This is a genomic window from Paenibacillus sp. PL91 (genome assembly GCF_012935325.2).
Classification (GTDB): Bacteria; Bacillota; Bacilli; order Paenibacillales; family Paenibacillaceae; genus Pristimantibacillus.
The window spans coordinates 1-57,671 of sequence record NZ_JABBYG020000025.1 but is presented as its reverse complement, the minus strand read 5'-3'; the positions used below and the strand labels follow the sequence as shown (position 1 = coordinate 57,671).

The 57,671-nt window shown below is 45.8% G+C and carries 53 protein-coding genes, 1 pseudogene and 1 other annotated feature (1 of these 55 running past the window's edge); of the genes and pseudogenes, 39 read left to right on the top strand and 15 right to left on the bottom strand.

The features are described from left to right. The 3 genes and pseudogenes from HI950_RS31710 to HI950_RS31700 form a co-directional block, all read left to right on the top strand. Window positions 1-211 (top strand): annotated as a pseudogene (locus HI950_RS31710) (SRPBCC family protein) (it extends 206 nt beyond the left edge of the window). A gap of 21 nt (window positions 212-232) precedes the next feature. Next, on the top strand, window positions 233-598 hold the full coding sequence (locus HI950_RS31705; protein WP_169090453.1) for a DoxX family protein: 366 nt from the start codon (window positions 233-235) through the stop codon (window positions 596-598). Window positions 599-718: 120 nt separating this feature from the next. After that, on the top strand, window positions 719-1,312 hold the full coding sequence (locus HI950_RS31700) for a YdeI/OmpD-associated family protein (protein WP_169090455.1): 594 nt from the start codon (window positions 719-721) through the stop codon (window positions 1,310-1,312). A 492-nt stretch (window positions 1,313-1,804) separates the two neighbouring features. Here HI950_RS31700 and HI950_RS31695 read toward each other — a convergent pair whose 3' ends face one another. Further along, window positions 1,805-2,569, bottom strand: a complete 765-nt coding sequence (locus HI950_RS31695) for an ArsR/SmtB family transcription factor (protein ID WP_169090458.1) — start codon at window positions 2,567-2,569, stop codon at window positions 1,805-1,807. Between the two features lie 183 nt (window positions 2,570-2,752). Here HI950_RS31695 and HI950_RS31690 point away from each other — a divergent pair, with 183 nt between their 5' ends. The 3 genes from HI950_RS31690 (at window position 2,753) to HI950_RS31680 (ending at window position 4,363) form a co-directional block, all read left to right on the top strand. Beyond that, on the top strand, window positions 2,753-3,313 hold the full coding sequence (locus tag HI950_RS31690; protein WP_411268176.1) for an NADPH-dependent FMN reductase: 561 nt from the start codon (window positions 2,753-2,755) through the stop codon (window positions 3,311-3,313). 229 nt (window positions 3,314-3,542) lie between these two features. Next, window positions 3,543-3,887, top strand: a complete 345-nt coding sequence (locus HI950_RS31685; RefSeq protein ID WP_169090462.1) for an ester cyclase — start codon at window positions 3,543-3,545, stop codon at window positions 3,885-3,887. 74 nt (window positions 3,888-3,961) lie between these two features. Then, window positions 3,962-4,363, top strand: a complete 402-nt coding sequence (locus HI950_RS31680) for an ester cyclase (RefSeq protein WP_169090464.1) — start codon at window positions 3,962-3,964, stop codon at window positions 4,361-4,363. A gap of 157 nt (window positions 4,364-4,520) precedes the next feature. Here the strand turns inward: HI950_RS31680 and HI950_RS31675 are convergent, their stop codons facing one another. Together HI950_RS31675 and HI950_RS31670 are read right to left on the bottom strand one after the other, a co-directional pair. Then, a complete protein-coding gene (locus HI950_RS31675; RefSeq protein ID WP_169090466.1) occupies window positions 4,521-5,360 on the bottom strand; it encodes a carbohydrate ABC transporter permease in 840 nt (279 codons plus the stop codon). Continuing rightward, the gene (locus HI950_RS31670; RefSeq protein WP_169090468.1) at window positions 5,360-6,250 is read right to left on the bottom strand and encodes a carbohydrate ABC transporter permease; all 891 of its coding nucleotides are present in this window, start codon (window positions 6,248-6,250) and stop codon (window positions 5,360-5,362) included. Before HI950_RS31670 ends, HI950_RS31675 begins: the two co-directional genes overlap by 1 nt. A 270-nt stretch (window positions 6,251-6,520) precedes the next feature. On the opposite strand from HI950_RS31670, the gene HI950_RS31665 reads away from it, so the two are divergent. The 3 genes from HI950_RS31665 to HI950_RS31655 all read left to right on the top strand — a co-directional run bounded on the left by HI950_RS31665 (window position 6,521) and on the right by HI950_RS31655 (window position 11,442). Further along, window positions 6,521-8,362, top strand: a complete 1,842-nt coding sequence (locus tag HI950_RS31665) for a cache domain-containing sensor histidine kinase (protein ID WP_169090470.1) — start codon at window positions 6,521-6,523, stop codon at window positions 8,360-8,362. Next, complete coding sequence (locus HI950_RS31660; RefSeq protein ID WP_169090472.1) at window positions 8,355-9,995, top strand: response regulator; 1,641 nt, start codon at window positions 8,355-8,357, stop codon at window positions 9,993-9,995. The genes HI950_RS31665 and HI950_RS31660 overlap by 8 nt, the downstream gene beginning before the upstream one ends. A gap of 130 nt (window positions 9,996-10,125) precedes the next feature. Next, window positions 10,126-11,442: an ABC transporter substrate-binding protein gene (locus HI950_RS31655; protein ID WP_169090474.1), complete on the top strand. Its 1,317-nt coding sequence runs from the start codon at window positions 10,126-10,128 to the stop codon at window positions 11,440-11,442. Between the two features lie 102 nt (window positions 11,443-11,544). Here HI950_RS31655 and HI950_RS31650 read toward each other — a convergent pair whose 3' ends face one another. Then, complete coding sequence (locus tag HI950_RS31650) at window positions 11,545-11,883, bottom strand: YrdB family protein (protein ID WP_169090476.1); 339 nt, start codon at window positions 11,881-11,883, stop codon at window positions 11,545-11,547. A 344-nt stretch (window positions 11,884-12,227) separates the two neighbouring features. Here HI950_RS31650 and HI950_RS31645 point away from each other — a divergent pair, with 344 nt between their 5' ends. From HI950_RS31645 to HI950_RS31625, 5 genes are all read left to right on the top strand, one after another. Continuing rightward, complete coding sequence (locus HI950_RS31645) at window positions 12,228-13,226, top strand: glycoside hydrolase family 43 protein (RefSeq protein ID WP_169090478.1); 999 nt, start codon at window positions 12,228-12,230, stop codon at window positions 13,224-13,226. A gap of 225 nt (window positions 13,227-13,451) precedes the next feature. After that, on the top strand, window positions 13,452-13,832 hold the full coding sequence (locus HI950_RS31640) for a hypothetical protein (protein ID WP_169090480.1): 381 nt from the start codon (window positions 13,452-13,454) through the stop codon (window positions 13,830-13,832). A 178-nt stretch (window positions 13,833-14,010) separates the two neighbouring features. After that, window positions 14,011-14,436, top strand: coding sequence for a hypothetical protein (locus HI950_RS31635; protein ID WP_169090482.1), 426 nt, complete (start codon window positions 14,011-14,013; stop codon window positions 14,434-14,436). A 187-nt stretch (window positions 14,437-14,623) separates the two neighbouring features. Then, the gene (locus tag HI950_RS31630; protein WP_169090484.1) at window positions 14,624-15,592 is read left to right on the top strand and encodes an ROK family protein; all 969 of its coding nucleotides are present in this window, start codon (window positions 14,624-14,626) and stop codon (window positions 15,590-15,592) included. A 195-nt stretch (window positions 15,593-15,787) separates the two neighbouring features. Beyond that, complete coding sequence (locus HI950_RS31625) at window positions 15,788-16,234, top strand: GNAT family N-acetyltransferase (protein ID WP_169090486.1); 447 nt, start codon at window positions 15,788-15,790, stop codon at window positions 16,232-16,234. A 100-nt stretch (window positions 16,235-16,334) separates the two neighbouring features. On the opposite strand, the gene HI950_RS31620 is transcribed toward HI950_RS31625, so the two are convergent. After that, complete coding sequence (locus tag HI950_RS31620) at window positions 16,335-17,237, bottom strand: LysR family transcriptional regulator (protein ID WP_169090488.1); 903 nt, start codon at window positions 17,235-17,237, stop codon at window positions 16,335-16,337. Between the two features lie 280 nt (window positions 17,238-17,517). Between HI950_RS31620 and HI950_RS31615 the strand changes: the two genes are divergently transcribed. Then, entirely contained in the window at window positions 17,518-17,985 is a 468-nt protein-coding gene (locus tag HI950_RS31615; RefSeq protein WP_169090490.1) for a DinB family protein, read from the top strand. A 177-nt stretch (window positions 17,986-18,162) separates the two neighbouring features. Continuing rightward, a complete protein-coding gene (locus HI950_RS31610; RefSeq protein ID WP_169090492.1) occupies window positions 18,163-18,567 on the top strand; it encodes a nuclear transport factor 2 family protein in 405 nt (134 codons plus the stop codon). Between the two features lie 360 nt (window positions 18,568-18,927). On the opposite strand, the gene HI950_RS31605 is transcribed toward HI950_RS31610, so the two are convergent. The 6 genes from HI950_RS31605 to HI950_RS31580 form a co-directional block, all read right to left on the bottom strand. Continuing rightward, window positions 18,928-19,428, bottom strand: a complete 501-nt coding sequence (locus HI950_RS31605; RefSeq protein WP_191297177.1) for a stalk domain-containing protein — start codon at window positions 19,426-19,428, stop codon at window positions 18,928-18,930. Between the two features lie 219 nt (window positions 19,429-19,647). Next, window positions 19,648-20,403: an MgtC/SapB family protein gene (locus tag HI950_RS31600; protein ID WP_169090495.1), complete on the bottom strand. Its 756-nt coding sequence runs from the start codon at window positions 20,401-20,403 to the stop codon at window positions 19,648-19,650. Next, a complete protein-coding gene (locus HI950_RS31595) occupies window positions 20,352-21,149 on the bottom strand; it encodes a histidinol-phosphatase (protein ID WP_169090497.1) in 798 nt (265 codons plus the stop codon). The genes HI950_RS31600 and HI950_RS31595 overlap by 52 nt, the downstream gene beginning before the upstream one ends. 40 nt (window positions 21,150-21,189) lie before the next feature. Further along, the gene (locus HI950_RS31590; RefSeq protein ID WP_169090499.1) at window positions 21,190-22,047 is read right to left on the bottom strand and encodes a carbohydrate ABC transporter permease; all 858 of its coding nucleotides are present in this window, start codon (window positions 22,045-22,047) and stop codon (window positions 21,190-21,192) included. A 16-nt stretch (window positions 22,048-22,063) separates the two neighbouring features. Next, window positions 22,064-22,963 carry a carbohydrate ABC transporter permease gene (locus HI950_RS31585; RefSeq protein ID WP_169090501.1) on the bottom strand — a complete coding sequence of 300 codons (900 nt, stop codon included), beginning with the start codon at window positions 22,961-22,963 and terminating at the stop codon, window positions 22,064-22,066. 80 nt (window positions 22,964-23,043) lie between these two features. Next, the gene (locus HI950_RS31580) at window positions 23,044-24,423 is read right to left on the bottom strand and encodes an ABC transporter substrate-binding protein (RefSeq protein WP_169090503.1); all 1,380 of its coding nucleotides are present in this window, start codon (window positions 24,421-24,423) and stop codon (window positions 23,044-23,046) included. A gap of 243 nt (window positions 24,424-24,666) precedes the next feature. Here HI950_RS31580 and HI950_RS31575 point away from each other — a divergent pair, with 243 nt between their 5' ends. Beyond that, entirely contained in the window at window positions 24,667-25,509 is an 843-nt protein-coding gene (locus tag HI950_RS31575) for an AraC family transcriptional regulator (protein WP_169090505.1), read from the top strand. A 271-nt stretch (window positions 25,510-25,780) separates the two neighbouring features. Continuing rightward, entirely contained in the window at window positions 25,781-26,380 is a 600-nt protein-coding gene (locus HI950_RS31570) for a histidine phosphatase family protein (RefSeq protein ID WP_169090507.1), read from the top strand. A gap of 99 nt (window positions 26,381-26,479) precedes the next feature. On the opposite strand, the gene HI950_RS31565 is transcribed toward HI950_RS31570, so the two are convergent. The 3 genes from HI950_RS31565 to HI950_RS36845 form a co-directional block, all read right to left on the bottom strand. Then, on the bottom strand, window positions 26,480-27,178 hold the full coding sequence (locus HI950_RS31565) for an oxalate:formate antiporter (protein WP_317618488.1): 699 nt from the start codon (window positions 27,176-27,178) through the stop codon (window positions 26,480-26,482). A 561-nt stretch (window positions 27,179-27,739) separates the two neighbouring features. After that, entirely contained in the window at window positions 27,740-28,369 is a 630-nt protein-coding gene (locus HI950_RS31560; RefSeq protein ID WP_169090511.1) for a YfbR-like 5'-deoxynucleotidase, read from the bottom strand. 193 nt (window positions 28,370-28,562) lie between these two features. Continuing rightward, the gene (locus HI950_RS36845) at window positions 28,563-29,408 is read right to left on the bottom strand and encodes a DNA-primase RepB domain-containing protein (protein WP_169090513.1); all 846 of its coding nucleotides are present in this window, start codon (window positions 29,406-29,408) and stop codon (window positions 28,563-28,565) included. Between the two features lie 521 nt (window positions 29,409-29,929). On the opposite strand from HI950_RS36845, the gene HI950_RS31550 reads away from it, so the two are divergent. The 13 genes from HI950_RS31550 (at window position 29,930) to asd (ending at window position 45,692) form a co-directional block, all read left to right on the top strand. Continuing rightward, a complete protein-coding gene (locus tag HI950_RS31550; protein ID WP_169090515.1) occupies window positions 29,930-31,177 on the top strand; it encodes an ATP-binding protein in 1,248 nt (415 codons plus the stop codon). 184 nt (window positions 31,178-31,361) lie between these two features. Continuing rightward, entirely contained in the window at window positions 31,362-31,895 is a 534-nt protein-coding gene (locus HI950_RS31545; RefSeq protein ID WP_169090517.1) for a P-loop nucleotide/nucleoside kinase family protein, read from the top strand. Between the two features lie 124 nt (window positions 31,896-32,019). After that, entirely contained in the window at window positions 32,020-33,594 is a 1,575-nt protein-coding gene (locus tag HI950_RS31540; protein WP_169090519.1) for a GGDEF domain-containing protein, read from the top strand. A gap of 88 nt (window positions 33,595-33,682) precedes the next feature. Further along, window positions 33,683-34,807 (top strand): NAD(P)/FAD-dependent oxidoreductase, encoded by a 1,125-nt coding sequence (locus tag HI950_RS31535; protein WP_169090557.1) that lies wholly within the window; start codon window positions 33,683-33,685, stop codon window positions 34,805-34,807. 140 nt (window positions 34,808-34,947) lie between these two features. Next, entirely contained in the window at window positions 34,948-36,267 is a 1,320-nt protein-coding gene (locus tag HI950_RS31530) for a phytoene desaturase family protein (protein ID WP_169090521.1), read from the top strand. After that, window positions 36,257-37,168 carry an RNA polymerase sigma factor SigJ gene (gene sigJ, locus HI950_RS31525; protein WP_169090523.1) on the top strand — a complete coding sequence of 304 codons (912 nt, stop codon included), beginning with the start codon at window positions 36,257-36,259 and terminating at the stop codon, window positions 37,166-37,168. Before HI950_RS31530 ends, sigJ begins: the two co-directional genes overlap by 11 nt. A 311-nt stretch (window positions 37,169-37,479) precedes the next feature. After that, complete coding sequence (locus tag HI950_RS31520; protein ID WP_169090525.1) at window positions 37,480-38,304, top strand: GNAT family N-acetyltransferase; 825 nt, start codon at window positions 37,480-37,482, stop codon at window positions 38,302-38,304. A gap of 52 nt (window positions 38,305-38,356) precedes the next feature. Then, a complete protein-coding gene (locus HI950_RS37205) occupies window positions 38,357-38,614 on the top strand; it encodes a pentapeptide repeat-containing protein (protein WP_411268175.1) in 258 nt (85 codons plus the stop codon). A 541-nt stretch (window positions 38,615-39,155) separates the two neighbouring features. Next, complete coding sequence (locus tag HI950_RS31510) at window positions 39,156-40,115, top strand: ABC transporter permease (protein ID WP_169090529.1); 960 nt, start codon at window positions 39,156-39,158, stop codon at window positions 40,113-40,115. A 37-nt stretch (window positions 40,116-40,152) separates the two neighbouring features. Next, entirely contained in the window at window positions 40,153-41,049 is an 897-nt protein-coding gene (locus HI950_RS31505) for a carbohydrate ABC transporter permease (protein WP_169090531.1), read from the top strand. A 67-nt stretch (window positions 41,050-41,116) separates the two neighbouring features. Next, window positions 41,117-42,703 carry a type 2 periplasmic-binding domain-containing protein gene (locus HI950_RS31500; protein ID WP_169090533.1) on the top strand — a complete coding sequence of 529 codons (1,587 nt, stop codon included), beginning with the start codon at window positions 41,117-41,119 and terminating at the stop codon, window positions 42,701-42,703. A gap of 153 nt (window positions 42,704-42,856) precedes the next feature. Next, a complete protein-coding gene (locus HI950_RS31495; protein WP_223285633.1) occupies window positions 42,857-43,984 on the top strand; it encodes a GntR family transcriptional regulator in 1,128 nt (375 codons plus the stop codon). A gap of 216 nt (window positions 43,985-44,200) precedes the next feature. After that, window positions 44,201-44,464 (top strand) — a binding site (T-box leader). Window positions 44,465-44,606: 142 nt separating this feature from the next. Then, window positions 44,607-45,692 (top strand): aspartate-semialdehyde dehydrogenase, encoded by a 1,086-nt coding sequence (gene asd / locus HI950_RS31490; protein ID WP_169090535.1) that lies wholly within the window; start codon window positions 44,607-44,609, stop codon window positions 45,690-45,692. Between the two features lie 93 nt (window positions 45,693-45,785). On the opposite strand, the gene HI950_RS31485 is transcribed toward asd, so the two are convergent. Then, entirely contained in the window at window positions 45,786-47,045 is a 1,260-nt protein-coding gene (locus HI950_RS31485; RefSeq protein WP_169090537.1) for an MFS transporter, read from the bottom strand. A gap of 145 nt (window positions 47,046-47,190) precedes the next feature. Here HI950_RS31485 and HI950_RS31480 point away from each other — a divergent pair, with 145 nt between their 5' ends. The 8 genes from HI950_RS31480 to HI950_RS31445 all read left to right on the top strand — a co-directional run bounded on the left by HI950_RS31480 (window position 47,191) and on the right by HI950_RS31445 (window position 57,195). Then, window positions 47,191-47,553 carry a DUF423 domain-containing protein gene (locus tag HI950_RS31480; RefSeq protein WP_169090539.1) on the top strand — a complete coding sequence of 121 codons (363 nt, stop codon included), beginning with the start codon at window positions 47,191-47,193 and terminating at the stop codon, window positions 47,551-47,553. 273 nt (window positions 47,554-47,826) lie between these two features. After that, the gene (locus HI950_RS31475) at window positions 47,827-48,522 is read left to right on the top strand and encodes a DUF421 domain-containing protein (protein ID WP_169090541.1); all 696 of its coding nucleotides are present in this window, start codon (window positions 47,827-47,829) and stop codon (window positions 48,520-48,522) included. A 290-nt stretch (window positions 48,523-48,812) separates the two neighbouring features. Continuing rightward, entirely contained in the window at window positions 48,813-50,444 is a 1,632-nt protein-coding gene (locus tag HI950_RS31470) for a response regulator transcription factor (protein WP_169090543.1), read from the top strand. Beyond that, on the top strand, window positions 50,419-52,257 hold the full coding sequence (locus tag HI950_RS31465; protein ID WP_169090545.1) for a cache domain-containing sensor histidine kinase: 1,839 nt from the start codon (window positions 50,419-50,421) through the stop codon (window positions 52,255-52,257). The genes HI950_RS31470 and HI950_RS31465 overlap by 26 nt, the downstream gene beginning before the upstream one ends. An 81-nt stretch (window positions 52,258-52,338) precedes the next feature. Then, window positions 52,339-53,250, top strand: a complete 912-nt coding sequence (locus HI950_RS31460; RefSeq protein ID WP_169090547.1) for an ABC transporter permease — start codon at window positions 52,339-52,341, stop codon at window positions 53,248-53,250. A gap of 26 nt (window positions 53,251-53,276) precedes the next feature. Continuing rightward, window positions 53,277-54,158 carry a carbohydrate ABC transporter permease gene (locus HI950_RS31455; RefSeq protein ID WP_169090549.1) on the top strand — a complete coding sequence of 294 codons (882 nt, stop codon included), beginning with the start codon at window positions 53,277-53,279 and terminating at the stop codon, window positions 54,156-54,158. A gap of 85 nt (window positions 54,159-54,243) precedes the next feature. Beyond that, complete coding sequence (locus tag HI950_RS31450) at window positions 54,244-55,935, top strand: extracellular solute-binding protein (protein WP_169090551.1); 1,692 nt, start codon at window positions 54,244-54,246, stop codon at window positions 55,933-55,935. A 27-nt stretch (window positions 55,936-55,962) separates the two neighbouring features. Beyond that, the gene (locus HI950_RS31445; RefSeq protein WP_169090553.1) at window positions 55,963-57,195 is read left to right on the top strand and encodes an alpha-L-fucosidase; all 1,233 of its coding nucleotides are present in this window, start codon (window positions 55,963-55,965) and stop codon (window positions 57,193-57,195) included. Window positions 57,196-57,671 lie beyond the last annotated feature (476 nt).

Sequence of the window (57,671 nt, the reverse complement as noted above, 5' to 3'; positions counted from 1 at the left end):
CGAAGTACTTATCGTGGAGGAACCACACCGGTTGTCCTATACTTGGGCGAGCGGTGAGAAGCACACGGTTACCTGGACGCTGCAGGATTTAAGGGACGGAAAGGTTAACCTTCATCTCGAACAAACCGGAATTTCAAATGCTCATGCACTCAATGGAGCTAAGTATGGCTGGAGCAAATGGTGCGGCGAGCTTGAAAAGGTATTGTCCTAATTGTAAAAGGAGGAGAGCCTTATGCTTATCCTTTCTGTTATTTTACAAAGTTTTCTGCTCGTCACAATGACTTTTGCCGGCGGAAGCATGCTGGCTGGCGCCAAAAATTTTGTTGAAATGTTCGATTCGCTTAAGCTGCCGCAAGGGTTCCGGGTAGTTACGGGGCTCATTCAACTAGCCGGGGCAGTCGGACTTGTTATCGGATACGGGCATCTGGCAGCAGCCACATGGGCGGGCATTTGGATTGGCATCACGATGCTGGTAGCATGCCTCTTACATTTGAGAATCAAGCATCCTTCCGGACAAGCGATGCCGTCCTTAATCATTGCTTTGATTGCAGCCGCTCTGGTACTCGTGAATGCATACGGAGTGCCGCATCCCTTATAGATCATAGAAGTGTCGCTTGAACAAGAACAGGGGCCGTATGAAGCCCGTGAAACCATGGGCTTTTGATTTATCGGACCGCAATCGAGCAAGTTAAAACAAAAAGCAGAAGGAGGTACCTTGATGACAAAAGGTGAAAGGAATCCTAAGATTGATCCCTATTTTAACAAGCTTAAGAAGTGGAAGGAAGAATTCGAGCTGTTGAGAGATATCGTTCTTGACTGCGGGGTGAACGAGGATTTTAAGTGGATGCATCCTTGTTACACGTTTGACAATAAAAACATCGTTTTGATTCATGGTTTTAAGGATTACTGCGCGCTTCTGTTTCACAAAGGCGCGTTGTTAAAAGATCCCCATGGGATCCTAATCCAACAAACGGAGAATGTTCAGGCAGCGCGCCAGATCCGGTTCACCAATGTTCAAGATATAGATGAATTGCAACTTATCTTGAAATCATATATTGATGAAGCCATTGAAGTTGAGAAAGCCGGTTTGCAAGTGAACTATAAAAAGAATACGGAATACATCATACCTGAAGAATTAGAAAATAAATTCGTTGAAATCCCCGACTTAAAAACGGCTTTTGAAGCATTGACGCCGGGACGGCAAAGAGCATACATTCTGCATTTTTCTACTCCCAAGCAATCCAAAACTCGAGAGTCAAGGGTTGAAAAATATATCGCGCATATTCTCAATGGAAAGGGAATAGATGATTAGTATATATTATCTATGTCGAAGGACTAGAACATACATGGATTAAACTCCGCGCTAAGCGCGGAGTTTTTGTTTTGCAGATAGCAATTGTCGGAAGTCAAGAACTTGATCCCATTCCCGAATGAGTAAAGCGCACGGGCAGTTTTCAATAATGATAAGTGATATACTTCTAGTCAAGAAAGCTCAAAAAAGGGATGGGGGGGATTGTATGATGGATACAGGTTTCTCCTAGGGGTACTACCAGCGTAGCTGACACCACCTGCACACACATGGATAAAAATGTATCCTCCGCTTCTGGAGAGCTCATTTTATGGGTAATAAATGTACCAATTGCAGCCTATTCGTTAAACTAACGTTCCCGACAGTTCAACGAATATCAGGAAATAGCCACAGTGGCAGTCTATTCCATAGCGGAATAATTTGACCTCCCATTCATTCAGGTCCCACCCCCATCTCCATAAACGAAAAACTCCGCCCTTGAAGATTGCCGGATTTTTAGTTGCTAGCGAGCATCTCCCCGGTTTCAAGCAACGTCTTCATACCTGAAAGTACAATCGGCAACCCGTTTTCAAGAATTTTTGCGGTGCTTATCGCCTGTTCGAATTCATCATGTATCACAGTTACGAGGGTCACGCCATGAAGTTCGGCATGCGGGCTGATCTCCCACGTTATGCGCGACGGGGCGTCACTCTCCGTACCCGGAAACAAAATAAAACGCCAGCTCATCATGAGTCTTTTTGGAGGATCCATATCGAGTATGATCCCTTCTGCCTTCTTCTCCTCTCCGTTCCATAGCTCAAATGGCGCATCGATTTCCCAGGTGGATCGGATGGCGCAATTGAACCAAAACTTCGACGTCTTGGCCGGATCCGTGAGAGCTTGCCACACTAGTTCAGGCGTTGCTTTAATCGCTATCCGATTAACATGACAGGGTTTGTTTCCCATATTCGTTTCAACCTCCAATTCGTTTTGAAGAGATGTCAATCCGATCACCCATGGTTCGGCGTATTTGCTCACCCATCTCTCATAAATTTGACGTATGGGCACCGCATTCAAATAATGAAACTTTTCACGGCCTGCTTTTCTCGTGGTAATGAGCCCGGCTTCCTTCAATATATTTAAATGCTTCATGACGCCGAATCGGGACATGTCGAGCGGTGCGCAGAGATCATTCAGCGTCCGCCCGTTTGAGGCGTGAAGCAGATCCAAAAGTTTACGGCGGTTCGGATCTGCGAGTGCTTTAAATATGTCATTTTCCAATCAAAACACCTCCTTCTTGCCGATCTGAAAAAAATGGTTTGAACCGCTTGACACGTTACTATAAGGTAACATATTATGAATATATAACAAGTGACCTTATGGTCACATAATATCACATACGGATCTGTTTGTCAGCCGGCGACATGCATATCCCTACCCACAACCATTTGAAAATGAAAGGTGATGTTGAAGATGAGAGCAACCTTGATCGCAGGTAGTAATCGCGCAAACGCAAGCAGTACGAACCTTCTCCGGTACATTGAAAGTCTTTTAGAAGCACAGAAAATATCGGTCCAATTCATTGATTTATCGGAGCTGCAGCTGCAGCTTTTTTCACCTGATAACTGGGATTTTCATCCCCATGTTAAGCGTGTATTGGAAGCAATTGCAGATGGGGACGGTCTGATCCTCGCTACCCCGGAATATCATGGCTCCGTATCAGGAGCGCTTAAAAACGCCTTGGACTATATTACCGGAAGCCAGGTTGCGGGCAAGGCAGTGCTTTCCGTAAGCTCCGCAGGCGGTCCGCTCGGAGTTAGCTCGCTGTCGCATTTGCAGACTATCGTACGTAATTTGCACGGAATCAACTGTTCGGAGTGGATTTCGATCGGAGATGGATCGAACGCATTCGGTCACGACGGCGCTCCGTTAGATGAGGGAATGAGAGACCGAGTTCGAGATGCGGTCAACAGTTTCGTGGATCTGACCCGTAAGCTTACAGCAACGGCTGCGGCAGCAAACTAACAGCATAAGGCTTTTTTTTATCACCATCATGTTACCAAATGGTAACGTGTTGTAAGGGGAATGTTCGTCTTGATAATGAATGAACAGTAGTATTCTGACAGCCATTGGATAGGTTCTTGGTTAGCAAGTCAAACGTGCTTTGATGGAAATTTGCAGAAGAGCGATTCAAGGATCAAGTTTTCCAAAGTATAACTGGTTTCAACAAACAATAAAAAAGGAGATGTTTTGTATGAAAACGATGGAACAAAAAAATGTAGAAGCGGTGACTGCGTTTATCGAGGACATTACGAATCAGAGCATTTTGGAGAAGACCGATCAATTCTTTGCCCCGCAAATCGCGGAGGCATTTACGGGTCGGCGGTTTACCGTGGATGAAATCCTGGCCCAAGGAGAGAAGGTCATCGCTAGAATCTTCATGACGGCTGTGCATGCTGGCCATTTTGCAGGAAATGCGCCTACAGGAAAAACCTTGAAGGCAACACAGTTCCGCGAATTTCGCGTAATCGACGGGAACATCGCTGAACACCGCGGCTGGTTCGATACGGCCACGCTTTTACCTCAAATCCAGGCTTAATAACCGCCGATGAAGAACGACATTTCGTCGTTAAGTCAAAGCCAAATTATCAACTCATAAGGAGATGTTTGAGAATGAAAACAATGGAACAAAACAATGTAGAGACGGTAAACCAATTTATCGAGACATTTTGGAATCAGAGTGAATTGGACTCGGCGGATCGATTTCTGTCTGACGATTATCAAGAGCTCGCTTACCAATCCAAGGAAGGATTGAAAAAATTCGCTGCAACGATCTTGGAGGCATTTCCCGATAAACGCTATACCGTGGAAGAGATCATCGGCCAAGGGGATAAGGTGCTCGTGAGAATGACTGTGAAAGGCACACATCAAGGCATGTTCTTTGGAACCGCGCCTACGGGCAATACGATTGATGTCACGCTTTACCGTCAATATCGTGTTGTGGATGGCAAGATCGCCGAGCATCGGGGCTGGATCGATATGTTGACCATGTGGAGCCAAATTCGAGGCAACTAACGTCCCGTAGATACTACGCTTCACATACTACCGACCCAAAGCAGGGTCGGTTTTTTTGATTTTTAGACATGTTAAGGGCAAATCCGAATAAATAGAAAGCGAGGCTGCCCGAAGTCGATGACTTGGTGCAGCCTCGTTTTATAATGACCCTTGCTGCTTAGCCTTTTACGGCACCGGCAACTACGCCTTTGACGATGTATTTCTGCAAGAAAATGAACACGATAATCGAAGGCAGCACCGCCATGACCATAGCCGTCATGGCATATTGCCAATCGGAGGTGTATTGTCCGACGAAGGTATAAGCGGCAAGCGTTAACGTCTTCGTGTCGGGAGAGCCGTTTACCATCAACAGCGGGAGAAGGAAGTCATTCCAAATCCACATGACATCAATGATGACAATCGTAGTCGTAACCGACTTCAGCAGCGGGAAGATGACGAGAAAGAATAGCTTAAAGCCCGAAGCGCCGTCAATCGTCGCGCTTTCGTCAATTTCCTTCGGAATGCCCTTCACGAAGCCGTGGTAGATGAAGACGGCAAGCGGTGCGCCGAACCCCCAGTAAAGAATGCCAAGTCCCCAAGTGCTCTCGGAAAGATTTAAATTTTTAGCTAATTGCAGTACAGTTAGCATGATCGATTGGAACGGGATTAGCATTGGCATAATGCAGACCATATAAAGCAGCGCGCTCCAACGCGTTTTCGTTCTTGCCAGTTTGTAAGCGGCAATGGAGGAGACGAGTATAATTCCTGCCAGCCCTACGGTCGTAATAATAAAGTTGTTCAGGAACAGCTTCGGATAGTTGATGAACGACCATACGTAGGAATAGTTTTCGAAAACGAGCTGCTTCGGCAGCGCCACGACGTCAGTCATTACCTCGCCGAAGCTTTTGAACGAGTTGTTAATCGCCAAGAAGAGCGGATATAGAAAGACGAGCGAGAGGAGCACCATGATGACTTCAAGGGCAATACGCCCCACTCTTGTTTTGCTTTGCGTTCTCATCAGGCTTCAACCTCCCTGCGTTTGAAGATTGTCAATTGAATGATCGTTACGAACAATACCGCCACGAACAAAATGAGCGCTTTCGCCGTTCCGTAGCCGTAAAGATTGTTCTGGAACGTATCTCTGTAAATGTCATATGCGATACTGTAGGTCGTGCCCCCAGGACCGCCGCCAGTCAGCGATAGAATCACATCAAATACTTTGATGGAGTTCGTTAAAGCCATAAATACAGAAATGGTAATGGACGGCGCAAGCAGCGGCAATGTTATGCTGAAGAAACGTCTTATCGGACCAGCGCCGTCTACTGTCGCCGCCTCCTTCAGGTCATCCGGCACCGACTGCAGGCCTGCGATGTAGATCACCAAGTAAAAGCCGATAGACTGCCAGATGGAGACGAGCAGGATAGAGACGAAAGCGAGCCCCGGATCTCCGAGCCAGCTTAAGTCGAATATGCCCCAGCCCGTGCTCTTCGCTAGCGATTCAAAACCTTGCATAAAGATGAATTTCCAAATGAAGCCGACGATAACCAAGCTTAAAATATACGGAATAAAGAAGGCTGCTCGCAGCCAAGATGTTGTTTTGAGCTTCATGTCGAGCAAGACGGCAAGCAGAATCGCGAGCACGTTCACAAGCACGATGTACAGCACAGCGTATTTAATCGTAAACCACGCAGAGTTTGCAAAGTTCGTGTCACCCGTAAAAATTTGCTTGAAATTATCAAGCCCGACGAACGTCGGATGCTTCGAGATACCGTTCCACTTCGTCATGGAATAACGAATGGTCATGGCGAATGGAATGTAAAACGCGACAGCGATACAAATTAATACCGGCAAGGTGAAGATTCCGAATTCGAGCTTTTCACTCCATTTTCTCCCTAATGATTTAAACATCAACGCACCTCTTTTCTTCGCAGTTCGTCTAATGGCTTTCAGTTTGCTGAGCGCTATACAAGCGTAAACGGCTTGTGCCATTATATTATGGCAGGGCTCGTTTTGCGGTAAAAATAGAAGTAGAGCATACTAGTGAAGCTTAGACTATACTTGTTTTCAGGTAATCGGCATCGGTTATAGAGTGTATTATAAAACAGCCGACTCTCTGCAAAAATGGATTTAACAAATCAGTTAGGGGTAAAAAGGTGAACGGAATATCGGCCCGAAGGGATGAGGAATATCATTATTAATAAAGTGTTTAAGGCCGTAATGGCCATCTTGGAGCGAATGTCGAGAAGGCTTGTGAACAAGCTTATTTTGCTTTTCACGACCATAATTATACTTGTTGTCGGGTCGCTGACTTTTATTTCATATCAGATGCTGCAGAAGGAGTCGGTGACAAACAGCATCGAAAGCACATCGAACAATCTGCTGCTCGTCAACCAGAATATGGAGGATTATTTAAAGGGGATGGAGCAGCTGTCGCTGCCTCAAATTCGTTACGACGAAATTACGTATGCGATCATGCACGAATCAGAGGATTATGCGTCGAAGATGTATTTGGAGAACTATATGCGCGGGCTTTATTACTCCCGCGACGATCTTGAGGCCATCTATTTATATGTCATAAAGGAAAACAAATATTATTCGATTACGCAGGAAAACTACAATATTACAGTAAGAACGGGCACCGATCCTGCCATCCGCAAGCTGCCCTGGTACGAGAAGGCGATGGCGAGCCCCAATAATCGTTCCTACCAGTCGTTTGTGGAGCCGCAGTCCGATCCGGGTTATCCGATAGCGTCTGAAAACAGCTTTATGGCGTATCATAGAGTGCTGCGCTCGATTGTATCCAGGCAGCCTCAGGCGGTGCTGTCGTTTTACTTTGATTCATCGGTAAGAGATGAAATTCTGAAGGATATTCCTTTCAACGAGGGCCAGCATTTAATGTTTCTTAGCCCGGATAACGAGCCTTTTTACACCGATGATAGTGGCTTCTACGAGCGTGCGAGCGCAGCGGCGTTATCGGACAAGCTGACGAGTCAGCCAAATGGCCAGCTGACATGGTCGGAGGGCGAGCAGAAGTATCTTGTCGTTTACGACGTTGGGGAGCAAGAGGGCTGGAAGCTCGTGAAGCCGATACCATATAGTCAAATTTATGAGGCTGCGACAACGACGCGGAATATCAGCTTTTCGATCGGCTTCCTCTTCCTGTTGCTGTCCATCATCATCGTTACCTATTTCTCCAATGCGATCACGAAGCCGCTGCAGAAGCTGTCTTATCAAATGAATCGCTTCAGTACGGGGGTTTTTGACGCGGAAGCGGAGGTAAGGGGAAGGGACGAGATTGCGTATTTGTCGCGCCATTTCAATCAGATGGTTAGACGGACCAATGATCTGATTAATGAGCGGTACAAAATGAAGCTGGCCCAGAAAAACGCGATCTTGAAGGCGCTGGAGGCGGAAATCAATCCTCATTTCTTATATAACGCCCTGCAGGCTATTTCAACGAAAGCACTCAAAAACGAGCGTTACGATATTGCGGACATGGTGGATGCGCTCGCGCTGACGCTGCGTTACTGCATCAGCGGGAAGGATATCGTGCAGGCACGCGAGGAGCTGAAGCATATCGAAAATTACATGTCGCTGCAAAAAGCGCGCTTCGGCAGCAGGCTTCAGGTGACGTATGAATGGGAAGATTCGTTGAAGGAGCTGGAAATTCCGAAGCTGTCGATTCAGACGCTGGTGGAAAACTCGATAAAGCATGCACTGGAGAAGGTATCCAGCACGATTACGATCGACATTCGCGCGAGGCTAACGGATTCACATACCGCCATATCCGTAAAGGATAATGGGCCGGGCTTTACGCCTGATCGCTTGGAGCAGGTAAGAAAATCGTTCCAAAGCGATTGGGAGGATCGGGAAAGCAAGGACGAGAGCATTGGGCTTGTCAACCTGAACACGCGTCTCAAGCTTCTGTACGGGGAAGAGGCGGAGCTCCTTATTCGGACGGATAAGACAGGCACGGAGATGGAGATGTTATTACCGCGGGGAGGTGTCAGCCATGTATAGAGTGCTTATTATTGATGATGAAGAGCCGCTGCGCGAAGCGATTCGTATACTAGGCGATTGGAAGGGACTCGGCGTTACCGAGGTATTAGAGGCGACCGATGGCAAAATGGGGCTTGCTATGCTCGCTGAGCACAAAATCGATTTGGCGATGGTTGATATGAAGATGCCGGAACTGAACGGTGCGGAATTGCTGCAGATTATTGAGCGCCAGTACCCCGATCTGCTGACGATCGTCATCAGCGGCTACAATGATTTTGAATATACGCGCCAGGCCATTCGCTCCAAGGTTGTCGATTATTTGCTGAAGCCGGTCAATCGGCATGATCTGAATCAATCACTCCGCAAAGCGATTGATGTCCTGGATGCCAAGCGGAAGAAGGACAGCGAATTTATCAATCGCAACATTACGCTCAATATGTCATTGCCGCGCTTGAAGGAGAAAGTTTACATCTCCATTATCGAGCGCAGCTTCAAAAGCCAGACCAACGAGGCCTTCCTGCCGCTAATAGGCGCCGACGATAGCAGCAATCGCTTCACGGCGGTTGTACTGCGGGTGCTGAATTTGGAACAGATTAGAAAAAGCAGGTTTCATGAGGATACCGACCTGCTGCACTTTGCGGTGGCAAATGTGATGAATGAAATTACGAGTGACCATTTTGCGGCGTTCAGTTTTGCCAGTCCGAAGCAGGAGCGGGAGCTTATTGCCATTCTTACGATGAAGGGCGGATATCCCGAGGATATCGCCTATCGCTCCATGCATCAAATGAATAAGGTAACTGCAACCTTAAAGGAGCTGTTCGGCATTGTTGTTGCGGCAGGCATAGGACATTCTAGCGCGGATGCGATGCAAATCGCTTCTTCCTATGAAGCAGCGAAGGCAGCTATAAACGGTGTCGATCTCTTGAAGCTAAAGGGTGCTATCGTGACAAGCGGCTCAGACAAGGCTGCTGCTCCCAAGGATAATCAATCACTGACCAGCCGAATTCTTATGATTCGCAGCGCCCTAGAGTCTGGCAATATACATAATGCCAAATCGATATTGAGCGAATACGTCAAAAAGTGGCGATCATCCGAGCGTTTCAGCATCGGGGAAGCGGACCGGGCGAGGCATGAGTTTGTCATTTTGCTGAACGATATGGCGCTTGAGCTGGGAGTTGTGCCTGAGGTTCTGCCGCTTAGCGGCGATCATGCGCTGCGCGAGATTGGGATATCGACCGATTATGCCTCGGTAGAGCAGTTTGAACGGCTGCTCATCGATATTTTAGATTATTACAGCGAGCAAATTAGAAAATCGCAAATGACGAATCAGCCCTTTGATGTAGGAGATATTAAAGCGTACATCGATAATCACTATTTTGAGGAAATCAAAATTTCGATGTTCTCGGACAAATATTTTTTGAGCAGAGAATACTTAATGAAGCTCTTTAAGCAGCAGTTCGGCTTCGGCATTCATGAGTATGTGCAGAAGGTTCGAATGGACAAGGCGAAGGAGCTGCTGGGCGATTCAAACCTGAAAATTCAGGATATTTCCGAGATGCTGGGATACAAGGACAAAAACTATTTCAGCAAAGCGTTCCGCAATTATTATTCGGTATCGCCTACGGAATACCGGGCCTCGAATGCGGAAGGATAAAAAGTGAACGGCCGGCAGCATAACACTTTTTTACCCTTAACTATTCACTTATGTGCATTCTTATCCTGTTTCTTTTTCTTTAGAATAGGCAGCGTAGACCACAATCAATGAGGGAAATGGGGGCTTTACCATGTTCAAAAGATTTCTGGCTCTGTCCGTCAGCCTAGTGCTGATTATCGGAATACTAGCCGCTTGCGGCAGCGACAAGAACAATACAGGCAGCAACGGGGGCGCGAATACCGGAGGCGAGACGGAGGCATCCGACAAACCTGTCACCATCAATATGTTTACGGCCTCTCCAGAATACACAGAAGCATTCAATGCATATATCGCGGAATACAAAAAGGTTAAACCAAACGTAACGATCAATCTTGAAATTATGCAAGCGGACTATAACACAGTCTTGAAATCGAAGATTGCCGCTGGCAGCACGCCGGATGTTTTCCAAACGACAGCGGGCGGAGATATCGATACTTTCGCTGAATATAGCGCGGATTTGACTAACGAGCCGCTCGCGGCTGCAATGACCGATGCCGTTAAAATTAACATGAGCTCCAAAGACGGCAAGGTGCTTGGCTTCCCGGTCAAAGGAAATTTGATGAACATGGTCTACAACAAGAAGCTGCTTGCGGATGCAGGCATTACAGAAGTGCCAAAAACGACGTCCCAAATGGAAGAAGCGATTGTGAAGCTTGAAGCCAAAGGCATCACGCCATTCGCTAATGCGTATAAAGAGTGGTGGGTATGGAAGCATATTTTCCAAAACTTCGTAAATGCGGCTGCTGAGGATGCGGGCATTGCGCCTAAGGAATTGGTTAATCAATTTATTGCAGGCGAGACAACGTTCAAGGATCATCCTCTATTAAATGACAACTTCTTCAGCTTTATTGACACAACTGTAAAACATGGCACAAACAAGCCGCTTGAGCGCGACAGCAACGCAGAGGTAAGTGACTTCGCTTCCGGCAAAGCTGCATTCATGACGGGCAAAGGCGCATGGGATGAGGAAGCAATCAAAAAAATAACACCTGACTTCGAGCTTGGAATCGTAGGTTACCCAGTAAGTGAAAAAGCAGAGCAAACGCTGCTTGTTACAGGCGCAGACCAAGCGCTTCGCATTAACAAGGATTCCAAAGTGGCAAAAGAAACGATCGCGTTCTTCAACTGGCTCTACACTTCGGAGTACGGTAAAAACTGGTTCTCCAGTGTAGCGAAGGTTATTCCGCCAATTAAAGATGCTCCACTTCCTGAGCTGGACATGCCGAAGCAAATGGAAGAGATTTTGAAAACAGAAAAATCCGGCGACCTGTCGGTTAACTACTCCCTAGATACGTTCCACCAAAAGTTCGGTGAGTTGATGCAGGCTTACATCGGAGGCAGCAAAACGAAGGACCAAGCGATCGACGAAATCCAGAAGGCTTGGGTTCAATTCGGATCTGCTCAGTAAGCAGCCAATATGAATTCCCTTAACTCAGCACTTTTACAGTGCTGAGTTAAGTTGTTTTAGAGGACTTATCAGATTATACGAGGATGTGAATGCGGGCGTATTTCATAATTTCATTAAATAGACCAATAAGACAACAACCAATGCAACAACGAAAAAACCGACTGCTATTGTTTTCTGTCCAGATGCGTAAAGTGCTATACTAGCCAACGTGAAAACCGCCATCTGAAGCAGGTGGCGAACGGGAATGGTAACGGGGTAGGTTGCTTTGGGTGCTACGAAGAGTCCCCAGAACACCGCAATGACAAGTGGTGCTCCAATTCCCAGCGCGAATCTAACGACCCAACCTCGATTTAAATGGAAACCCCAATATCCTAATGAATAGAGAGCGGTTAACTCAATTAAAAATAAGATTAATAGCACGATAGATTGAAATATGACCAACTTTGTTCCCCCTCACAAAAAACTAATGTCGTTAGTTTTAGTTTAACTAATGACATTAGTTTTTGCAAGGAATATGTAAATAATTCGGTCATTTCAACCCCTGAGAAACTAAAGACTTAAACCGACGATTTGTCATTAAGCTAACGGGCAGTTTAACTGGTTACAAGGTCACTATTATGGAAGGGAATCCAAATTGTGAAGAGAATATATTAAATACAAAATCCGAAATTGCTTTCTTTGAGCAAAGCCATGGTTTTAAAAAATGAAGAAGGAGAAAAAGGATTCCGGCAAAGCGTTGGTAAAGGAAATGTGGGAGAGGAACCATATAAAGGAGTTGAGTCCGGTTGCCTGTTTATAATGCCGCCTGCGATGTAAATAAACCGCAAAAGGGGCACCGTCTGGTCGATATTCCCGCACACGACCCGTTCGTATTAGCCGACAGCCGTACCGGAGTATATTACTTGTATACCGGAGGGGCGCCTAGGTTGAACGGAATGGAACGTTACGGTGTCATCACTTACAAAAGCACGAATTTATCCGAGTGGGAAGGGCCATATGTCGTATTCACCGTCCCTGACGGGGTGTGGGCCCATCCGCAGCATGGAGCTTGGGCGCCTGAGGTCCACGAGTATAATGGGCGCTACTACCTGTTCGTCACGTTGCACAATAATGACAGGCGACTAGAAGGTGAGCCCGTAAATGGGTTTTCTAAGCATTGGAGAGGTACCGTCATAGCCGTCAGCGAGTCGCCGGAAGGACCGTTCAGGTTGTTGAAAGAGGATGCACATGTTCTGCCGGAAACGATGATGACGCTAGACGGGACATTATATGTGGAAGAAGACGGATCCCCGTGGATGGTTTTTTGTCATGAATGGATCCAGACGATTGACGGCACGATCGAAGGCGTTCGATTAAAGGATGATTTAACCGAAGCGGTCGGAGATTCGATTCGTCTGTTCAATGCTTCAGAAGCACCTTGGCAAAACGAAGATGTACTGCCCGACGACAACATTCATGTTTACGTAACGGACGGTTGCCAATTGTACCGAACTTCGGGCGATTGTCTGATCATGCTTTGGTCGAGCTATCAGTCGGGCAGTTATGTGCAAACAATCGCGCGTTCAAAAACCGGAAAATTGGAGGGTCCTTGGGAACAACTCCCCCCTTTAGTGAAAGAAGACAGTGGTCACGGGATGCTTTTCCGAACATTTGAAGGAACTTGGATGCTAATCCTCCATCAGCCGTTCAAAATGCCTGAATCGAGGTGCAAACTGTACGAAATGGAAGATACGGGTGATAGCTTCAGAATTGTGAATGCACGGGAAGATTTGCATGGCGCATAGATGTTGGAACAACGCAGGTCGAAGGATAGCGCTATTGGTAATGTGCCTTATTCTATCAACTGATACGAGAGCATAATTAAATCACAATATGAAGCTGCCAGCATAATAAGGCAGCTTCATTACGTTAATGGGCAGTTTACGTCAATGATCATGTTGAAAGGGTTCTACCGTGCTTTCTCGTATATATGTTGAGTTGTCACATTGCTCAAGGCGGAGGCTTGAAAAATGAAATTAATTGAACTTCGTATTCCCGAAGGCTTTGCTGTTTGCTATAACAAATTTTATGATGTTGAGCCGGTACCTGTTGAAGATGGGGATGGCTTTATTAAGAATTGGCACTATTTCACCGAGGATCTGTTGCAAATCATTAAAATGGAGATAGTGAATGGAAAATGGATTGTGCCCCAAAATGGGCAAGAAAGACTAATTATCGATTTAGGGTGGTACCCAGATTCTAGAGTCGATGGAGAGTACAAACTGGTTGTCGTAAATGATACCTGGGAAACTTTGAAGGAAAAGCAGTCAAAAAGTCGCTTTGAGATTAAAGAAACTTTAGAAAATTGGCTAGAATTAATTCTTACGAGAAAATTCGATTGTGATACCTAAATGCTCTAACTTGGAAACTGGAATGATTGAACTAACGGGGAACTATAGCTTAACAATCACGAGGCTTCCGGCATAGAACGGCAGCCTCGTTGGGCTAACGGGGAGTTTAGCGCAACTTCCTTTACCACTTTTCGTCTTATAAACATCAAACAATTATGAAGAAAAGGTGAGGTTAAGTTTGCTACGTACTTTACATCTATTTATATTCTTGGTTATGATTGCGTCCGTTACAATTATTGCGGGATGCCAAGGAGGAGGCAGTAAGGATACTTTTCCTGAAGTCGGGCAAAGGTTGTCCGAAAGTATAAAACAAATTGATAAACAATCTGGCATCGTTTTAACTGGGTTCGCTTCCGACTCCAAAGAGAAATTATATAAAGTTGGAATTGAATATGACCCGAGTCAAATAAGCAATGAGCAATTAAAACAAATCGTTACTGATTATCTCAGACATGCTGCTTCAAATTCGCCGCCTTCTAACAATTGGAAAGAGATGCTTAAACCCTATCAATTGCGGATCGAAAAGTTAGGTGACGCGAGAAAATTACCTGTGATAGCTGAAAAAGACATCGGATCAACAGAAATAAAATGGCTATTTGAATGAAATAGCACTTGCCTGTGATGTGCCCGAAGTAAGCTAACCGGTAACGATAGTTGAATAATACATATGGGTGAGCAGGCGCTACGGTAGCATGCTCATTTTATTAAGCTAACGGGAAGTAAAATTCGATGTGCTCAAATAATCAAGTAATTTAAAAATATTTGAAAATATATGAGAGCGGAGATAAGTTATGAGTAAATATGTTATTGGAATTGACCTTGGTGGAACAAACATTAAGTCCGCGATTTTTAGCACGGATTTTCAAACAATTCACGAAAGAAGTGACCCCACGGAAGCAGCAAAAGGACCTACTCATGTGTTATTCAGAATTAAAGAAATTGTTCAAGAGATGATGTCGTTCGAAGGAATTAATCAAACTTCTATTAAGTGCATGGGTATGGGAATCCCTGGTTTACTAAATCCAGATGAAGGCCTATCAATATTTTCACCAAACTTTCCAGATTGGGAAAACATTTATGTTGTGAATCAAATGAGAAGTTATTTTGACTTTCCAGTTTTTATCGACAATGATGTGCGGGTAAATATGTATGGTGAATGGCTGTTTGGTGCAGGCGCCGGTTACAAAAACTTGGTATTGATCACGTTAGGTACCGGTTTGGGATCGGGTATTGTAAATGATGGAAAAGTGTTCTACGGTACAACATCTAGCGCGGGCGAGATTGGGCATATGAATATGTACCGGGAAGGTCGTCCTTGTCGTTGTGGAAGCTCAGGCTGTCTAGGGAGATATGTCTCTGCTATAGGAATGATCAAAACCTTAACAGACAAGCTTGAGGAAGGTCGGCCAAGTATCATATTGCAATGGGTGGGAGATGATCGGGCAGCTATTACTGCCCATATGATTTCAGAGGCATACGATCTGGGAGATTCACTCGCAATAGAGGTAATGCATGAAACAGGGAAGCTTCTTGGATTTGGTCTTTCGAATGTAATCAACCTATTGAATCCAGAAGTAATTATAGTTGGTGGTGGAATGTCGGCAGCTGGTGATCGCTTGCTAAATTCAGTACGTGATACTGTTGGAAATCATGCTTTAAAGCTTTCTTCCCATGCGTGTAAAATAGAACAAGCGAAATTAGGTGGAAAAGCTGGTATGATCGGGGCGGCTGCATATGCGAACAGTAAGATGACTTCATAAGATAACCTATTTTTGTGAAGAAGTTACGGGAACTATAGCTTAGCAAAACCAGGACGAGGCTGCCGGCATGAAACGGCAGCCTCGTTGAGCATACGGGCAGAATAGTGCAAGTGTAGTGTATTGACAAAAAATGCAAAGAAGGCAAACATTTATTTCAGGTGTTCGTGATGATATAGCGAATTGAGGCGTTCAAAAATGAAAGGAAACAATGTTAGGGAAATTAGGGTAACTGATTATCATGATATTTATTTGTTAAACCGAGACTTTAACCCAAATCTATACTTATTTTCTGAAGAAAAGGTAAAAGAGAAGATTGAAAACATTATAAAGAAAACAAAAGATATCATCTTTGTATATGAACAAAACAACGAGGTAATCGGATATATTCATGGGAGCCCATATGAATTACTATTTTCTGACTCATTAGTAAACGTCCTAGGATTTGTTGTTAAAGAAAAGTATAGAAATCAGAGTGTAGGTAGCATGTTGATTGAGCGTCTTGAACAGTGGGGAAAGAGCAGTGGATTTTCTGGAATTAAACTCTTATCCCACCCAAGTCGAATAGATGCTCACAGGTTCTACGAACGACGTGGCTATATGTTTACAAAGGACCAAAAAAATTTTATTAAAAAGTTCAAATAATACAGATTCATCATTTGATAGGTGTGCAAGCATCTACTACCTCATAAGGGGTTTTCACACGCTCGTTTAGATAATATCAGCTTTACTGGTACTACCCTATCTATGAAGACTTTGCATGATTGATAGCGGTCTCGATGTAGGCTCTCAAAGTCTTGATGAACGTGCGCATGGCGTATCCGACATATCTGTCGCTGCGGTAGATCAGACAAATGTCCTGAGAAGGCGTAGGATTCCTCAGGTGCACGACTTTGATGTCTGTATTGTGAAGATTATCCAGTAGCAATCGCGGCAGAACACAGGCGCCAACTCCGCTCTGTACCATCTGGAGGAGGGAGGATAACGTTGTCGTCACCATATGCGGCTGTAGAGTAAACCCGTTGTCCATGCAAAAGCGGTCGATCAGCTTGCGGCATTGATGGTCGGGTGGGAACATGACTATCTTCAAGGCATGCAGCCTGTTCAATGGGATGAAGCTCTCCGTGGCAAGAGGATCATTCATACTTACCGCCAATGAGAACTCCTCGTGAAACAGGGGAATTGACGTGAGTCGTTCATCGATAACAGGTCCAATGGTTACGCCGACATCGATGCTTCGGTCCAGAACTTGTTCTGTTACTTTCATGGTTTCCAGAAGAGACAGCGAGATGGTGGGATAGGTCTGATGGAAGTTCAGTAGCAAGGCATTAAACATGAGATCCGCGTCACCGGGCAAGACGCCGATGGATAGCGATCCGCCTTGCATCTGCTTCAGGTCAGCAATGGCGTCGCTCGCTTGCTGCAGATGCATGAACACGGCAGCACCATGTTCGTGAAGAATCGCTCCGGCTTCTGTAAGGACAATTTTTTTCCCCACACGATCGAACAACAGAACCCCTAATTCTTCTTCCAATCTCCTTATCTGCTGGCTGATGTTAGGTGCGCTGACGCCCATCTTTTCGGCTGCTCTCGTGAAGTGAAGCTCTTCACAAATCGCCATAAAATACTGTAGTTGTTTTAACTCCATAGCTCACACCTGCTTTCAATTACGTCGCTGAATGCATGTTCAATGCAATGTTTATTGTTACTCCATCTTCTTTATCTGTCAATGAATATTCGTTAACTTATACTTAACGTTCCGGTAATGCCGACTGCATTGATGGAAAGTTCCATGGGACCTATACTAGGAACATATCAAGCGCTTCTCATTACAAAAGGTGGAAATCAGTTGCGTTATGAATGAGGAGGTAAACTTGGGTTAAGAAAGCGAACCACATGACACAAACCAAATCAGGAGGCATTTGATTATGACACAATCGATTATTAACACCGGTAAAGTACTGCATCAGATTGTGATTGGTAAGCTTCAGGGAGTTACGGAGGGATATTTCGACAAGCAACCGGAAGGCTTCAACAATACCATCCGTTGGAATGTCGGCCATATGATTTATTGGATGGATAAGTATTCTACCCTAAGCTTCGGCTCCCCGTCGGCTATACCGGACTCGTATGATACGCTGTTTAACTCTGGAACAAAGCCCTTGGACTGGACGTTCGCTCCTCCATCGAAGGAAGAGTTGGTCGAGATATTAACGGTGCAGCTTTCCAGCCTATCTGAGCTGACACCTGAAATGCTGGGCGAGAAGCTTTCGACACCGTATGCCTTGGGACCGTTCCAATTCAACACCGCCGGCGAGTTGTTCAACTTCGCTCTGATTCACGAAGCCATACACCTTGGAACGATATCGAGCCAGCTAAAGGTCCTATCGCGCTAACCAATGGAAAGCAAGAGTCCTTTTTCATGGCGTCTCATCAATTAGACAGTAATTCTTTAAGCCTGAAACCGATTTGGCTTCTCTTTCAAACACCAAAGTTAGAAAAGTAGAGACAAACGACTTAATGAAAAGGCAATATAGGAGCGACCAATAAACCATAATGAGGAGGATTCTTTCATGGAGAAATCCGTAGGCACAGTCCCATCCCGAACTTGCGAAGTGTTCGATGCTTTTAGGCGGGCTTTCGAAACAGGGCATACAGTCGATTTTCTTAACAAGGTTACGGAAGGTTTTCATTTCTTCGTTCCGCTCCCGCTAAAGGGGTGGAATCACGAGCAGCAAGGCAAAGAGCGGTTCGAGGAATTGATCAGGTTCGAGCGCTCAGTATTGCAGGTGCAGCTGACTCCGCTCATCTTGCTTGAGAATGAGGACAACGGGATGGTGGTATTTCGCGCAGAAGGTTCGTTGAATGGGCGGCCTTATCGCAATGAGCTTGCGGTCGTCTTCGAGTTCGAGGCAGAGCGGATCCGCTCCTTCCGCGAATATGTAGGTATGCCGTTAAAAAACTACGAGACCCCATAATAGGGTGCTGCCATGAACGGAAATCTTATGCCTCTAAAAGCGGCGGAAAGATGAAGGAGTCATATTTCTTGCCCTCATCCAAACACCAAAAGCTGTCAAGAGCTCCTCGACAGCTTTTAGTCATCCCTATAAGCGCTAATCGCTGATTCCCTGAGCAGATAATATCTTAGCATATCACTGTTCCACATATATGGAGAAACAAGAGGGGGGATTTCCCCTATACTCCCGCACAAGCTGCGTGAGCCTTAAGATGAGGCGTAGGTTATAAATGGTATTGAGCTAATGGGATTAAGTGGGGCTCTTTGACTTTATTGATTAAAGTTCGTAACAAAGCCCCGCCCTAAATTGAAGTGCGGTTGCTTATTTATAGTAGGAGGTGGTCAATGGGATAAATATACTCCCGCCTTCCTTGAGTTCTGAGTGGATAAACAGAGTTTCAACGCCGCTAATGTCTATTTCGAACGTTTTCAGTCCTTCTGCCACATCTATAGTATCGATTTCAAGCTTAGCATCGGTCTCATTATCTTGGACGAAGAATTCCTCGATATCTTTGCCCACTGCTGCTACTTGAAGGTACAATTTTTGATATTTTCCCTTAGGATAAAGTATAAATCCGCTTGAACGGTTGCCGTCGGCATTATTGAAGAAAACATCTTTATAGTCTTTGCCATTGTAACTCGTTAATTCGGGATCCTTAGTCCGAAAGCTGTTGTCAAAACCATCAGCAATCGAGACGCCTACACCTTTTTCACCGAGAAAAATCGTATTGGTTTTATTATCATATTCTATTGCAACGCCAAGCGCCTTAGAAATCGCACGTACGGGCAGATATGTACTTCCGTTATATGAGATTGGTGCCAAAACCGCACCTTTTTCGTTCTGCGGCTGAAAATATAGAAGATGGATTGTGCCTAAGGTGGAAAGTGGTTAAGTGCTATTTTTCTGAATATGCCAAGCAAAAAAAAGGTTGATGTATTAATAAACGCATCAACCCTTTTTATTTTCCAATACATGGATATTTTTTCATATATAATGTGATTCTATTTCTTCACAGACGCCTAAATGGCTTTACTATGCATGCTATTCGATACTGACAGCGACGACACCGCCGATTTGTTTCATTTCAGCTACCATTTCCTTCGGCTCCATCGATCTTGGAACGACGATGTCAAGCTGCACTTCCATACATAGCGGTGCTTCTGGCGACGGTCGTATACGCTGCAGCGTTATTTTTTGCGTCACGATCGATCGGCTGGCTAGCTTATTAGTAACAATGTCCAGCAGCTCCTCTTCACTCTCCGCTTGGATCGTTAGCTTTCTGACCTTCTTGCTTTTCAGAAAACGGTGCTCCATTTTATTGAAAACCCATAATGTAATGAACACGAGAAACGTTCCGGCCACCGCTCCGAAATAAAACCCAGCGCCGATCTGCAGCCCGATGGCCGCGACCACCCATAAGGAGGCCGCTGTCGTCAGTCCGGTAATCGACTTGCCTGTGAACAGAATCGTGCCCGCGCCGAGAAAGCCGATGCCTGTAATGACGGCCGTTGCCAACCGGGCCGGATCAATCCGCACGTTGGGCTCGCGGGCGAAATCGGCGAAGCCGTAAATAGACAGCAGCATGATCATCGTGGAGCCGAGACAAACCAAAATATGCGTGCGAAGCCCTGCCGGATGGTTATGCTGCTCCCGTTCGAAGCCGATGAGACCGCCAAGAAATACAGCTAGACCCAGCCGGATCAAGATGACGGTATAGTCAATAGCCCATGGGTTTTCCGCGGCGCTCACCGACCGATCGGAACCATCAACCGTTCGCGCTTGCGGAATATGGCCCATTCCCGATAGCCGATTTCGTATAAATGGCTGCCAATGGCAGCGAAATACTCGCCAACGCGTTCGGGCTCGTGTGCATCGGAGCCGAAGGTTACCTTAACCCCATAATGGAGCGCGCGTTCTAGAAAATTTCCATCCGGCACCCAATTGTTGTCGGAAGAATTGATTTCGATCGCTACATCACTAGCGGCAATTGCTTTCAGCGTGACGTCGGCAGCCTCTGTACGCAGCTCTGGATAGCCGTAGAAGTAGCGGTTCAAAGAATCCACATGGCCCAAAATATCATATAATCCGCATTTCGCGGACTGGGCGATATAGTCATAGAATAAATTTTTCACTTCCAATTTGCGTGCTGCGGTCAAGCCTTCCCAATGCTCTGAATCGTATATGCCAATGCCTGCGAATTCATGAACGGAGCCGATGACGTAATCAAAAGGATGAGCTGCGATTACCGAGCGGTACAAATCTAGATGTTCAGGCAAAAAATCGGCCTCGATGCCGAGCAGAACCTCTATTTTGCCGTGGTATTCTCTCTTTAGATCTAGAACTTCTTTAATATAAGTTGGGAAATCGCTTTTTGCCATGCTCCCAGTTAAGGAAGGACGATCTTCGGCCGACGCGAAAAATGGCGTATGATCCGAGATGCCGATCATATCCAGCCCCTGTCCTATTGCTGCCTCGATATAATCCCTGACCGAACCGACCGCGTGACCGCAGCGCTCATGGTGGGTATGAAAGTCGAACTTCATGTGATACCTCCGATAATTGCATGATGAATACTAGATAAAGTTAACCTTTGGAGCCGGATACAACGATTCCTTGAATAAAATACTTTTGAGCGAAGAAGAAAATGAGCAGCAGCGGCAAAATCGCGATCAGCGAAGCCGCCATCAACAGGTTCCATGGTGTTGCGCCAAACGCTGCTGTAAAATTGGCCAACCCGAGCGAAATCGGATACTTTGTCATATCGTTCAAATAAATGAGCGGTCCGAACAAATCATTCCATCTCGATATGAGCTCCAAAATAGCCGCAGTCGCAAAGGCCGGCATGGAGAGCGGAATGAGGATACGGAAATACATCGTGAAATGGCTTCCCCCGTCGATTTTGACGGCTTCATCCAATTCCTTCGTAATGCCCAAATAAAACTGTCGCATCAGGAAGATTGTAAAGGAGCTTGCCGTAAAGGCCGGGATCACGAGCGGTAAATATGTGCCTGTCCAGTGCAGCTTTGTAAAAAGCAAATATTGCGGGATCAAGGTTACTTGGGACGGAATCATCATCGTACTGAGGACAAGCCCGAATAACAGCGCGCGGCCGCGCGCCCGCAATCGCGCAAATGCGAATGCAGCCATCGAGGAGGAGAATACGACCGCAGCTACCGTCACGGCTGAGTACCACACCGAGTTCCAAAGAAAGCGCCCTAAAGGGGCATCGATGAAAATTTGCTTATAGTTGATCCACTGCAAATGGGTCGGAATCCACGTCATCGGGATGCGATGAATTTCGCCGATCGTCTTAAGCGAAGTGGAGAGCATCCAAAACAGCGGAAATGCGAACAATAGAACGCCGCCGTATAGAAGGATGTAGATGATCGTTTTGTCTACTAGACGCAGATCCCCGTGATTGTATGGTTTTTTTCGCTTCATAATAAAGGCACCTCCTTTACTTTGGGTCATATTCATAGTGGACGAATTTTTTGGAGCCCCATAGCGAAACGAGAGTTAGCGCGAATATAAGCAAGAATAGTATCCATGCCTGGGCGGAGGCATACCCCATCCGGAACTGCTTGAACGCCGTGTCGAATAAATAATACACGTAGAAATAAGAGTTCCAGTCCGGGCCTCCCTTTGTGATAACGTAGGCTTCCGTAAAGATTTGCAGCGATCCGATCATGCTGATAATGGTGTTGAAAAGAATGACGGGAGAAATAAGCGGGACCGTAATTTTACGGAACTTCGCAAAGCCGCTCGCGCCTTCCAAGGATGCCGCTTCAAACAGATCTGCCGGCAGCGACTGCAGCGCGGCAAGAAAGATGACCATCGTGCTGCCCGATGCGGTCAATTGCATGAGTACCATGGATGGTACTACTGTGCCCGGACTGGTAAACCATCCTGGCCCTTGAATGCCAAACCAATCGTAAAGGACGGAATTCACGACACCGAACTGCGGATTAAGCAGCCATGACCACAAAAAGGAAACGGCAACGCCGGATATGATGCTGGGCGCGTAATACAGCGTACGGAGGAGCGATTGTCCTTTGATTCTACTATTAAGCAGAACCGCGATAATCAAAGATGTCACAATCGTAAACGGTACGGCCAACATGCTGTAATAAAGCGTTACGGACAGCGACTTGTAAAACAGCCGGTCTCCAAACAACAGGCTGTAATTGCTTGTGCCTGCAAATGTCGGGGACGAGATGACATTGTATTCGGTGAAGCTGAGCAGCAGCGAGACGAGAATCGGTCCCCCGGTGAAGCAAATAAAACCGATAAACCAAGGGGCTATGAAAAACCAAAACGACCGTTCCTCGCGCTTCATGGCCAGCGAAAGCTTTCTCATGGGCTACCTCCGTTGGGCCAGGCGGACGCCGTCTTTTGCAGAACGTCCGCCTGGCAGTAATTTACTTAAAGCTCTGGCTGCTAATGATCCAAATTCAGTGAAAGGAGGTTATCGTTCAACACTTTCAAGCCGTCGGCTACGCTCTTCTTGCCTCCCCATACCTGATAGAGCGACTGGTTCATCGTTTCGAGAACCGTATTGAATTTTACGATCAAATGGTTTTCCGCTTCGCGTCCATACTTGATCGAACCTTCGTGAACCTGCTTGAACGCCTCGGGATCCATGCCGATTTCCGCACCCATTTTGTCATACCAAAGCTTGAATAGGCTCGCGTCCGCAGGCGTTCTCCCCACATCGTTCATGTAACGGTAGGCGCCGCCGCCCTCAGCTGGATTTGCCAAATGCCGAACAAATTCCCATGCCTCGTCGGGATGCTTGCTAGTCGCCGAGATGCTCCAAGGATCAACGTAAAGCGTTACCTTGCGACCCTCATGATAAGGAACAGCCGCAACACCCCATTTGAAATCCGCTTGCTTGTAGGAGCCGAGTCCCCAGCCGCCGGAAATGTACATTCCAACTTTGCCTGTAAGGAAGGGGTCCCCGAGCTGTGCGGATGCGGCTACCGTCTCCGCATTCGGCGAGACTTTGTATTTATTGATTAAATCCGCATTGAACTGCAGCGCTTCGATGTTAACGGGCTTCATTAGATCAGGCTCTCCCATAACGCCGGACGTATAAGCCTCGGGCTTGAACAAATCTCCTCCGAATAGCCATGTCATTGCGTTTGCGCTTAATGCGCTAGAGTAGCCGAAAACCTGCTTGCGAGCGTCTCCTACGTCATGGGACAGCTTCTGCGCGGTTTCGAGCATCGCATCGAAATTCCAAGACTGGTCGTCCCAGTCCGTCGTCGGATAAGGAAGGCCGGCCGCGTCGAATAAGTCCTTGTTGTAGTAAAGATATGTTGCGTTGCTCACGAGCGGGATGCCGTAATTTTTACCGTTGATTTTATAAATATCTAGCAGGCTTGGGTCCATCGTATCGAGCTCGGGAGCTCCTTTCTCGATATAAGGAGTAAGGTCCTTCAATGCGCCCATCTTCATATACGTAGCGAATCCGCTGTCTGCCTGGTTCGGATTCCAAACGTCCGGTGCATTGCCGCTGGCAATCAGGGTAGTCAGTTTTTGATCGAATTGATCGTATGGAATGTTCTCAAGCCGGACTTTCACATTCGGATGGCTTGCTTCGAAGGTGGAAACCGTCGCGTCCTGCCATGCCTTTTTGTCCGGGTCCGCCGCCATCACCCAAACGATCTCTACTTTCTCCTTGCTGTTATTTTTCACCTCTTCGTTGTCGCTTTTATTCGAGCCGGCTGTATCGCCGCAAGCAGACAACATGCTAGTAACGGAAAACAAAAGAAGTGCACTCATCAGAAAACGTTTTTTCGTTATTGGATTTTTCATGACAACCCCCGCCTCAATTATTGAATCCATTTTTACAAAATGTTAATAAAACTAACTCGTTTTTTACATTTTCAGCACATCGGCATCTTCCGCCACGCATCACCCACTGTTGTTTTGTCTTATTGCTTACAAATATAGCATATGATAATATGAATTATCTGCACGTATCTTATCTATTTCAGTATTTTTCTACATATATTATTTTGAATATTTTTTATTACTTTACATGAAGGTGGAAGAGTGATGGAATCGAATTTCTATGAGGCTTCTAAGTTTGATATTAGTCGTGAGAAGAAATTTAACACAAGCATGCCATCACGCCATTATCACAATGGATATGAGATTTTCTATCTTGTATCTGGCGATATTAGCTATTTCATCGAGGATAAAAGCTACCAGGTGGTCGGCGGAGCTTTGTTAATCATTAACGTGAATGAGATCCATAAGCTAGTCAATTCAAGCAAGGAATCTTTCGAGCGGATTACGCTGCTGTTTCAAGAGGAATTTCTGGAGGATATGTTTCCTTACAATGACAGCTTTCATGTGCTGTCCAGCTTTTCTAGCGGCAAAAACTTCATGCCCTTGAACGGCCAAGAACAAAGCATTATCGAGAAGCTATTTGACAAAATGATCGCCGAATTTATAAAGCAGCCGCCCGGATATGAGTATTATTTAAAGACGCTTCTGTTCGAATTGCTTATTTTCATTTACCGTAAGACGTCGACACAACCCACGGCCGAGCATAACGGCAGCAATCCGATTAACAAAAAAATTTTCGAAATCGTCGATTACTTGAACCAGCATTACCATGAAACCCAAACGATTCAGGGCGTGTCCGGCAAGTTCTTCATCAGCTCCTCGTACTTCTGTAAAATGTTCCGGGAGAATACGGGCTTCACCTTTACGGAGTATTTGAACAATGTCCGGATCAAGGAAGCGCGCCAGCTCTTAACGGGAAGCACCCTGAAAGTAGCCGATATTGCCGAAAGGGTCGGATTTGAGAGTATGACGCACTTCGGACGCATTTTCAAAGATATTACCGGCCATTCGCCGCTTAAATACCGCCAAACCTATAAGCTCGTATAGATCAAGGTATAGAGAAGAAGTATTTCATGTAAATCGAGCCCCGGTGACTCCACACCGAAAACTACCCAGCCCGGATAAGGGCTGGTTTTTTGGTTTTTCGCATGTTAAGGGAGCTTCTTTGATTAAGCTGACTTGAAGTTATGTTCAGTAAAAGTTGTCTTTGCTAACAGCAGGGATCGAATATACAATATAAATTAGATATATATTAAATTAGATAAACGTTAAATCGAATTCGCATCAAACCTGTATATTAAAAGAAGGAGCTGGTGCTATGAGCACAAATTTCTACCTTGTCAGACATGCCAAAAAAGAGAAGGGAATTGAAGACGTCGCTTTATCGTCCGAGGGCTTGTTGCAAGCTCAGGTAACCGCAAGCCATTTTTGTAGGATTCCGATAAAAAAAATGATCAGCAGCCCGCTTAAAAGAGCTAAAGAAACAGCCCAAATCATTGCAAACGAAACAAAGACAACCATTTCGGAGGACATTCGCTTGCGAGAGCGTGCCAACTGGGGGGACATACCTGGACAAACATTTGAGGAGTTTGTTGATTTGTGGAATCGTTGCACACATGATAGAGATTTTTCACCGCCAGTTGGTGACTCTGCGAGGAAAGCAGGGGAGAGATTATCTTCGTGCTTACTGGATTTATCAGCCGAACATCCCCAGGATAACATTATCGTGGTTACACATGGTGGTCTGATAACAGATTTCTTAATTAATGTAATTGCCGAGGAGGAATTAAGAAAAAAGCACCCCCATTTTATAGTCGAGCAAAGCAATTTGGTCTCTGAATGTTCTATAACAAGAGTATGCTGTGTTGACGGGATATTCGAATTAGTTGACTTTGCTAATAACGCTCATTTGCTTTAATATCAGCTGTATAACTAAGCCAACAGGAAACAAGGAAAATCCCCCGAGCTACCACCAAACTCATGAGAAAGAGCACCTATTAGGTGCTCTTTTTGCATTCTAATTATTCAACGAAGCATACACCTTTTCAAGGTAAGCAATTGATACATGTTCCGCTTCTTCTTTTAAAATAAGCACATCAGAATTTTGGCGAAATCGTTTATATAGATGAATAGTGCTTTTTAACGCAAGGTAGCAACTCTCGAAACTGTGTAAAGGGATCGTTTTTTTAAGCTCTTCTATATCACTGCTAGCATACTGTTCCAGCCTTCTTACTCCTCTAGGGAGTTGGCCATGATGACTCAAAACCAAAGGACCTAATACTGCACTGCGAATAAATGTAAGATGATCGATTAATTCAAACCATTCTCCTCTTCCTAGCTTCGTTGCGCCGTAATGGATCCAAACCCAGAAGCGGTCTTCTATCCATTGTGCCTCGGGATATGGTTCCGAGGGGGAGGTTTCTTCAAAAATGTTACTGATTTTCTGATCTTTCTCCCATAAAATAAGAGGGTTTTCTATCCGTATCTTAAGCTCTTCCAATGTAACGAATTTAAGATCGACATGCAGAGGCTCTGGTCCATATAAGCAAATAACGACACGAGGCTCACCGATATGCTCACCTGTGAATCCAGAAAGCAACTTTCCCAATCCTTCAGCAATGTGAAGCCGTTGATTCATGATTTGCTCCTGGTAGGCGGAGTCGTATACGATGATAAGGTCTAAATCGCTATACTCATCCATGGTCTTCGTCATCATGGAGCCACCTGCTAGAAGGCCGCAAAATCGTTGATCTTGACTGAGTCTTTTCTTTGCATGATTGATGAACCGTTCGTGCTCAGATAAAAGCATATAAGACACCCCTTATAATATGACCCAAAAAATGGGTATTACGCCAACTTATCATCTCCAATGGACTTTGTCAATTATAGACGAGGCGTTTGATTGGGTGACATCAAAATTGTGTTTTTACTTATAGAGGTCTATGTAACGTGATCATCGGACAAAGGTTCAAATCCACTCGACTCCATCTCCACCTTGGAAACTAATCCAGCAAACTGGATAGCTCCCCCTCCGACTACCGTACAAGAAGCATTAGACAGAATAGCAGCTAAGATTACTCCCGTCTAATGAGCGATGAAAAAATACCGCGTAAGATTATTAACACTATTCTCAAGAGGATAGTGTTTTTTGTTATGATGCATTTCGAGAAGGAAGATAGGCGGGCTGGAAATGTAACAGAGGGGTGCTGCAATGCAGCAATTTATGTTTAATCGTATACAAAAGCATGGGGGGTGGTGACGAGGTTTGATATCGAAGTTATAGCTCTAACGCTTCTTTTGTAATCTTCTTGATATCAACTGGACAATTGGAGCTTTCTTGAACGATGTCGGGTAAAATATGCTTTAAAAAATAATCTACACAATGCAGCTTTATTTTTTTGATTTTGATAAGTGCTTCACGATACATAATGACAAATTCCTTTTCTCTGTTGCCTCTTTGCAATTCTGTAAGCGCCTCGTACACTTGATCGAGTTTATCGGCCACTTCAAGAATGAGACCTTCAACCGAATCGTCCTTGCCCTCGCGCAGCTGTCTGAAAAAAATAGGCTTGAGCTCTTCTGGAATATTCTCTTCTATAAAGAGAGTAATCATGCCTTCCTCTACCTGCTGCAGCATGCCGCGCAGCTCTAGCGAGTAATGCTTAACTGGTGTTTTAATATCTCCTATAAATATTTCACCATAATCATGGCTGCTCGTAATCTCATAAAGCTTCTTCCAATCTATTGTGACGCCATTGCGCTCCTCAATATCAGCCAATGTTTTGGCGTACTGTACAACCTTCCACGAATGAGCCGCTACGCTATGCTCTTCAAATTTAAACTTACCTGGACAACGAATAATCCGTTCGAGATCGTTTAGGGACTGAAAATACGTATGAATTCCCATGACATGTCATTCCTTTCCATATTTATTGTATAAATTGATGCATTACAGTAAGTATAAAGATTATTTGTTAATGGACGATTAATTTAATTAGGTAATATATGAAAATATAAACCCCGACCACATATGGCCGGGGTTTCAGCTAGCTTAGATATGCTATCCTCAGTGCTAAGCCTGATTGATTTATACAAGTGGATTAAAGGGCTAATGCCAGTGATTGAATAATTTCCTCTTGGGTAAAAGGTTGTTTCCTGCCCAATTGTCTGACCCTAACCATATAGGGGCTTCCAGGGTTTTTCATATGGTAGAAGCCAGGTATGCGCATCACTCTTGATAGATTGGTTATCATGGGATCCGAGCTGAATTTTTGGGCTAAAGCTTTTTGAATAGGAACGAATTGGCTTATGGAGCCGTCTTGAACGACCCAGTAGATGTGATATCCATTTTTAGTTTCAATAATCATCGTATCTTTAATTTGGTTCCTATATTTTTTTATAAACGCAATCTTCAGTTTTGCCACTCTCTGTTTTGTTCGCAGAGCTAAAAGATGGTATTGACCTTGCTTTCTTTTGACTGCAATGGATTGAAGCTGCTCAGCAGGGTCGGCTTGAATGGATTTAATCGCTTGCTTGACTTGTTCTTTTGTCTTTAAAAGCATAGAAATCTTGTTTAAATCCACGTCGATGAACTGAGCTCTGATTTTTTTGAAATCACTATCCTTAGTTTCCCGGTAATTGATCTCCATAAATACGGCATACCCTCTTATATTTTGTCTGAGTACATGTATGAGTTTATTTCTCTTGGAAAAGAGGGTGATTTGAGGCGTGAGTCTCTCAAGCAGATGTAGAGGCTTGTGCAGCGTCATAGCTGGGTGATTAGAAGAATTACTGAAGCTCCGTTTTTTGTTTTTAGGGTCATGGACTAAAATGAAATGCAATTGTTCGTTCTGCTGACAGCCTAGTTTTTTTATAAAATAGCGTGCGTGACTGGCGTATTTTTTTAAATTTCTGGTATATTTCACTGAGCTTAAACGTTGTGCCACTGAACCACATCTCCTTTAACGCTTGTGTCACACTTTCGTTCTTTTCTAAACAATCATATTCGGGCAAGATGCCACAAGTGTAAAAAGCAGGACCCATTTTTCAACATTGCGTATGCAAATCAAACATATATGTAAAATATATGGTAAAATCCTCGCACAACGACAGGAGGAGATGAGGAATGGAGTTTATCATTATCATTTTAGCTGTAGGATTTATTTGCCTAATAAGTTATCTGCGAGCAATACATAGATCTCTCCAGAAAATTATCGAATTGATGTCTGGCCAAACCGAGAAATAGGCCACACCATCGAGTCCCTCGGCTCCATCGCTTTATGGAAAAACCCGACCCCATGAGGTCGGGTTTTTTGCGTTTCTTTCGACATATACATGCAAATTTTCATTCCAATATCTTGTTAAGTTCTTTGGGTTCATTGTACAATTTGTTTAACTAATTATTGGGTGTTGTGTTAGAAAAAAGTTACATGTCCACGTAATACAAATGGACGGTAAGGTGGCGGCGTTGAGCATTATAAAAGACTTCTTGCTGCAGTTATCATTAGTCGTTGTGCCTGTTGGCATTTATCAAGCATATTTGTTAGGCCATATTCGTATCAGAAAAAATATTAATCTCTTTCTGGCTATGCTTTGGGGGAGCTCCATTTTACTATGTATGTCATTTCCCATAAGTTACGGAAACGGCATGCATCATGACTTCAGAATCGTTCCCTTGCTAATCGGTACATTGTATTGCGGTCAAAGAACCGGTGTGTTTTTATCGGTATTGATCATTCTATATCGTTTATATTTAGGCGCAGATGCAGGCTTTTACAGCTCGCTGCTGGGTATCATCTTTGGATATTCTGTTATCCTTTATTTTCAGAAGAGATTCGTAAGCGTTTCAAAAGACAAGCGAATTAAAATGGCAGTCATGCTATCGTCGTATTATTGCTTCGTTGGTGCTTCATTCGTCTCGATGCTGAGAGGAGTTACTACAGAGAGCTTAACTATGCAGTTTTTTCACTTCGGATGTGCCGCTGGTCTCGCCTGGCTGATGACCGTTTTAAATGAGAATATGGCAGAGATCCATACGATGCGTAAAGAACTTCAAAATGCGGAAAGGCTAAGACTGATTGGAAACTTAACAGGAGTATTTGCCCATGAAATCCGTAATCCGATGCAGGTAGCGCGGGGCTTTCTTCAACTGCTCGATACGCCCGATCTGTCTGATAAAAAGAAGCAGTATATTAAGCTTTCTATTGAAGAATTGGATCATGCGAACAATATTATTCACAATTTTTTGACCTTGGGAAAGCCAGTCTCAGATGGCAATGAGAACGTGGACGTTGGCGATCAACTAAAACGAGCCGTGACTCTGATGCAAAACTATGCGCTAAGCAAAAATGTAACTATCCAAACCAACATCGAGAGCGACTGTCTTGTTCACGGAAATGCCCAAAGAATGAGTCAGTTTCTGATTAATATCATGAAAAATGCAATTGAATCCATGCCTGTTAAAGGGACGGTCTGGGCCTCGTGTATATCCGTAGATGGTTCACAGGTGGAAATACGCGTAAAAGATGAGGGAATAGGGATGTCGGAGGAGGAAGTAGAACGACTTGGTTCTCCCTATTATTCCTTGAAGGAAAATGGCACTGGATTAGGTATGATGGTTTGTTACCAGATTATTAAATCATTTAAGGGTAAACTAAAAGTGCTCAGTGAACAAAATGTTGGAACAGAAGTCGTGGCGAGGATTCCGAAGGCCTAATGCTGACCAACTGCCCTGATGACTGAGCTTATGGGAAACTATGGCTCAATAATTAGCGGGAATAGGCAATCGGCATGGGTCGGCTGCCTTTTTTTTGCGTTCGGGAACATGAACTGTATTGTTGCAGCTATATCCGTTCCAGGAGGTATTATTTTGATTTAGTACTAGGAGGAGGCAATTACTGATGCGGGAGAGCTTTAATTTAAAAGACTTGATATATAGAGAATGCGATGCCTTAGCTCCATTAGTAATAATGATGTGTGGCGTAGCAGGTTCAGGCAAGACTACATTTGCTCAACAGTTGGAAAAGGAAGGCTTTGTACGTCTCTCTATCGATGAAGAAATTTGGGCTACAAATGGCCGGTTTGGGATTGATTACCCGGCAGAAAAGTACGAACAATACAAGACAGAGGCAGAAATGAAGTTGCGTAATCAATTGGTAAATCTTATACACGATAAATACCATGTGGTGATTGATTTCAGCTTTTGGCAGCGTAAAAAAAGGAACGAGTACAAAAAACGAATTGAAGATGCTGGCGGTGAGTGGAAACTTATATATTTGAAAGTCCACCCGAATGATTTGCGTGAACGTCTTAGAATACGAAGCCAACGCTTTGATGCAAATGCAGCTTTTCCTATCACAGAAGAAATTCTTGCTTCTTTCCTAAATGGCTTTGAAGCACCTTCAGGCGAAGGGGAGATTGTGATCGAACGCTAGCTTACGGTAGTTTGTTGAACCTTTTCGTTCCGATAACGTGTGATTAGATTATTTCTGCTTTAAAAGATATCATTTTTCTAAAAATAAATTTCAAAAAAATGGGCGAAATATAAGGTGCATTTAAATGAACGAACTTTTCATGGATTTCTTAACGATATTGCTTCCTACTTACTTCTTTTTCTACATGGCCATTACATTAATCAATCGAAATAAGAAGAGTAAGTTAAATCGAATTGCCGCTCTTCTCATGCTGGCTTTTCTTTTTTACTTTCTAGGGGAATACATTAAAACATCTTTGCTGCCCCAGTATCAAATGGAGATTGTTCTTTATGGAAATAGCCCCATGCTTCTGCTAGTCATTTGTTTCCTGGTCCATCTTTGTATACTTATTGGAAGTCCTATAACATCTTCATTGAAGCGATGGCTGCCCTTCATTTACGCAGCTCCATTTGTATTGTTGATTGTTTTTTTAATTACCGAGGATCATCGGGTATTATACAATGCCGCTGTGACGGATGGTCGCAGTCCTCTTGATCCGCTGTTTCTGCTGCTTACTGTACTCTTTGTAGCCGGATATATCCTGCTTTCGGTCTCTATTCTTGTTGTTTCCTGGTATCGTTCTCAGGAAGCAAAACGAAAAAAGATTTTGCTGTCTCTTCTTTTCAGTTTATTTACACTGTTTGCCTGGTTTATCCTAGTCACATCTGTTTTGCAGTTGCAGTTTTTAACGTCACGGAATGCTATGATCCTTTATTTTATGGGTTATTTACTTTGGGCTGTTGCACTTCGCCATTTGATTGGTAAACATGATATTATGCCAGATTACAGCAAGCTGTTTCATATTCTATTCAAATCCGCTCCGACAGCAATTCTGCTTTTGAACCAGAAGGGCGAAATTAGAGAAATGAATCCCCGGGCGAAACAATGGTGTGAAGGGATTCCCATTCATAATCTTCTGAGCCATTTTCGATTTGATGATAGGCAAAGTTTAGGCGGCATATTGGCTTTTTTTCTTCAGCAGAAGGAGAGTGAAGCCCAGTGGGAGATTCGAATGTATAATCCGAATAAAGGCTATTTGGATTTGATTATGGGCCTTGATTTGATCGAGGAGGCGGACGAGGAACTGTTTGTCATGCACTTAACTGACGTTACCTCCTTAAAAAATACAGAACGCAAGTTATTGGATTCTGAGCGAAGCTACAAGTATTTGGCGCACCATGATTCTCTGACGGATTTGTATAATCGGGCGGCCATCCAAGAGCAGGTGCAGCAGAAGATAGCAGGGCGTGAATGGTTTGCCCTTACGTTAATTGACCTAGATAATTTCAAGCCGATTAATGATACGTACGGGCATTTAGTTGGAGATCTTTATTTGAAGCATTTCGCATATATTTTGAAAAATTACGGACAACCTGACGATATTATAGGGCGGGTCGGGGGAGACGAGTTCGTTTTGATCACTTCTTGTTTGGACGAAAGCAGCGATTTAAATCATGCGCTCAATAATCGGTTGTCCCTCTTGTACAAGAGCCCTTTTAAGCATGAGGGGATTGAAATTCCGATTTCGTTTAGTGCAGGAGTCAGTTTATACCCTAGAGATGCATCAGACATTACTACGTTATTGAAGAACGCGGATGAGGCTATGTATAGCGTGAAACGTACAGGGAAAAATAGAAGTTCAGTTTTTACCAGTAATTGAGAATATCGTTGCCGCGTCATACGCGGCTTTTTCGATTTGATAGGATCTTATTATAATGAAAAGATCGATTACAGAAAGGAGCGACATCATTATGAAGGTAATTGTCATTGGAGCGGGAATTGCAGGAGCATCAACCGCATATCAATTGGCTAAACAGGGAGCAGATGTCCTCATCATCGATCGGAAAGATGAAGGGCAGGCTACGGACGCAGCTGCCGGCATTATTTGTCCCTGGCTGTCGCAGCGGCGCAATAAGGCTTGGTATCGGCTTGCGAAAGCCGGAGCGGGTTATTACCCAGTGCTAATTGAAGAACTTGAAAGAGAAGGGGAAACCGATACCGGCTATGCCAGGGTCGGAGCACTCAGCATCCATATGGATCCAGAGAAGATCGGCAAAATGGAAGAGCGAGCTTATATGCGTAAAGAAGGCGCGACAGAAATCGGTGAGATTACCCGGCTTGATGAACATAGTACCCGGGAGCTTTTCCCGCTGCTCGTGGAAGGATATTCTTCCGTTCATATTAGCGGGGCCGCCCGTGTCGATGGCAGGGCGCTGCGTGATGCTTTGCTCCGATCTGCACAACGAAACGGGGCTGAGCTTATATACGGGGATGCAAAGCTTGAATTTCAATTCAACCGTGTAACGGGCGTAACGGTTGGGGCAAATCGCTACCCGGCTGACATCGTTATCGTTTGTGCTGGAGCTTGGGTGCGACCGTTGCTACAACCTTTAGGCATTGAGTTCAAAGTGAGTTATCAGAAAGCGCAAATCATGCACCTGCAGGTTCCGGATGCCAAACAAAATACGGGCAATTGGCCGGTCGTTATGCCGCCGTCCGATCAATATCTGCTCGCCTTTGAACAGCAGAAAATCGTGATAGGGGCGACTCATGAAAATAATATAGAAGGCTACGATACGAGGATCACGCCTGGCGGAATGCACGAAATATTAAGCAAATGTCTTCCATTCGCGCCTGATCTGGCAGATAGCACGTTCCAGGAAGTAAGGGTGGGCTTTCGCCCTTATACTGCCGATTTTCTTCCGGTCATAGGCGCCATTCCAGATTGGGAAGGACTTCTTGCGGTAAACGGTCTCGGGGCCTCCGGATTGACGATGGGCCCTTATATCGGAGTCCAGTTGGCTAAGTTAGCGCTAGGAATGGAATTAGAGATTGATCTAACCGACTATGACATTCGCAAAGCTATTAGCTAACCTGGATCGTTTGCTCCGATAACGGATGCTACCCCGCATTTATGGCAATTGTACTTGGAAATTCGTAACGTTGCAGCACTGGTCACAAATCGGTTCTGTTAATCGTCATGTATGCATCAGACCGGAAAGGATTGATATACATGACACAGAATCGCAATGAACCGTTTTGGGACGTTATCATTATCGGGGCCGGCATCGCCGGATTAACCGCCTCGATTTATTTGGCACAGGCAGGCAGAACGGTGCTATTGCTCGACAAAGGCTCGCATCTCGGAGGCCGTGCCGCTTCGACCGAGATTGCGTCCGCGAGCGTAAACTTGGGGGCTCATGCTCTCTATAAGAGTGCTCTTCCTATTTTGCAAGAGGCAGGCGTCATACCAACCGGTGCGTCGCCAAAGGCGCCAGTTATGTTCGTGTTCGAAGGAGCAAACGGCGGAAACAAGGCGCTTCCGCTCGCGCAGCTCTTGCTCGGCTCCTTCCTGACGTGGCACGAGAAGACTCAGCTCTTTCGCTTCTACAGTCGTCTCCGCAAAACAGACACTTCCGCTCTGCACAAGGTCAGTCTGCAGGCTTACTTGGAATCCCAAATCTCCAGTCCGCGAGTGCGCAATGTCGTGCTTGCGCTCGTTCGCGTATCCACGTACTGCGATGCCCCCGATCTGGTAAGCGCCGGCGCCGTAATCGAGCAGCTCAATCATAGCCAAGTGATGTACGTGGACGGAGGCTGGAAGACCATCGTGAGCCAGCTTACGGAACAAGCGCAAAAGGGAGGGGTATCGATCCGCACGAGCTCGCCCGTAAGGGAAATTGCTGGCAGCTATCCCCGAATGACGGTCACACTAAAGGATCGAACGCAGCTGAGGACCAGTTACGTGCTATCCACTGCCGGACCGGCGGATACGTTAGCCATCCTAAATCCTTCTCTTACCCCGACGGAAGCCGCAGTCTATGAGCAGCTTATTCCTGTTCGCGCTGCTTGCCTGGATCTCGTCGTAGCGGGGATGCCTCAACCAAAAACGAAATTTGTATTAGGCGCCGATTATCCGTGGTATTACTCCAACCATTCCACCGCCGCCTCGTTATCCGATAATCCAAAATATGCGGTCGTGCATGTCATGAAATATTTGCCGGCTTCGATACATTCGGACCCTTTGCAAGATAAAAGTGAGCTGGAAGGATTTCTCGACTTGATTCAGCCGGGTTGGCGCAAACATGTCGTACAGCATCGCTTCCTGCCACGAATGCTCGTCTCGCATGCCGTCGTAACCGCTGCGGCCGGAGGCCTCTTAGGCAGACCCGGACCTGCGGTTGAGGGACGGCCCGGACTGTATGTCGCAGGTGATTGGGTAGGATCCGAGGGTATGCTGCTTAACGCATCATTGGCTAGCGCGAAAGAGGCCGCACGAAGTATAATATCCGGTAAAGAACAGGATAAAGAGGGGATGCATCGTGGAGCTTGATTCCGTGTACCGGACGTACAGACCGCTTCTTCTTTCCATCGCGTATCGCATGTTAGGATCTGTAACGCATGCCGAGGATTTGGTGCAAGATGCATTCGTAACGGTGCAGCAGTTGGACAGTGATAAGGAGGACGGACACGTCCGCAATCTGAAAACGTATTTATGCAAAATCGTTACGAATCGTTGTCTGGATTACTTGAAATCCTCGCAAAAAAAAAGAGAGGTATACGTCGGACCATGGCTGCCGGAGCCCCTTGTGCAAGACTATGCAGTCGTGGCAGGTACGTCCAATGCCGCGGGATTGGATCCGCTTCAAACGATTGTGCTGGAGGATACGATATCGTACGCCTTCCTCGTCATGCTCGATCGGCTAACCCCTATTGAGCGCGCAGTATTCATTCTTCGTGAAGCGTTCGAATACGACTATCGCGATATTGCGGACTTCGTAAACAAGACGGAGCTGGGATGCCGTAAGATCTACAGTCGCCTCAAGCGGAAAATCCAAGACGAGCCGCCAACCGAGCTCATCTCCAGCGCCCAGTCCGAGCAGCTCGTATTGCGTTTCCTCCATGCGACGGCTACTGGTGATATGGAAGGGCTCTTTGCGATGCTCTCCGAGGACATCGTGCTTTATAGCGATGGAGGCGGCAAAGCCAAGGCGGCGATTAACCCTATTACGTCGAGCCAGCGCGTCCTCGCATTCATTCAAGGGCTTGTATCCAAGAGCGACGGTGCAGGAGCCATTCGCCTCGTCAAGGTCAACGGACAGCTTGGCTTCGTGTTAAGCAGTCCATCCGAACCTTTCCCAACCGTCGTTAGCCTGGCGTTTAGAGACGACCGCGTTCAGCGGGTTTATCTCATGCGCAATCCGGATAAGCTGCGGCATTTGAATTTGGGATGAGGGTAATTAAAATGAAATTTTCACAGAGCGGTGACTGTAGCCGTATGGCATTAACGGTAACGTTAGCGGAATAAGCAGCCACAGGAAGAGGCTACCGATGTGATCGGTGGCCCTTTTAAGCTATTAGGCTATTTTATTGTAAATAAAGGTAAACCCAGCTTCGTGAAGAATAAAAGGGTAGGAATGTCGTCGGCATTTTAGCAGTAGGCGCAATCTTCCTCTACACTTATGTTTCGCAAGAGGAGTGTACCAGGTTTCGCGCGAATAAGACCTGCCCGGCGGCTTAACTAACGGAGATAAAGGAGGCAACTATGTTAACAGCACAACAATTACGAGATATTGAACTGCTGCAGAAGGCTTGTGAATCCCATGATCAATTACAATTGAAGCTTAACTGGGAAATGTTAAGAAACCGAGATTCATCTTCTCAGCTAGACTTTTTTTATTACGATAATGGCGAGCTTATTGCGTTTTTAGGTTTATATGCTTTCGGTTCCACAGTAGAAGTATGCGGCATGGTGAAACCGAGTGAACGCAGGAAGGGACATTTCCATCGATTGTTCCAGCAAGGAATGGCAACAGCCAAACAAAACAGATACAGTAAAATCTTATTGAACGCGCCTGCGGGATCAGCTGCAGCAAAGGCTTTTTTAACGAAACAAGGTGCTGAATATGCCTTCACCGAGCATCAAATGGAGTGGCAAGAAAAAAGTCTTGAAGAGGCTGACGATGTAATTTTGCGACCGGCAAAAGCAGAGGATTTTGACATGCGTGTCCGATTATCTGTTACGGCGTTTGGTTTGGACGAAGAAGATGCCATAGCGATGGAAAACACGGCCAATGAGGATGAAGACACGGATATGTTCATGATCGAAGTGAACGAGGAAACGGTAGGGAAAATTCGTGTGAATCTACAAGATAAGCAAGCGTGGATATATGGCTTTTCTATTTTGCCAGAGCACCAAGGTAAAGGAATTGGCAGAAAAGTATTGAACAGAATTATAAAAGATCAAAGATTAGCCGGTCATTCGGTACACTTAGAGGTGGAAACAAAAAATAACCATGCTTTAAGGTTATATGAATCAGTGGGATTCAAAGTGGTGCATGCGCAGGATTATTATACGTATTCAGATTAACACTTTACCAAATAATTGACGGAAGGGTTATTTTTCAAATGTACATATTAATATGGCTCAGATGGGAGGGACTCTATTTGAGAATATTATTAGGCCCCACGTGGATAGAAGCCAGTTGTCTGAGGAGCCTGGAACCGACGGTTGGGTTAATATAGAGCCAGTCGTTTTTAAAAACAGTGATTTAAGCACCGCCATTTTTGACGCATGCAACCTTACGAATGTCGAACTTAGGAATTGTAACATTGAGGGATTAAGTATAGATGGTATCTTAATTAATGATCTATTAGAGCATTATAAGAAAAAGGGTTAAATAACTATTTTGTTCACTGGCTTATGAGGTGTCCATACCGCTGTCATTTAGTCAGATAAAAAGCTATGCTGCGAGCGTGTGCCGATATTCAATCGGTATGCGCTGTTTCAGTTTGGCTTGAAGCTAGGGTCATTTTAAAAGAGTTATCGTTATCCATGCATCGTTGGTCCCCCTCGTTCCCCTTCTCATGTAATCAACTGATTGAAAAATATGTTATAACAACTCGAATAAAATCGACAAATTAATCCTTCGATTGGACTATTTACGTACTAATGGAACTATTTTTAGCGCATGTATTGACGGAATAAGAGAGTTGACCTAATATATGTCATAACAAATAGTGTTAAAAATTAGTAAATGTCAGTACAAATTCGATTCATGGGGTTACATGGTTAGACTTATCCGAAGGGCTTGAACTTATTAGTTCTGCTTATCGGCATTAACGTCGAACGATGTCTCGTGGATGAAGGGGGAGAGCTAGCGCAAGGGTTTACCAGCATCAGCTCCGAGTATGATTAGCAGAGAAGGAGGATTTCCATCCATGGATGTCCCGATCAAATCGACAACCGAACGGACAAGCCCGCGAACGGGTAAATTCACAGACGTCAAAAGACAGCTGAAACGGAATATCGGGCTGTACATGATCATTTCTCCGGCCGTGCTCTACTTCTTGATCTGGCATTACTGGCCGATGTACGGCGTGCAAATCGCGTTCAAAGACTTTATGCCCGGCGTCGGCATATGGAACAGTCCTTGGACGGGATTCGAGCATTTCGAGAGGCTGTTCAACGCTTACTATTTTTGGACAATTCTGAAAAATACGCTTGGTATCAGCGTATACGGGCTGCTTATCGGCATTCCAGCCCCTATTTTGCTCGCACTTCTGTTCAACGAGATCCGGAGCAAGAAGTTCCGCTCGTTCGCACAGACGCTATCCTACGCTCCACACTTCATCTCAGTCGTCGTCGCTGTCGGCATCCTGTTCTTCTTCATTTCGCCGACGAACGGCGTCATCAACTCGGTTCTCGTGTGGCTCGGTGGCGAGCCGAAAGATTTCTTGGCAGAGCCCTCGAGCTTTTGGCATCTGTATGTTTGGTCCGGCATTTGGCAGGGAATAGGCTGGTCGTCGCTCATCTACAGCGCAGCCATCTCCGGCATATCCCCGGATTTGTACGAGGCAGCCTATATGGACGGTGCCAGCAAGCTTCGCCGGATCTGGCACGTCACGCTGCCGGGCATCGTGCCGACAATCGTCATATTGTCCATTCTGAGCGCGGGAGGCCTCATGAGCGTTGGCTTCGAGAAAATCCTGCTCATGCAAAACGCAATGAATCTGGAAACCTCCGAGGTCATCTCCACCTATATGTACAAAAGCGGCCTGCTGAATACGCAGTATAGCTTCTCTGCGGCGGTCGGCCTGTTCAACAACATCATCAACTTTTTCATTCTGCTCGTCGTGAATGCGGTGGCCCGCAAGGTTGGGGAGACCAGCCTGTGGTAATGGCAAACATTGCGACGTTACGAAAGGAGTCTGAGCCGTGCTGCTGAATGTCAAACGGACGCCGGCCGAAAAGCTGGCGGATCTCATTATTCTCGTGCTGGTCATAGGGATTGCGATCGTCATTATGTATCCGCTTTTATTCGTTCTCTTTGCTTCCTTCTCCGATCCGCGCCAAATTTGGGAAAAGCCCCTGCTGCTGTACCCTGCGGGCTTCAACCTGAAGAGCTACGCGAAAGTATTTGAGAATACCGAGATATGGATCGGTTATGCGAATACGCTGCTATACGCAATCGTCGGTACGGCGATCAACATTTTCATGACCGTGCTCGGCGCATACCCGCTCTCCAGGAAACGGTTTTACGGCAAAGGCTTTTTCACCTTGCTGTTCGCGTTCACGATGTTTTTCGGGGGCGGCCTGATTCCCCTTTACTTGGTCAACAAGCAACTTGGCCTGCTCAACACGATATGGGCACTTGTGCTTCCCGGAGCTATAAGCGCTTACAACATGATCATTATGAGGACGTATTTTCAGACGCGGATTCCGGATGAGCTCGAGGAGAGCGCTTACGTGGACGGCTGCAACGATTTTCAGATGCTGTACAAAATTGTGCTCCCGCTGTCGATGCCGATCATCGCCGTCATGGTGCTTTTTTACGGGGTAGGGCATTGGAATTCGTATTTCGACGCCATGATTTATTTGACGGACCGGGAAAAGTTCCCGCTGCAGCTCTTCTTGAGAGAAATCCTCGTCCGTAATGACTTTAAGGAGATGGCCGGCATTTCCGTCGGTGGCGAGTATGCCGATCAAATGATGGTAAAGGAGGGGTTAAAGTACGCCATCGTCGTGATGTCCGCCCTGCCGCTGCTGCTTCTCTACCCGCTGCTTTCCCGGTTTTTCGAGAAAGGCATTCTAGTGGGCGCTATCAAAGGATGAACCGGCTTTAGTCCGGGAGCATGCTTCCGGTTTGAGCATATTAATTATGTGATGAGGGGTTGAAGAGATGAAGAAGGGATTGTCTCTACTGCTAGCCGCAACGCTGACGCTCGCGTTGACCGCATGCAGCGGCAAGGAAAACAACGTGGAGCCTGGTCCGTCGGGAGCGGCGGGCGAAGCCGAAAGCATTACGCTGAATATCGTCAAACGCGGATATACCGACGTTCATCCGCCGGCGGAAGAGTTTTGGATGTGGAAGAAATACGAGGAAATCTCCGGCATTCACGTCGATTTCGAGGAAATTCCGGGCGCTGCCGTAGCGGAGCGGAAGAATGTCATGCTCGGCTCCAACGACTTGCCAGATGCGTTCTACCGGATCGCCTTTGGCACGGACGAGCTGATGAAATACGGAAAGCAGGGGCTGTTCATCCCGCTAGAGGAGCAGATTGAGCAGCATGCGCCCAATCTGAACAAGCTGCTGCAGGACAATCCGGACATCAAACGTGCAATCACGATGTCGGACGGACATATCTATGCGCTGCCGTACGTCGATTTCTCGAAAGCCTTCAATTCGGTCCGGCTCTACATCAACAAGAGCTGGCTGGACGAAGCGGGCCTGCCGGTACCGAAGACGACGGCGGAATTCCGCGACGCGCTGAAGTTGGTGCGGGAGAAGGACAGCTCGCGTCTCGGATGGGTGCTGGAGACGCAGTACTGGACGTTCTTGGAGAGTTTCCTGGCGAGCAGCTTCGGCATGGGCGAGGGTGGCTCAAAAGGGTTTGGGCAATACTTATACAAAGACAAGGACGGTCAGATCAAAACGACATTCAACGATCCCAAATATAAAGAGCTGCTGCAGTATATGAACGACCTTTACAAGGACGGCTCCCTTGCCCAGCAGAACTTTACGACGGGCTACGATTACGCGAAGTGGTCAACCGATGGCGCGAGCAATAAGATAGGCGCCTTCATCTGGGAAGGCCCGGGCTACATCGGCACTGACGCGGCAAAAAATTTTACGGGCATAAACGTCCTTGAAGGTCCGCATGGCGACAAAGTCGCAGGTACGCTTGGACCGGCGGCCAAAGGGATATTTGGCTTCGTCATTACGAACAAAAATAAATACCCGGCCGAAACGCTCAAATGGATCGATTATTTTTACGGGGAGGAAGGCATTAAGCTCGGCACGTTCGGCATTGAAGGCGAAACGTATACGATGGTTGACGGAAAACCGAAATATATCGATGAAATCCTGAATTATAAGGGGGGCGTACAGCTTGGGGCATTCCAGTACGTGGATAACGTATACGGGGCCTATTATCCTTATGTCGAGCCTGAGGACGAGCTGCGGATGGCTGTAAGAGGAACGACGGTGGCAGACGAGATCAAGGCGGACCCTGCCGAGCTTGACGAGTTTGCCCCGAAAGAGCTGTGGCCGGACTTCGTGCCGACGGACGAGGAAGCGAATACGACAAGCGCGATACTAACGGACATTAACAAATATATGGAGGAAATGCGAGTGAAGTTTGTTACCGGCAAAGCAAGCCTAGAGACGGATTGGGACGGTTTTGTGAAGACGATCGACAAGATGGGCGGTTCAAAATATTTGGAAATTAAGAAAGCGCAATATGAGCGTTATATGAACGTCAAGTAAAGCCTGAGCATGAGATTTCGGAGCCGGCCGCTTCCAAGAGGCGGCCTGCCGTCATCCCTAGCCTAACCCCGTCGGTTTACACGCAGAAGATGGAAACGCTATAATCTAGTAAACGAGAACGAGGCAGGCGAATAAGAAAGAAGATGGGATAGGATGGGAACGAAGTTGACCAGAGACAATAAACCGCTGTACAGCGTAATTATGGATGAGCTTAAGGCGCAAATCTCATCCGGCGACTATCTCCCGGAGGCTCAGCTGCCGACGGAAGCGGAGCTGAGCTCCCGGTATGGCGTGAGCCGAATTACGACTCGCCGAGCGCTTGAGGAGCTGGAGCGGGACGGGTATATATACAGAATCAAGGGCAGCGGCAGCTTCGTCAAGTCAAGAAGCAGAGCGCAGGCGGAGAAGCGGGAGGGCGCGGCGGGAAAGATGGTCTCGCTTATCCTTCCATCGGAAGATGACCGCGGGACTATGGGCTATATTCGCGGCGCTTCGGACTGGTTGAACGCCAACGGCTATTATTTGAGCCTTCATCAGAGCGACTATGATTCGCAGAAGGAGCGGGATTTGCTCGAGATGCTGACCCGGGACGGCATCTCGGGCATTATTCTGTATCCGAGAAACGATCAGACGAATTACGATATTCTCCACCGTTTATGCTTGGAGCATTATCCGATCGTGACCATTGACAAATATTACGACAGTCTGCCGCTCGGGGCCGTCGTGTCGGACAATCTCGATGGCTCCTATCGGGCGGTGTCCCGTCTTATCGAGCTGGGACACCGGAAAATCGCTTTTTTGACTGCCGTCAGCATTGAATCGACCTCATCGGTACGCGATCGTTACTTCGGGTACTGCAAAGCGCTTAAGGATCACGGACTCCCGATCGACAGCCGGTATATCCGGCTGAACATGAAGGGGTACAGGGAAGAGATCGGCGTGGAACGGTTTTATACGGAGCTGCTGGATTCGTACCAGAACGAAGGGGTTACGGCCATTCAGACGGAGAACGATCTGATCGCCGCCAATCTGCTGAACCGCTGCCTGGACCGCGGCATTCGCATACCGGAGGACTTCTCAATCATCGGCTTCGACAACAACCCCGTAACCGAGCATGTTATCATTCCATTGACAACGGTCGAGCAGCAATTTTACGAGATCGGACGCAGAGCAGCCGAGATCGTCGTGCTTTGGCTGGAGCGGGGAAGGCAGACACCGGGACGGGTGCTTGTACCGGTTAAGCTGGTGGAGCGAGGGACGGCGGGACCGGCTCCTCAGTAATTAGCGTTACTTGCCATTCCTGGCTGCGAGCGGGTGTAATTAACCCGTTTGCGGCCAGGATTTTTTGAGGTGCAGCTTTGTACGCCGCTCAACAATTTTACGTGGCGGCATCTGTTGCTATTGATTGGGCAGGTTATGTCCAAATGTGTAATGTTTTCTAATTTTCAAACTTTTTGTTTACCTCACAAAGGTTATTTGATAATATAATTCCAACATTCAAATGCGATGAAGAGATGAGTAAATAAAAGAATTCTTTCACAGAGAGCTCCGTTAGCTGAAAAGGAGTAAGAGTTCCTTATTGAAAAAAGACTCTGAGCAGCACATCGGAACCCGAGATTAAGGGGGATGGTGTGACAGGAGCTCCTGTTACAGAGCTAGAGTATAAGCATTACCTGGTAATGCCGTACTTGAAGAGGCTAATATGGCGACATATTGGCGAATTTGGGGTGGTACCACGAGTATACAAATCTCGTCCCTGAGACTGATTTTAGTCTTGGGGGTGGGATTTTTTTTATTGGAGCAAAGAAAATTCAGCTTATATTCAACATACGGCACACCAAATCAGACGTTATGAATAATTATTTAGAAAGATCATCCGACGTTGAAAGGAATGGAATATCATATGACGGCAAAATTAAAAGTTGGTATTGTAGGCGGAACGGGAATGGTGGGCCAGCGGTTTGTCCAGCTGCTCGACCAGCATCCTTGGTTTGAGGTAGCGGCTATTGCGGCAAGCGCCAATTCGGCAGGTAAAACGTATGAAGAATCTGTGCAAGGCAGATGGAAGCTGTCTAGCCCACTTCCGGAAAAAGTGAAAAGCATCGTCGTTCAGGATGCTTCGAAGGTAGAGGCATTTGCCTCTCAGGTCGATTTTATTTTTTGTGCAGTGGATATGAAAAAGAGTGAAATTCAAGCCTTGGAAGAGGCTTACGCAAAAACGGGCACGCCTGTGGTTTCCAACAATTCGGCGCACCGCTGGACGCCTGATATCCCTATGGTCATCCCGGAAATCAACCCAGGGCATATTGATGTGATCGCTGCACAGAGAAAGCGGCTTGGAACCTCTACCGGTTTCATTGCGGTTAAGCCTAACTGCTCCATTCAGAGCTATGTGCCGGCCCTTCATGCCTTGCTGGACTACAAACCAACAAATGTGGTGGCATCGACGTATCAAGCGATATCTGGCGCAGGCAAAAACTTTACCGATTGGCCTGAAATGTTGGATAATGTCATCCCTTATATTGGCGGCGAGGAAGAGAAAAGCGAGCAGGAGCCGCTGCGCATTTGGGGCAGCATTGAAAATAATGAAATCATTAAAGCAAGTGCACCTTTAATTACAACGCAGTGCATTCGCGTTCCCGTATTGGATGGGCATTTGGCTACCGTATTTGTATCGTTCGAGAAAAAACCTTCGAAAGAAGAAATTCTCGATCGGTGGCTGCACTTCAAAGGCCGTCCGCAGGAGCTTGGCCTGCCTAGCGCTCCAAAGCAGTTTATCACTTACTTTGAAGAAGAGAACAGACCGCAGACCAGACTCGATCGTGACATTGAGAACGGTATGGGCGTTTCGGCGGGTAGATTGCGTGCGGATTCGCTATTCGATTATAAATTTGTAGGACTATCGCATAATACATTGCGTGGAGCAGCGGGCGGCGCCGTTCTGATTGCCGAACTTCTTAAAGCGGAAGGGTACATTCAGGCAAAGTAGAGGCATGCCGCAATCATGCGAATAGCTAGTCAAACAGCAAGCTCCAGATCATTCAGGGGCTTGCTGTTTTTTTGGTTAAATTTTCAATTGTACTTAGTTGAACGCAGTTGATCGCTTCTCGCGAAACAACAGAAAGAACAGCATAGACGCGGTGACATACAATATCCCTGTAATGCTGAACGTAATGGCATAACCCCAATAATAGCCATAGGCAGCGATGAGATGAGAATGAACCGGCCCCATTGTGGCCCATCCAAGCATAAAGGCTGTCTGCATGCAGGAATTAGCTAGGCTTTGCTTTTTTGCTGAGACCCTATCGATTAGAATAGCGGATTGCAGCGGGTTAGCCGCATTCATAAGCGCTTGTCTAAATAGGAAGCTGATAGAAGCTACGAGCAGTAGATTTGTGAAACCTGTTAATAGCAGGAAAGGCAGCGAAAGTGTTTGGAAAATAACGATCGCTTTCACTTGTCCGATTCGATTAGCGAGCGACGGACCAATGAGCATGGAGATGATGGTCATCACTTGTCCTAATGAAAGCAAGAAGCTCATCGCGCTAAGCGAAACCGAGAAACGGTTCGTGAAATATAAGTTTAAATAAGGAACGACAAGTCCAGACCCGATGCCGATCAAGAGCTGAATAGCAGCAAACTTGGCAATAAATAAGATTTCACTATTCGATTGTGTTAATTGGTTCGCTGGTATGTCCTTGCTAATGGCTTGATCGCTAGGCTTCTGTGTGCGTGTTGATTCCTTAATAGCTTGCAAGGGCAGAAATGCCGCTATTGTCGCGATACTACCCGCAAGTAAAACGATTTTAAATGAGAGCAGCTTATTAAATCCTGCCGCTTGCATAACATCTGCAATAACGCCCCCGCCAAGGCTGCCAGCAACCTGGGAGGCGAGCACAAATGCAGAATAGATGCTGAATATGCGCATCCGATCTGCTTTAGCTATATTTTCGGCAAGGAAGGGAATGGCGAGCACTTGAAAGATAGCGGCAAATAGGCCCGTCAGAACGGCCATAGTAAGCAGACTGCTCTCCGACTCAAATAAAGACCGGCCAGCCAGCACCATACCGCTGCATAGCGCTCCAATGACGAGTAATCGCTTGCGGCTGGCGCGATCGCCAAATAAACCAATAGGAATGAAGCATAACGCCGTTGCGAGTGATTGCATACTGACGATTTTGCCGCTCATGGCATCGGGGTAACCTAACTCGTGGATGTATAAATTGTATAATACCGAAAACATGCCCGTTCCGATTTGATATAACATGTTCGCTAGAAAAAATAGACGAATGCTGCGGGACCAGCCCTGCCATTCCATTGTGGTAGACTGAAAGAATTTCATGTAGATGCCTCCTGAAGCTGTTCCAAACAACATTACTATTGTGGGAATCTTAAATCAAGGGATTAAAGACCTGAGAATAATTCCCTCCCCCTATCAATCATGCTATGCTAAACATACGAAATGAAAAATGAGGTGAGAGATTCATATGCAAACATTTGTGATGCTCGGTTGTATTTTGATGGTGCTCGCGGTCGCTATTGGCGCGTTCGGCGCACATGCGCTAAAGAGCAGAATAGCACCGGATAAGCTGAAGGTATATGAGGTAGGCGTGCAGTACCACATCGCACATGCATTAGGTTTAATTCTGATCGGACTGCTCGCGGGCCAATATCCAGATGCTCAGATCATCGTTACGGGAGGCTGGTTTTTGGTAGCGGGAATCCTATTGTTCTCGGGTAGCCTTTATGTGCTGAGTGTTGCAAAAGCCCGGTTTCTTGGCCCGATTACTCCGCTAGGAGGACTTTCTTTCATGATTGGCTGGGTGCTGGTCGCTGTGGGTGTCCTTTAAGGATGTGAAATGGAACAGCCGTTTTAAAACGGCAATGGCGGCATTAGCTCAATCCATAAATAGAATAAACTAGAAAGGCTGCCGACAGAGGTCGGCAGCCTTTTGGCGTTCATTGTCTAGTTCCAGTCATTGATTCCAAAATTGCTCGTAAAAATGCAGCCATTTGCTTGCCGCAGCAGCGGCGGCTTTGGGGTGGTTACATGAGTGGTATGATTTTGCTAATGATAGGGTAATCTAAAAGCTGGAAATGAGGATATCGGAGGGATTGCACTCGTGGATTTTTTCAAAAGCCAAGAGTCATTGACGGCAATAGGTTGGATTTTGCGCAGTATTGTCGGGTTTGTATTTCTTTTATTTGCTGCCAAAATGATGGGCCAGCGCTCTATATCGCAGCTTAGGTTCCTTGATTTCATTATCGCTATGACGCTTGGCAATATTATTGCTCACCCGTTGTCCGACGAGCATCTTGGACTGAAAGGCTCGATGATAACGACCGTTTCACTCGTAATCTTGTACATAGTCGCGATTTGGCTCAGCCTAAAGATCCCGCTGCTCAAACAATTTTTTGATCCGCCAGCAATTACCCTTATACAGGATGGGAAGCTTGATTACAAAAACCTCTCAAAAGCGAAGCTTCCAATAGAGTTTTTGTACGTAGAGCTGCGCAAATCGAATGTAGAGGACATCTCGAAGGTTGCCTTTGCAGCTTGGGAGCCAGGCGGTACGTTATCCGTCTTCATGAATACGGCTTATAAGCCCATAACTCCGGCGGACTTGAAGCTGCCCACGCAGCCCTTCAACCTGACCAAACCGATCATTACCGATGGACACATGGAGCATGCGCTGCTGCGCGAGATCGGCAAGGACCAAGCATGGCTGGAAACGGAAATTCAGCCGCTTGCACTAAAAAACGTTATCTTAGCAACGGTAGACAGCAAGCTAACCGTGCAGGTGCATTCGAAGAAGTAGAATTATAGATCATGAAAAAGGACACCTCACAGGTGTCCTTTTTGCGTACGGGAGATGCCTTGTCAGGGAATGCTTGACGCTCATGGAGCGCTAAATAGCTGTTGAGCTTAGCGCCAGCGGAGCAGCATGGCTTCGTTTGCTTTTTTAGGAGATAGATAAGCCTTGATTTATAAACGATAAATGTGCAAAATTGACGATAAAAATATTAGCAGTAAGATCAAGCTAGTTTTTGTCGATGGATGGAAAAATATTACGGCGCAAGTTAATTTCGATCATAAGGAGGTAGAAGGATGTTAAAGGTATTGATAGTGGAGGATGAGATGTTTGTTCGCTTAGGCTTTAAAAATGCTGTGAATTGGGCAAAGTTTGGCATGACTGTCTGTGGTGATGTGTCAAACGGGCAGGAGGCCTGGGATGCGTACATCAAGATGAAACCGGATATTATTGTGACCGACTTGAACATGCCTATTATGAGCGGGATGGAATTGATCGAGAAAATCCGCCGCATAGATAATCGAACTCGAATTGTTATTCTTTCCTGCCTTGAGGAATTTGCATTAGTGAAGCAAGCGATGCGGCTCGGGGTTACGAATTACATATTGAAATTAACGATGGAGCCGGAAGAAATTGATGAGGTGCTATTAAAGGTTGCCGAGGAATGCAAAGCCCAGCAGCGACATCAGGATACGCAAGGAATCATACATAATCCTGACCAGCTCAAGGAGACGATCATTAGAAACTATTTGTTCTATCCTTTATATACAGAAGAGGAATTCTCGAGTTTAGTTATTAAGCAAAAGCTGCGTCTATCTCCCGAAAATGTAATCGTGGCGATGATGGAGATTAACCATTTCGGCCATACCCAAGCCAAATTCCAAGACAACAAGGGTGAGTTGATCCGGTATACGATACTCAATGTTCTAAATGAGCTGCTTGCCCAATGGAATCGAGGCGAAGTCGTTGCCGATAAAGAGGATCGGTATTTATTTCTGCTCAGCTTCCCGGATGTCCATAGCCAAAAAGCGATTCGGGAGACGATATTGGAGAGCATGGATCAGATTCAGCGGGTACTTAACCGATACTTCAACGTGTCCGTAACATTCGGAATTAGCCGATTGGGCAGCCGATATGCCGATTTAAAATCATTGCCGCAAGAGGCGGCGGAGGCTGTCGGCTGGAAATATTTTTTAGGCTCCAGTCATTGCCTGTTCAAAGAAGAGCACAATTGGAAAAAGATATATACGCAGTCCCAAGAAAAAGTCGATGAGCTTTTACGTATTTGGGAAACGGTTTTGCCGGAAAAACATGCGGAACGGAAAGCGATCGCTCAGAATTTCTTCGAATCCGAGGTGAAAGAGCCGAAGCTATGGGTCCAATTGTTTGTTCGTTTGTTGGATATCGATCATAATCCATTGCGAACTGGTGAAAATGAAAGGCTAACTGCCGTTTCGAATGCTGTCGAGACGGTCTCTCGGTCTGAAACCTTGCAGGAATGTATTCATGCGGTTCATGCGTTGTTCGCCTACATCGAGCAATGGAAACAATCCAGCAGCCAACTGAGCAAGGATGTAGGGAAGGCCATTAAATATATACAAGCAAATTACCAAGGCAGCTGCTCCATTTCGGCGCTTGCGGATACGCTTCAGGTATCCCCGAACTATTTAAGCACGCTTTTTCGCAAGGAGGCCAAGCTTACCTTTACCGATTACCTTACACAAGTAAGGATTGAGAAGGCAAAGGAATTGCTCACTAGCACCCAACTAAAGTCGTATGAAATCGCTGAGCTGACGGGCTTCTCCGACGATAGCTATTTCAGTCGCGCCTTTAAAAATAAGACCGGTGTCAGACCAAATGAGTTCCGGAAAATGTGGGTTAATCACGAGAGGACTGGGGAAAATGAGCCATTGGTGGCTAAAGATTAAAGGACCTGGCAGCCTGTGGCATTCGATCCGCTTCAGGTTAGTTTTGACTGTACTCGTTATTACTTGTATTGTGATATCCATTTTTTCTTACTACAGCTACTCGAAGACGGTTGACTTAATTAAGAATCGAACGCAGGACACGACGTTCCGGCAGTTTAAGCAAACGGAAAATAATCTGAAAAACTTTATGGGCGAGGTCGACCAGCTCTCAAAAACCTTTTTGCTCGACGACCGCGTTCAAAAAATACTCATTGGGGATGCAGCATACAAGCCCGATTTCCTTGCCTTGCAAAAAGATATTACGGATCGGGCGATGGAGTATTTCGCAAACTATGAATACTTGGATTCACTCTATATATTCGGCGAAAACGGGATGGTGGTCGGAGGCACAGCGCAAAAAAACCAAAGCATCAACGACCCTGGTAAGACGTATCCGTTCTACCATACCGATTTATACACAGTCGCTAAACAAAAATTTCCCGCGTTATTTTGGACAGGCGGACATGATTCCAACGATTTTTTACGCATTCACGATACGGTATATTTGCCCGATCCCGCTTATGTGATCACCGCCATTCGGGGCGTGAAGCCGATCGAGGCATCGAAGATGAGCGCCACGATGGTCATTAACATTAAAGAAAGCAAAATGAGCTCCATCTATAGCGAATTGCAGAACACTGCGAATAGCAAGATGTCTATTGTTAACGAGTCGGGCAAAATCATCTCCAGTATAGATCCTTCGGATATAGGCAAGCCGCATCACTATTTTAATCAATTTCTAGGCCAAGGCGATTTCGGAAGCTTCTCAGCGAAAAGAAACGCTACGCAGGAGCTGGTTATTTATTACCGCATGGGTAAAACGGGCTGGTACTTGTGCAGCGAGGTGCCGGAAGCAGAATATTTACAGGATATCGGCGCCATGAAGCAGTTTTTTATTTTTATGTTTGTACTCTCGATCCTGCTTATGTCGGTATTCACCTCCTTTTGGATTCATCGGATTATGAGACCTTTGAAAGAGCTGGTAAAAGGGATGAAGCTTCTAGGCAGAGGACATCTCGGTCTCAAGCTTCAGCCGGTTGCAGACCAGGAAATACGCTATGTGATCGAGCAATTTAATGCGATGTCCGACAACATTTTATTTTTTAAAAATAAGAGTGAAACGGATGAATTGGAAAAGCGCCGCTTAGAAATAGAAATGCTGCGAGCGCAGATCAACCCTCATTTTCTATATAACACGCTCAACACGATCAAATGGATGGCTGTCGTCATTGAGGCAGACAATATTCGTCAATGCGTGACCAGTCTAGGCAAGCTGCTGCGGCCCATTTATTCGGACACTACCCCGATTTGCACCATAGAAGAGGAGCTTTCCTATGTTCGGGACTACATCAATATTATGAATTACCGCTTTGGGGAAGAAGTCAGCTTTGAAATTGAGATCAGAGAAGAATATATGGACTGCAGTACGCCAAGGCTGGTGCTTCAGCCCATCATTGAGAACGCTTTGCTTCATGGCAGGATGAAACAAGGCGTGATTCGGATTACGGCTGCCGAAGAGCGGGGCGCCTTACTATTATCGATCCGAGACAACGGCGTTGGCATGGAAGAGTCAGAGGTTAAAAAGATTAATGAGTATATTCGTACGGGACTACGCATTGGCGGAGACGGGAAGCAATCTGTAGGTTTATTAAATGTGAATAAGCGGGTCGAGCTTCACTTTGGCGAGCGCTACGGTTTGCAGCTTACTAGTGTATGGGGGGAAGGAACAGAAGTTTTGGTGTTACTCCCTTATGAGCGAGTCCAAAAATCGTAGAATTGTTCATGTTCTGGGCATGCCGTTCCTTATAAGATAAATATAGAAATAAGGAAAGGATGCTAGGTGGTGATTAGACAAATGACAACAAGAAAGAAGTTAAACTGGAATCGGCTTTCATTATTGCTGATGATCGCTCCCTTTTTGGTGCTGCTGTTTATTTTTAGTTACATTCCGCTGTTTGGGTGGTCTTATGCATTTGTTGACTATAAACCTGGACTTGGACTGCTCCAATCGTCATTTGTGGGGCTCAAATATTTCCACATCATGCTATTTGAGCAAGGCTCGGAATTGCTGCGTGTACTTCGAAATACTTTCGCGCTGAGCTTCCTAGGTCTCTTTTTATCACCGCTTCCGGTCGTGTTTGCCATCTTGCTCAACGAGCTTCGCAGCAGGTCTTTTAAGAAGTTCGTGCAAACGATTACAACGCTTCCGAATTTTGTGAGCTGGATTATTGTGTACTCCATTGTCGTAGCCTTCTTTTCTACCGACGGTGTCGTTAACCAGCTTTTGCTGGCGCTCAATTGGATTAGTGAGCCGACCCAAATGCTTAGCAATGCAGAAGGGACATGGTTGTTCCAGACAGCGCTTGGCGTATGGAAATCACTCGGTTGGAGCTCCATTATTTACTTAGCTGCCATCGCAGGCATTGACACAGAGCTTTATGATGCGGCCAAGGTAGATGGGGCGGGGCGTTATCGATCGATTTTGCATATTACGCTTCCGGGTTTAATTCCTACGTTTTTTGTTCTTTTAATCTTAAATATAGCAAGCATCCTAAGCGTCGGGTTTGACCAATATTTTGTATTTTACAATCCACTCGTCGCGGATAGAATTGAAACGCTCGATTACTATGTGTATCGAATTGGGATCGCAACGAATGATGTCTCCTTTGGTACGGCCATTAGTATCGCCAAATCGATCGTAAGCATTACCTTATTGTTTAGCGTCAACTATTTGTCCAAGAAAGTACGGGGTCAATCGATTATCTAATGAACGGATTTGTGAGGTGTGCAGGTATGAATAAAGGTAAAAACCCCATATTTGAATTTCTAAATTATTGTATACTTCTTGTCTTCGTGCTCTTATGTATTTATCCATTTTATTATATTTTGATCTATTCCCTTAGCAGCCCGCAAGAAGCGATCAAGGGGGTCTACTTGCTTCCAGATCACATTACGTTTTATAACTATTCGCAAATTTTCAAATTAGATAACATAACCGGTGCGTTTGCGATTTCGGTTCTGCGGACGGTGCTTGGCACGATAGCCACTGTATTCTGCAGCACTTTATGCGCGTATATCGTAACGAAGCAGGAGCTGTATTTTCGCAAATTCATCTATCGCTACATCGTGATCACCATGTACTTTAATGCGGGGTTAATTCCTTGGTACATCACGATGAAAGCAGTCGGCCTGCAAAACAATTTTCTGCTCTATATTTTGCCGACGGCGGTTGCTGCGTTCTATATTATTTTGCTTAAAACGTTTATTGAGCAGTTGCCGGCTAGTCTGGAAGAATCGGCCATGCTGGACGGAGCAAGCTACTTCACTATTTTTCAAAAAATAATTTTTCCTTTATCGATGCCCATCGTTGCTACGATAGCTGTATTCTCCGCAGTGGCCCAGTGGAACTCGTGGACGGATAACTATTTCTTAGTCACTGCTGACCATCTTCAAACGCTACAAATGATTTTGTATAACTATTTGAACGAAGCGCAGGTTCTGGCGAGCAGCAGCAATATTAACATGGAGGATGTCGGCAACAGCTTAAAGAAAATGACGCCGGAATCGATTAAAATGACGATTACGATGGTCGTCACCTTACCTATCATGTTAGTTTATCCGTTTATGCAGCGTTATTTTGTAAAAGGTCTTATGCTAGGTGCGATTAAAGGCTAGGCTGCTTCAAAGGGTTGGATGCGGCATCCTGTCCATGGAAGGATGTTCATCATAGATCATCAGATGTATAAGAGGGGGAATTGTTTTGACATACAAAAAAGGTTTGAACGTAACGATTAGTATAATGCTTACCGCCACGATGCTTCTTGCTGGTTGTGCAGGCAATAATGGTGAAAAACCATCCAATGAGGCAGCCGGTGGAGACTCCGGTACAAAAACGGTCAAGCTAAAGACGGTATTAAAAGATGCGAGCAAAGATTTTGAACGAACAGATATATACAAAGAAATCGTGAAACAAACGGGCGTAACCTTTAGTATCGAGTCTTACGATCCGAACAAATTCAAAGTGCAGCTGGCTGGCGGTGATTTGCCTGATATCATTCAAGTGGACAGCATCAATTACAAGCAAATGATCGAAGGAAATCTGCTGCTGCCATTGGACGACTTGGTAAAGACGAATGGCAAAGACATTATGACACCGACATTCCAGCAGGGGCTTGATTTTAGCCGTAAATTCTGGAGCAACGGCACCGGTAAATTGTATTTGATTCCTAGCGGACATGTCGGTCCTGTCGGCTTTAAGCAGGAGCTTGGCGTAGGATGGGCAACGCGCTGGGACTACTACAAAGAGCTTGGGTTTCCGGAAATTAACAATGAAGATGATATGTTGAATGTGCTGGAGCAAATGGTGAAGAAGCATCCGACCACAGCAGACGGCAAGCCGGTTTACGGTGTTAGTACATGGAATGATTGGGGAGCTTGGGGCTTGACGATGCCAATGGCTATTCCATACGGATACGTGAACATGTCCTATTGGGGCGTTATTCCTTCGGTTTCGGGGGAGTTGGTCGACAATTACGCGAACCCGGATAGCCCTCTTTGGAAAACGGCATCGTTTTTCTATAAGGCGAAGCAGAAAGGAATTCTTGATCCAGATACATTCACCAACAAATCAAGCGATTTTCAAACGAAGGGCAATAATGGTCAAATCTTATTTTCACCAATGAATGGGTTTGATAACACCGCTTTGAGCAAGGAAGGTCCGGATAAAGGTTTTGTTACGATTCCTTTGAATTTTGGTTATGTCTGGAATGGCGCTGCGAACTCGACGGGATGGGACGGACGCGCATTCGCCATTTCGAAAAACTCCAAAAATCCAGAGCGTGCAATGGATCTAATCAATTTCCTAAACTCGGAGAAAGGCTCGCGTCTATTGTCCAGTGGCATTGAGGGTATTCATTGGGATGTAATTGATGGCAAGCCTCAGCTAAAAGAGGAGACATTAAAAATGTCTTTAACAGGCGGAGATGCGTGGTCAAAAATCGGGATCGGCGGATCTAATAACCAGCAGGGGCTTAGTGAATTCCAAGTCGCCAAAGACGGCGGAAATGTCAATCTGTTTGACACCTCTGAAGTGTACGCGTCACGGATGAATGCTTTGCAAAAGGATTTTTCCGAGCATTACGGGGTCTCCTATCCATCGGAAATTATGAAAAAGCGGGTTGAGGAAGGAATAATTAAAGACCAAAGCAGCTTCAATAACGCGTGGCTGTCTGCTATCGCCCAACCGGATGATGATATGAAGCGTCTTAACGCGCAGCTGGAGGATATGGTTATTAAAGGGATTCCAAGTGTTGTATTGAACTCGAAAAACGATGCGGAATTCGAAGCGGCGAAGCAGCAATTAATTGATAAGCTGAAGAAGGCTGGCGTTGAAAAATCATTTGCATGGTGGCAGCAGGCTTGGTCGGATGCAAAGGCAGCGGTTGGCAATTAATTCATATCATTGATAGGAGCAAATAACATGAATGAGACTCTATTAGCAATACCGTCACTGCCGCAGCAGCAGTGGCAGGACATGGAACTTGGCATGTTCTTTCATTTCGGCATGAACACGTTTTGCGATCAGGAGTGGGGGAAAGGCGATGATTCGCCGGAGCTGTTCAATCCGGCTGCGTTCAATGCGCTAGAGTGGGTTCGCACAGCGAAAAAAGCAGGATTTGCTTATGTGATTTTAACCGCTAAGCACCATGATGGCTTCTGTTTATGGCCGACGAAGACGACCGATTATTCTGTGAAGTCGAGTCCTTGGAAAAATGGGCAAGGCGATGTGGTCCGTGAGGTTGCTGATGCGTGCGCGCAGGAGGGCCTTCGATTTGGTTTATATTTATCGCCGTGGGATAATCATGAGCCTTGTTATCCGGATAAAGAGGCTTATGACAACTTTTACGCGGAACAGCTTACAGAGCTGCTTACGCAATACGGCCCGCTTGTTGAAGTATGGTTCGACGGCGCCGGCTCTCATGGCAGGGAGTATGACTGGAGACGCATTATTGGATTGGTGAGACAGTATCAGCCAGATGCAATGGTCTTTAATATGGGAATTCCAACGATCCGCTGGGTTGGTAATGAGGATGGCGTTGCGCCGTATCCATGCTGGAACACGGCTGAATCAGCCAAGCTGAGCATGTACACCAACGATATGGCGACATGGCTGCCGGAAACCCCAAGATGGGTACCTGCCGAGTGCGATGTGCCGATCCGAGCGAATCGCTGGTTCTGGCATCCCGATGACGAGCACACGCTTCGCTCGTTGGATAACTTAATTGATATTTATTACCGCTCCGTGGGACATGGCTGCAATCTGCTGCTCAATTTGTCTCCGGATAATCGTGGACGCTTGGCCGAGGTTGATGTGAATCGACTGTATGAATTCATGGACGAGATTAAGAGAAGATTCTCGAATCCGATTGCTCGGACAGAGGGAGAGGGAGATACGGTGCTCCTGTCGCTTGATGAGGAGAGCGATGTCAATCACGTTATATTAATGGAAGTGATTGCCCACGGCGAACGCGTTCGCGAATATGTGCTTGAGGCGGAGCAGGAAGGGCAATGGGTTGAGCTAGTGAAAGGAAGCGCCATCGGCCACAAAAAAATCGATAAGTTCGAGACAATACGCACTAAGCAGCTGCGGCTTCGCGTGACGTCCAGCGTTGATGAAGCGCTCATTCGGAGCTTTGAAGCCTATAATAGCTAAGCAATGTCTGATTGCTCGAGCTAGCAAATAACAATTAAAATCCGGTTCTTCTTGCCATAGTGCAGAAGTACCGGGTTTTTTTAATCATATAAAGGATTTAATTGGAATTTATAGAAATATTGTTTGAGCAAATGCCGAAATAAAATGGAGAGTCCACCACCCGTAGAAGGAAGTGTTTTATGAATCTATTTTGTTGTCTGAGCAATTGATACGAAGGTTGGATGTGTATAAGCGCGCAAATTTGTTCTAACCCGTAAGTTTGAAATAAAAGGCTATCTCAAATCATTTCAGTTGTGTGGAATTAACAGGAAAAGATCTATCTATTTTCCTAATAAGACGCCAGTTCGTTCATTTAGCTGAAAAAACCTCCACGGCCCCCTAATTAAACTGGAGTCTTAGCCCCAATTAATTAAACTATTAGCAAAGGGGAGGCATGTTAGATGGGGGGCAGGAGAATGCTGAAAGAAGTTCGGATA

Bases quoted from the DNA above. Each gene is read 5' to 3' on its own strand.
- HI950_RS31455 (WP_169090549.1), top strand. From the start codon at position 53,277: ATGAATAAAGGTAAAAACCCCATATTTGAATTTCTAAATTATTGTATA.
- HI950_RS31655 (WP_169090474.1), top strand. From the start codon at position 10,126: ATGTTCAAAAGATTTCTGGCTCTGTCCGTCAGCCTAGTGCTGATTATC.
- HI950_RS31530 (WP_169090521.1), top strand. From the start codon at position 34,948: ATGACACAGAATCGCAATGAACCGTTTTGGGACGTTATCATTATCGGG.
- HI950_RS31660 (WP_169090472.1), top strand. From the start codon at position 8,355: ATGTATAGAGTGCTTATTATTGATGATGAAGAGCCGCTGCGCGAAGCG.
- HI950_RS31560 (WP_169090511.1), bottom strand. From the start codon at position 28,369: ATGGGAATTCATACGTATTTTCAGTCCCTAAACGATCTCGAACGGATT.
- HI950_RS31575 (WP_169090505.1), top strand. From the start codon at position 24,667: ATGGAATCGAATTTCTATGAGGCTTCTAAGTTTGATATTAGTCGTGAG.
- HI950_RS31540 (WP_169090519.1), top strand. From the start codon at position 32,020: ATGAACGAACTTTTCATGGATTTCTTAACGATATTGCTTCCTACTTAC.
- HI950_RS31620 (WP_169090488.1), bottom strand. From the start codon at position 17,237: ATGGAGTTAAAACAACTACAGTATTTTATGGCGATTTGTGAAGAGCTT.
- HI950_RS31630 (WP_169090484.1), top strand. From the start codon at position 14,624: ATGAGTAAATATGTTATTGGAATTGACCTTGGTGGAACAAACATTAAG.
- HI950_RS31665 (WP_169090470.1), top strand. From the start codon at position 6,521: ATGAGGAATATCATTATTAATAAAGTGTTTAAGGCCGTAATGGCCATC.
- HI950_RS31445 (WP_169090553.1), top strand. From the start codon at position 55,963: ATGAATGAGACTCTATTAGCAATACCGTCACTGCCGCAGCAGCAGTGG.
- HI950_RS31680 (WP_169090464.1), top strand. From the start codon at position 3,962: ATGAAAACAATGGAACAAAACAATGTAGAGACGGTAAACCAATTTATC.
- HI950_RS31615 (WP_169090490.1), top strand. From the start codon at position 17,518: ATGACACAATCGATTATTAACACCGGTAAAGTACTGCATCAGATTGTG.
- HI950_RS31460 (WP_169090547.1), top strand. From the start codon at position 52,339: ATGACAACAAGAAAGAAGTTAAACTGGAATCGGCTTTCATTATTGCTG.
- HI950_RS31585 (WP_169090501.1), bottom strand. From the start codon at position 22,963: ATGAGAAAGCTTTCGCTGGCCATGAAGCGCGAGGAACGGTCGTTTTGG.
- HI950_RS31590 (WP_169090499.1), bottom strand. From the start codon at position 22,047: ATGAAGCGAAAAAAACCATACAATCACGGGGATCTGCGTCTAGTAGAC.
- HI950_RS37205 (WP_411268175.1), top strand. From the start codon at position 38,357: ATGGCTCAGATGGGAGGGACTCTATTTGAGAATATTATTAGGCCCCAC.
- HI950_RS31470 (WP_169090543.1), top strand. From the start codon at position 48,813: ATGTTAAAGGTATTGATAGTGGAGGATGAGATGTTTGTTCGCTTAGGC.
- HI950_RS31610 (WP_169090492.1), top strand. From the start codon at position 18,163: ATGGAGAAATCCGTAGGCACAGTCCCATCCCGAACTTGCGAAGTGTTC.
- HI950_RS31520 (WP_169090525.1), top strand. From the start codon at position 37,480: ATGTTAACAGCACAACAATTACGAGATATTGAACTGCTGCAGAAGGCT.
- HI950_RS31480 (WP_169090539.1), top strand. From the start codon at position 47,191: ATGCAAACATTTGTGATGCTCGGTTGTATTTTGATGGTGCTCGCGGTC.
- HI950_RS31670 (WP_169090468.1), bottom strand. From the start codon at position 6,250: ATGTTTAAATCATTAGGGAGAAAATGGAGTGAAAAGCTCGAATTCGGA.
- HI950_RS31465 (WP_169090545.1), top strand. From the start codon at position 50,419: ATGAGCCATTGGTGGCTAAAGATTAAAGGACCTGGCAGCCTGTGGCAT.
- HI950_RS31510 (WP_169090529.1), top strand. From the start codon at position 39,156: ATGGATGTCCCGATCAAATCGACAACCGAACGGACAAGCCCGCGAACG.
- HI950_RS31685 (WP_169090462.1), top strand. From the start codon at position 3,543: ATGAAAACGATGGAACAAAAAAATGTAGAAGCGGTGACTGCGTTTATC.
- HI950_RS31500 (WP_169090533.1), top strand. From the start codon at position 41,117: ATGAAGAAGGGATTGTCTCTACTGCTAGCCGCAACGCTGACGCTCGCG.
- HI950_RS31485 (WP_169090537.1), bottom strand. From the start codon at position 47,045: ATGAAATTCTTTCAGTCTACCACAATGGAATGGCAGGGCTGGTCCCGC.
- HI950_RS31600 (WP_169090495.1), bottom strand. From the start codon at position 20,403: ATGGGCCATATTCCGCAAGCGCGAACGGTTGATGGTTCCGATCGGTCG.
- HI950_RS31700 (WP_169090455.1), top strand. From the start codon at position 719: ATGACAAAAGGTGAAAGGAATCCTAAGATTGATCCCTATTTTAACAAG.
- HI950_RS31495 (WP_223285633.1), top strand. From the start codon at position 42,857: ATGGGAACGAAGTTGACCAGAGACAATAAACCGCTGTACAGCGTAATT.
- HI950_RS31705 (WP_169090453.1), top strand. From the start codon at position 233: ATGCTTATCCTTTCTGTTATTTTACAAAGTTTTCTGCTCGTCACAATG.
- HI950_RS31565 (WP_317618488.1), bottom strand. From the start codon at position 27,178: ATGATGACGAAGACCATGGATGAGTATAGCGATTTAGACCTTATCATC.
- HI950_RS31640 (WP_169090480.1), top strand. From the start codon at position 13,452: ATGAAATTAATTGAACTTCGTATTCCCGAAGGCTTTGCTGTTTGCTAT.
- HI950_RS31690 (WP_411268176.1), top strand. From the start codon at position 2,753: ATGTTGAAGATGAGAGCAACCTTGATCGCAGGTAGTAATCGCGCAAAC.
- HI950_RS31595 (WP_169090497.1), bottom strand. From the start codon at position 21,149: ATGAAGTTCGACTTTCATACCCACCATGAGCGCTGCGGTCACGCGGTC.
- asd (WP_169090535.1), top strand. From the start codon at position 44,607: ATGACGGCAAAATTAAAAGTTGGTATTGTAGGCGGAACGGGAATGGTG.
- HI950_RS31580 (WP_169090503.1), bottom strand. From the start codon at position 24,423: ATGAAAAATCCAATAACGAAAAAACGTTTTCTGATGAGTGCACTTCTT.
- HI950_RS31625 (WP_169090486.1), top strand. From the start codon at position 15,788: ATGAAAGGAAACAATGTTAGGGAAATTAGGGTAACTGATTATCATGAT.
- HI950_RS31570 (WP_169090507.1), top strand. From the start codon at position 25,781: ATGAGCACAAATTTCTACCTTGTCAGACATGCCAAAAAAGAGAAGGGA.
- HI950_RS31545 (WP_169090517.1), top strand. From the start codon at position 31,362: ATGCGGGAGAGCTTTAATTTAAAAGACTTGATATATAGAGAATGCGAT.
- HI950_RS31675 (WP_169090466.1), bottom strand. From the start codon at position 5,360: ATGAGAACGCAAAGCAAAACAAGAGTGGGGCGTATTGCCCTTGAAGTC.